Raw genomic sequence first — 57,671 nt, forward strand, 5'->3', positions numbered from 1 at the left:
GCGGTACCCGAACAGTGCGCGCCTGTCGGCCGCGCAGACCGGCGACGGCGCCTCGACGAACATCGTCGACCGGGGCGCTGCGACCGAACGCCCGGCGCTGCTCACCATCGTCACCACGGTCGGCGCCACGCCGACCTGTACCTACGCGATCGAGGGCAGCGCCGACGGGACGACGTGGTTCGCCGTCTCCTACGCCGAGACCGCCACGCCGGAGACTCCGGCCGTCGACACCTTCGACATCACCTCGGCGACCACCACCCGCATGATCCTGCGGGCCAACCAGCCATGGCGGTTTCTGCGGCTGACGTACTCGGCGAACACGAACGTCACGAACACCGCTGACGTGCACGTCTTCTGAGGAGGACACATATGGCCAAGGACGAGACCATGATCGCCGCGCTGCTGCGCGAGCGGGAGGGTTACAAGCGGCGCTCGCTGGACGACCGCGTGCGCCAGGTCGACGAGCAGCTGGAGCACTACGGCTATTCGGGCGCCCCGGACGAGAACGACGGACCGCAGGGCCGCACCGGGGAGACGAAGCGGACCGCCGATGCGGGCAAGCCTGCGGCGAAGAGGACCGCGGCCAAGAAGACGGCCGCGAGCAAGCCGTCCGACGAGCCCACGACCGAGCAGGCCGACCAGCCGCTGGCGGAGTGACCGCCCGTGGCCAACGAGTACGGCGACCTGGCTACCTTGCGGCGACGCGCGGGGCTGGCCGCCGACGACGAGAGTCAGGACGCCGACCTGACGTCCGCGCTGGGGGCCGCGTCCGGCTCGATCAATCTGACGTGCGGGCGGCGCTTCTGGCTGGACCCCGCTCCGGTCGCGCGCATCTACCGCGCGAGCGGGCGCGTGGTGTGCGAGCCGGACGGCGAGCTGCTGCTGGTCGACGACATCGGCGACGTGGACGATCTCGTCGTCGAGACCGGCCCCCTCGGAGGCCCGTGGACCGCGGTCACCGGCTACGAGACGAGCCCGGACAACGCGCTCGCCGACGGCAAGCCGATCACTGGCCTGCTCCTGCCGAACAGCACCTGGTCGCGCGGCAGCACCACGCGCGTGCGGGTGACCACTCGCTTCGGCTGGCCGGCTACCCCGCCCGATATCACCGAGGCCGCGTACATCCAGGCCACCCGCCTGTTCAAGCGGAAGAACTCCCCGGAGGGGATCCTCGGCTCGGCGGAGTGGGGTGTCGTCCGGCTGTCCCGCCGGGACCCCGATGTGTGGGCCCTGCTTGAGCCGTACGTCCTGCCAGGCTTCGGATAAGGGGACACCGTGCAGATCTCTGCGATCCGCGACGCCATCGCCGACGCCGCCCGCGCTGTGACCCTGCCCGCAGGAACCGGGAAGCTGACGTGCACCGGCTACGTACCGGACGCGGTCGCGGCCCCCTGCTTCTTCGTGGCTGAGGTCGAGGTCAACTACGACAAGGCCATGGGACGCAAGCTCGACGAGCTGCTGTTCACCTGCCGCGCGCTGATCGGCCGGGCGGACGACCGCACTTCCCAGCGCATCCTCGACGGCCTGCTGTCCGGCAGCGGCGGGGCCTCGCTGAAGCAGGCGATCGAGGTCGCGCGCGGGGCGCCCGGAGAGATGGCCCTGGGCGGGCTGGCTGACGACCTGCACCTGCAGCGCGTGCAGGGCTACCGCTGGTACGAGCACGAGGGCACCACCTATGTCGGCGCCGAACTGATCATCAAGGTCATCGGACCGGGAGACATCTGATGAGGATCCGCATCACCCAGCAGCAGCCCGCCGGCGCCATGCTCCACGGGGTGCCGTGGCCGGGCGAGGGCGAGGAGATCGACCTGCCCACCACCCAGGCCGCGCACCTGGTGGCGTCCGGCGTCGCCGAGGAAGTTACCGAGACGGAGCCGAAGCCGAAGCGGCGCGGCCGGTCGCGAGACGAGCAGGAGGGGTGACGTGCCGAAGACGATCCTCACCAGCGTCAGGTGCTTCGCGGTCGGCGTCGACCTGACGGGCAACACCAACAAGGTCGAACTCTCGGCGGAGGTCGAGTCGAAGGACTCCACGAACTACGCCTCGAACGGCTGGGGCGAGGTCATGGGCGGCCTGGCCTCGGCGGAGCTGTCGGCCGAAGGACAGTGGGAAGCAGGCGACCCGGCCAAGGTCGACGACGCGTCGTGGTCCCAGCTCGGCGGCATCGGCCCCTGGTCGGTCAGCGCGAACAACTCGGCAGCCGTCGGCGACCTCGCCTACCTGGTGAGCGCGCTGCGCTCCGACTACAAGCTGCTCGACGCGGTCGGCGAGGTCGCCCCGTGGACCGGCACCGCCAAGTCGGCGTGGCCGGTGGCGCGCGGGCAGTTCGCCCACCCGCCCGGCACCGCCCGCACCGCCACGGGTACGGGCACCGGCCTGGAGCTGGGCGCGGTCGCGGCCGGCAGGCGGCTGTACGCCACACTGCACGTGCTGTCCGTGGCGGGCACCACGCCGTCCATCACCGCCCGGGTGGAGTCCGACGACAACTCCGGGTTCTCGTCGGCCACCACGCGGCTGACGTTCGACGCGGCCACCGCCGTGGGCGGGCAGATCCTGCGCACCGACGGCACCGCCATCACCGACACCTGGTGGCGCATGGCCTGGACCATCTCCGGCACCACGCCGTCGTTCCTGTTCGCCGGCGCGCTCGGCATCCAGTAACCCCTGCTCAACCTCTGGCCCGTATGCGGGCCCTTCGTCATGCCCTGAAAGGAGGGCCCGCCGTGCCCAAGATGGTTCTGACAGCGGAGTACCTGTCCATCAACGCCAACGTCCTGAACGAGTACACCCGCAAGGCCGAACTCACGGTCGAGGTCGAGGAGAAGGACGTCACGAACTACGCCTCGCTCGGCTGGAAGGAAGTCCTCGGCGGCATCAAGTCGGCGGAGCTGGGGTGCGAGTTTCTGCAGGACTTCGCTGCCACCGAACTCGATTCGATCATGTGGCCGCTGCTGGGCACGGTCGTCCCGTTCGAAGTACGGGCAGACCAGGCCGCGGTCGGTACGTCCAACCCGAAGTACACCGGCAACATCCTGATCACCGGCTGGTCGCCGCTGACAGGGTCGGTCGGCGACGAGGCCACCGTCTCGCAGGGCTTCCCCACGAGCGGCGCCGTGACGAGGGCAACGTCCTGATGGCCGAGGGCCGCCGCGCATCGTCTGCCTCCCTCAACCTCCGGCTCACGCCGCAGAACCTGCGGAACATCTCCCGCGCTCTGCGCGCCGAGGAAGACGGGAAGGAGCTGCGCAAGGAGCTGACCCGCAACATGCGGGAGGCGCTGAAGCCGGGTGCCGTCCAGGCCAAGAGCAACATCATGTCGATGGCGTCCGCGACTCCTCACGGCGGCCCGGCGCTGAAGTCCTCGATCGCCCGGAAGATCCGGCCCGAGGTCCGCATCAGCGGCAAGTTCCCCGGCGCCAAGATCAAGGCGTTCAAGACGCCGAACATCCGCGGCTTCGCCAATGCCGCCAAGCGCACCAACCGCGCGAGCGGCTGGCGGCACCCGGTCTACGGCAACCGCGAGGTGTGGGCCCAGCAGACCGGCAAGGTCAAGTGGTTCGACCACGCCTTCGAGGGCCAGCGCAACACCTATGAGCACGCCGTGAAATCCGCGCTGGCGGACATGGTCAACCGGATCGCTTCGCGGTCCACCGGCACCTCCTGAAAGGCGGTCACCTTGAAGGTCACGTACACCCCCGAAGACGGCGAGCCGCAGGTCTTCGACTACAACCCGAACAAGCTGATGTCGGTCGAGCGCGAGGCGCTGGAGCGGGTCACCGGCAGGCCCTTCAGCGACTTCGCCATGGGTGTGTTGAAGGGCCATGGGCTGTGCCGTCGCGCGCTGCTGCACGTCCTGCTGAAGCGGCAGCACCCGACGCTTCGCCTCGACGACGTCGACTTCGCGTGGGACGAGCTGACGGTCGAGATGACCCAGGGCGAGCTCGACCTCGCGGTGGCCCGGCTCCGGGAGAAGGGCGGCGACGAGCAGATGATCGACGCCATGCTCAAGCAGCGAGAGACGGCGCCGGAGGACGAGGGAAAAGCCCGGCTGCCCTTCGCCGTCTGAGGAACCTCGGCCTCGCCGCCCACGTGCTGAGCATGACCCCCCGTGACTGGGACGCCTGCACGGTCGAGGAGGAGGACCACCTCTTGGCCTGGCTGGACGAGTACAGCGCGCAGATGGAGAAGAACGCCCGCAAGACCGGACGGTAGAGAGGGGGCTTGATGTCGGACACCAGTCTCGTCTTCGCCCTGTCCGCCCGGAACGATGTCGGCGAGGGCATGCGCGACGCGCGGGAGACCGTGCAGGACGAATCGGCGGCGATGGCTGCCGACGCCGGGGACGGCGGCGCTGCTGCGGGCGCCGGCTTCGGCGAGACGCTGAAGGCAGGGGTGGCCACCGCGATGGTGGCCGTGGGCGCCATCGTCGCGGCCGGGTTCGCCGAGGCGCTCGATCAGTCCCGTCTGTCCAGCAAGCTGGCCGCACAACTGGACCTGACGAAGGAGGAGTCGGCCCGCGTCGGCGGCGTGGCCGGCGACCTGTTCGCCGACGCCTACGGCGACAGCTTCGAGACGGTGAACACCGCGGTCGGCTCGGTGATGTCGTCGATCGAGGGCATGGCGAATGCCTCCGAGGGAGAGCTGAAGACGGCGACCGCCGAGGCCCTGAACTTCGCCGAGGCCTTCGACATCGACGTCACCCGCGCGGCGCAGAGCGCGGGCGTGGCGATTCAGGCAGGGCTGGCCGAGGATGCCACCGAAGCGTTCGACCTGATGACGGCCGCCGCGTCCAAGGTCCCCGCCCACCTGCGTGAGGGAGTCCTCGACGCTGCCGACGAGTACGGCCAGTTCTTCAAGACGCTCGGATTCAGCGGCGAGGAAGCGTTCGCGGTCCTCGTCGACGGGGCGAAGAAGGGCGAGTTCGGCATCGACAAAGCCGGTGACGCGATCAAGGAATTCACGATCCTGTCCACCGACATGTCGACCGCCAGCCAGGCCGCTTACGAGACGATCGGCCTGGACGCGGGCGAGATGGCCAACGCGATCCTCGCCGGCGGTGACTCCGCCAAGGAGGCCACCCAGAAGATCATCGACGGGCTGCTCGGCATCCCGGATCCGGCCGACCAGGCCAACACTGCGATCGCCCTGTTCGGCACGCCGCTGGAAGACCTCAACGTCAAAGACATCCCCGACTTCCTGGAGTCCCTCAAGGGCGCCTCTGGTTCGATGGACGACTTCGGCGGTGCGGCGAAGCGGGCGGGCGACACGCTGCGCGACAACGCCGGCACGAAGATCGAGGCGTTCAAGCGCGGCCTGCAGCAGGATCTCGTGGACTTCCTCGGCGGCACAGTGATCCCGGGCCTCATCAACTTCAGGGCCCGCTTCAAGGACGTGTTCGGCAGCATCTGGGAGGAGGCGGGCGCGGACGGCTCCGAGGGAGTCGACCGGATCGTCAACTTCTTCCAGACCCTAGGCCAGCGGATCGTTCAGAAGGTCATCGAGTTCGCGCCGAAGGCCGCCGACGCGCTGCTCGGATTCGGCCAGACCATGGCCGACTACGCCATGGCCAACCCCGAGAAGGTCTTCAAGATCGCCGTGATCGCGGGGGCGCTGACCCTGGCGCTCGTCGCGCTGCCCATGCTCGTCGCCGGAGCGATCGGCGCCACCGCATTCCTGATCATGGCCGGGTTCGTGTCGAAGCTCGTCACCGGCCTGGGCGAGAACATCCCCCAGTGGTGGGACAGTTTCACCAGCTGGATCAGCACCAAAGCAGGCGAAGCAGGCCAGACCTTCACCGTGCTCGGTGCCGCGATCGGCCTGTGGTTCTCAGGCCTGTGGAGCCGGTACGTGTCCGGTCCGGTCGGCCGCCAGTGGGACGCGTGGACCGGCAGCGTGCAGGCCCTGCCCGGCCGGGCGGTCACCGCCCTGTCCTCTCTCGGCACCAGGCTGGCGGGCGTGGCCAGCAGCGCGGGCCAGCGTTTCAAGGACGCGGCCGTGAACAAGGCCGTCAACTTCCTCGCCTGGATAGGCGGGCTCCCCGGCCGGACCGTCTCAGCCGTCGGCAACCTCGGCAGCCTGCTCTACGGCAAAGGCCGCGACGTGGTGACCGGGCTGTGGTCCGGCATCTCCTCGCTCGGCGGCTGGCTGTGGTCGCAGGTGCGGAACTTCGTCTCCTCCAACATCGTCGACGCCGCGTCCTCATTCCTGGACATCGGCTCGCCCTCAAAGCTGATGGCCGACGAGATCGGGCACTGGCTGCCGCCCGGTATCGCCGAGGGTGCCGAGGACAACCGCGGCGTCCTGGACGACACGATGCGCGGGCTCGTCGACCCCACCCTCGCCATGCCCGGGGCAGGGCGCTTCACCGGCGGGGCGCTGGGCGCGTCGTCCGCTACAGCCGCCGCACAGGTGACCGTGCGCGTCGTCATCGACGGCCCGCAGGCCATGACCCGACTGCTCCGCGAGATCGTCGCCGACGTCGGCGGCGGCAGCGTGCAGCGGGCGTTCGGTACCCCGTAAGGAGGCCCGCACCGTGGTGTTCCCGAGCACGCCCCTGATCGTCACCATCAGCCTGTTCCTGGGCGGCGCGTGGGTGGACATCACCGCCGACGTCCTCAACCGGGACAAGATCGCGGTCATCTGGGGGCGACAGGACTGGGCCTCGACCGCTGACCCGACCCGCTGCCCGCTCACCCTGAACAACGGCCACAGCGTCGCGAGCCCCGGCATCCTCGGCCGGTACTCGCGCCGCAACCCGCGCTCTGATCTGTTCGGGCTGCTGGGGCTGAGCACGCTGGTGGCCGTCGACCTCACCACCCCGGGCGGCACGGTCGTCGGCCGGTTCGAGGGCTACATCACCAGCTGGCCCACCCGCTGGGACGTCTCCGGCAACGACGTCTACACCACCGTCACGGCCTCCGGGATGCAGCGCCGTCTGATGCAGGGAACCAAAGCCCTCAAGGACGCGCTGCGCCGTCACGTCGGCACCGCCCTGCCCCTGCGGTACTGGCCGCTGACCGACGGCGAGCGGGCGATTGAGGGCTCCGAGGTCGCGGTCGGCGGCCAGCCCATCCGCGCCATCGGCACGGCCGGTTCCTTCTACCAGGGACAGCCCGACTGGGGGAAAGGGTCCCTCGCGCCGTGGCTGGACCCGACGGTGCAGCTGCCCGCCAGCACCGAGGGCACCCTCACCGTCAAGGTGCCGCCGATGACGCTGACGTCGTGGTCTGCCGACCACTACCGGGCCGGAGCCGGTGGCATCGACGACGACTTCGCCGTCTTCGACACCGGGCAGGGCACGGACGCCGATCCGATCCTGGCGTGGATCGTGGTCACCGACCGGGTCGCCAACAACGTCGAACTGCTGGTGCTGTCGGCGGGCGAGACCACGTCGTCCGTCTCCTCCCTCACGACCGTCGCCACCCCCGGCATCTACGACGACTCACTGCACATGATCCGGCTGACGACCACCGCAGACGGCGCCTCGACGGACTGGGAACTTTTCATCGACGGTGACTCCGTGGCCAGCGGCACGCACGCCGTACCGCACCGGCCCGTCAGCAGATTCCGCTACCGGTGGGGGGCGTTCGCCTCGATGGCCGAGCCCATGGCGCTGGGGCACATCACCTACTGGGGAGCCTCGCCCCCGTCCGCCGCCGACACGTGGCAGGCCGCGCAGGGCTACAACCGGGAGTTGGCCGGACGGCGGATCGAGCGGCTGTGCGCCGAGCAGGGCGTGCCGCTGCTGGTGAACGGCAACCTCGACCAGACCCCGCGCATGGGCCCGCAGAAGAGCGGGGCGTTCCTCGACCTGCTGCAGTCGGCGGCCGACGTCGACGGCGGCATCGTCTACGACTCGCGGGACACCGCCGGCCTGGCCTACCGGACCCAACGATCCAAGTACAACCAGGGGGTGTGAGATGGCGTTCAGCGTGTCCTCGGTCTGGACCGGCGCGACCACCGACACCAGCGCGGTCGTCAAGGCCCGGCTCACGGCGGCCACCGCGAGCACGCTCCTGGTCGCCGACAACGAGGCCATGACCGGGGCGGTGACGCTCGGCCCGGTCTCCCCCGGCGCCGACAACGTCATCGTGTGGACCGTCACCGGCCTCGACCCGGGCACCCCCTACTGGGTCGTCGTCGACGACGGCGCCCTCAACACGTCCTACAAGGCCACGTTCCGCACCCATGCCGCACCGGCCGGCGAACGGTTCAGCTACACCTTCGGCGCGGCCGGTGACGCGGGCCTGACCGGCGACGGCTACACGGGCGGTATCACCAACGCCGTCTCCAACAGCGCGGTCTTCGACACCATGCGCGCGCAGGCCGCGGCCGAGGAGTGGCTGTGGTTCAGCCATCTCGGCGACCTGCACTACAAGAACATCGCCACCAACGACGTCGCCGCGTACCGCCTGGCCTACTTCGACAACATGAACTACGGCCTGGTCGTGAACCCCGGGGCCCGGCAGTCGGAGTTCTTCCGCTCCCTCGCCAGCACCTACGTGTGGGACGACCACGATTTCGGCGCGAACAACTCCAACCGCACCAGCGCGTCCAACCCGGCAGCCAACCAGGTCTACCGCGAGTGGGTGCCGCACTACACGCTGCCGGGCGGGAGTACCGGGATCCACCAGAGCTGGCAGGTCGGCCGCGTCCTCTACATCGCCTCCGACGTGCGCTCGTTCCGCGACCCCAACACCGACCCGCAGACCCCCGCCAAGACGCTGCTGGGCTCGGCTCAGAAGGCGTGGATGGAAAGCCTGCTGTCCACTGCCCGGGACGATGGGGCGGAGGCCCTGGTGTGGCAGTCGCCGTCCCGCTGGGTGGGCACCGACGACACCTGGTCGGACTTCCTGCACGAGCGCCTTGAGATGGTGCAGATGTTCGGCGACACGGGCTGGCTGGACCGCATGGTCATGGTGACCGCCGACATGCACGCCCTGTCGATCTGCTCCGGCCCCCACAACCCCTACGGCCGGTTCCCCATGTTCATGTTCGCGGGCATGGACGCGGGCGCCTGGTCGACGTCGACCACCGACTACGACATCGGTTCCGTCTCCGGCCGCCAGCAGTACGGCACGATGCGCGTCCAGGACAGCGGCCACACCATCGCGCTGACCGGGACCGGCTACCGCGACGGCACCGAGATGATGCGGCACACCGCCTACGTCCAGGCCACCGGCCGGGTGTTCGCCCTGGATTATGCGGCTGGCCACGTCTCGGCCCCGTTCGAGCCGACCGACGACGACCAGAAGCTGCGCAACGAGATCACCGCCCGCAGGACGGACGGCGGCGAGTACACCTACAGCAAGCTGGAGGGCCCGCAGAACGTCAACGATCCGGCCTCGGACGTCGACGGTGTAGGCGTGTACGACGAGGGCATCGAGGTGAACGTCGCCACCGACGAGCAGCTGCCCGACCAGGCCTCGTGGCGCGTCTTCCTCTCCACCGTCGACGAGGACCGCTACCCCATGGTGCGTGTCGACCTCGCCGCGAACCCGGACTTGGCCGACGAGCTGACCGGCCTCAACCCGGGCGACCGGGTCACTATCGCCAACCCGCCCGACTGGCTGGCGCCGGGCCCGATCGAGCTGATCGTCGAGGGCGGCACCGAACCGATCGGCCACCCGAACGACTGGGACATGCAGCTCAACGCCTCGCCCGGCTCGCCGTGGATAGTGGCCTACGTCGTGGCGAGCGCGGCGGATGCGGGCACGAACATGCCCAACCGGTGCGACACCAGCAGTAGCTACCTGGTCAACGCCGTCGACGCCGACGACACTGCGTTCCTCGTCCACACCCCATCCGACGGGATCTTCGACCGCGCCCCGTGGATCATCTCCGCCGGCCTGGCCGACGCCCCCAACCTCAAGGCCACGCACTTCCCGTTCGACCTGAAGCTCGGCGGGGAAACCGTCCGCGCCACCGCCCTGGCCCCGTTCGCCTACGACAGCTTCACCCGCACTGTCGGCGCGGGATCCTGGGGCACATCCGACGGCGGGCAGGCGTGGACGCTCGTCGGCGGCACGACCTCGGAGCGCAGCGTGGACGGGACGCGGGGGCTGGTCTCCCTGCCGTCCACGCCAGCGACCATCCGCCTGCAGACCCTGCCCGACAGCATCGCCGACTGTGAGATCCGGGCCCGGTTGTCCGTCAGCGCTGTCGCCACCGGCGACAGCATCGTCCCCGGGGTGCTCATGCGGTACACGGGCGCCAGCGACTTCTACCGGGCCCGCATCCACTTCGGCCTCAGCGGCGTCCTGTCTGTGTCCGTCACCCGCGGCAGCACCCAGATCGGCAGCACGGTGACACTGCCCCATCCGTACACCGCGGGCGCGGAGTTCGAGATTCGGGTGCGCCTGGTCGGGCACCGGATCCTGGCGCGCGTGTGGCGCACCGGCACGGGCGAACCGCAGCAGTGGCACTGCGACCAGACAGTCACGAGCAGCCCGATCGACACGGGCCAGGTCGGATGCACCGCGTCCGCATTCTCCGGCAACACCAACGTCAGCCCCGTGTGCCGCTTCGACCAGTACGAGGTCATCACCCCGCAGCGGGCCACGGTCACCCGCGGCATCAACACCATCGAGAAGTCGCATGCGGCCGACGCCCCGATCTCGCTCGCCCAGCCCGCACCCGTCCCCCTGTAGGAGGCCCTGAGTGTCCATTCCCCAGTGGTTCGCGGGCCAGATCCTGATCGCGGACGACATGAACGCCCGGAACGAGCGGCTGGTCCAGCAGGAGAACGACCAGACCGTCACGTCCTCGACCACGGTCATCAACTCGGAGATCACGTTCACGCCGGAGCCGAACGCGACCTATCAGTACTGGCTGTGGTTGTCCTACTCGGCGACGATCAACTGCGGGTTCCGGTGGAGCTGGCTCGCCGCCGGCGCGACGTTCTGCTCGTTCACGCAGTCCATCTCCAGCCCCGGCGCGAGCGGCACCGCGAACACCCCGCAGTCCGTGAACTTCCGGCGCCCGGCGAACACCACCGGCCGTCTCGCCGGCGGCTCCGACGCCGCCTCACCGCCGACGAACTTCCATTCGGCCTACGACCAGGGGACGTTCGTCACCGACGGCACCATCAGCGCCATCACCGTGCAGTTCGCTCAGGCCGTCTCGCACGCCAACCAGACGATCCTGCGTGGCGGCAACAACACCCGCATGGTCTACCGCCGCATCGGCTGACCCCTGCCTGGAAGGACCACGCCCATGCCGCTGCCCGCGGGCGTCGAGACGGTGACCGTGTCGTCCGGCGAGCCCCTGACCCTGCCAAACGGCACCCCGATACAGGGCCGTCTCATCTTCACCAGCCCGAACCTGGTCACGATCGGCGAGGACGACCTGGTCCTCGGCGGCGACGCCGAGGCGACGCTGACCGACGGCGAGTTCAGCGTCGAGCTGGTCGCGACCGACGCGACCGGCATGAGCCCTTCGGGGTGGACGTACCAGGTACGGGCGCTACTCACGAACGCGCCCGGCTGGACCCGCTACCTGTCCCTGCCGAAGGCGACACCGGCCGTGGCCCTGGCTGACGTCCTCGTACCCGACCCGGTCGAGGGCGAGTTCACCACGCTGGCCGCACCGCGGGGAGGGGCCACCCTCGCCACGGACGGCGTCCCTGCGGCGTCGCTCGGCATCGACGGCGACTGGGCTCTCGACACTGGCACGCGCCGCCTGTACGGGCCCAAGGCGTCCGGGGCGTGGACGGTGTTCTCGGTGATCCCGGCGCCGACCGCGTCCGGGTGGACCCGCAACGGGTTCGCCGCCCTCGGCGGTACCGACCTGTATCTGACCCGGGAGTCGGATGGGTTCGGCGCCGGCTCGTCCTGGTTCGGGACGGCGCAGGCTACGGACGGCCTGGACGTCACCTTCGAGGTGGAGATGTCCGGCGGGACCGGCGCGGACGGTGTCTGCTTCGCACTCGCCGATCCAGCCACCGCGTCGTCGTTCGTCGGCGCGGGCGGTGGGGACCTCGGCCTCGTCGGCTGCACGTCCGTCGCCCTGGCCCTGGACACCGGAGCGGGTTCCCGGGCCCGCGTCGTGACGACCGACGCCGACAGCATGGACACCGTGGCCACCTACGGCGGAGCACTGACGCTGCGGCCGGCCCCGGTGGCGGTGCGGGTGCGGTACGCGGACGGCGCTCTGTCCGCGTGGGTTGATGGCGTGAACATCTTCGACGCGGTCGCGGTCGCCGCCCCGGTCAACGCGCGGGTCGGGTGGACCGGGGCGAACGGCGGACTCACCGACGACCACATCGTCCGCGACGCCCAGTTCGTCGCCCGCGGCGGCATCCAACTCTGAACACCCGTCCGGCACACTGCCCTGCGGCCGTCGGCCCGGGGCCTTTCTCATGTCTGGAGGCCCCATGGCCACACCACTGTCCGCGTCCAAGTTCCTCGCCGCCCTGAAGGCGGAGGGCGTGAAGGTCGTCGAGGTCGGCGACTGGGAGGACCACAACCGCAACCACATGGGCGCGTGGGGCCCGGTGAACGGGGTGATGGTCCACCACACCGTCACCAAGGGCACCGCCAACACGGTCGCCATCTGCCGCGCCGGCTACTCCGGGCTGCCCGGCCCGCTGTGCCACGGCGTTGTCGCCAAGAACGGCGTCATCCACCTCGTCGGCTACGGCCGCACCAACCACGCCGGCTCCGGTGACGACGATGTCCTCACTGCGGTCATCGGCGAGAAGACGCTGCCCGCGCCGAACGAGGCGAACACCGACGGCAACGCCCGCTTCTACGGCTTCGAGTGCGAGAACCTCGGCGACGGCAACGACCCGTGGCCCGCCGTCCAGGTCGAGGCCATGGTGCGCGCGGCTGCCGCGATCTGCCGGGCGCACGGCTGGGGCAAGGAAGGCGACACGTCCGTGATCGGCCACAAGGAGTGGCAGCCCGGCAAGGTAGACCCGCGCGGCCCCGGGGTGTCCATGCCCGACATCCGCAAGCGCGTCGCCGAGCGGCTGAAGCACCCCGCGTCGTGGTCGCCGGGCACCACCCCGCCGGCCCCGAAGCCGCCCACGACCGAGGAGCGGCTGACCGCTCTGGAGAAGCGCGTCACCGCGCTGGAAACGAAGTGAGGAACACCATGGCATCCCCCTCCGCCCCGATCGAGAAGAAGGTCAAGGTCGCGACCGCGCTCGCCTACCTGGTGGGCGTCGCCGGGCTCGCGATCGTTGGCGCCGTCACCGACGACCCGTCCCTCATCAGCTCCATGCCCGACGCGCTGGAGCCGTTCGTCCTCGCGATGCTGCCCGCGGCCGCCGCCGCGATCGGCGGGTGGGCCGCACCGCACACGCCGCGATCGGACGTCTGATGCTCGCCCCGGCCGCCCGGCAGGCCGCCCAGAGGCTGGGCCGCCGGGGCGCCATCCTCCTCAGCTACAGCGTCGTGTGGGGCCTGTACGGATACGCGCAGATCGCCTCACCAGCCCCCGAACAACGCGGCCTCGAACCGCTACTGGCCCTGATGCCGCTCGACGTGTGGGGCTCGCTGTGGATCGCCACCGGCATCGTCGCCGCCGTATCGGCGTGGCTCCCGCAGGGCTGGGACTGGCCAGGCTTCCCGGCCCTTCAGCTGATCGTGCTGCCATGGATCGGCAGCAACCTGGCCACCTGGATCTTGGGGGAGTTTCCTAGGGGGTGGATCGCCGCTCTCGTCTGGGGAGCCATCTGCGTGCCCGTCTGGGTGACGGCTGGCTGGCGTGAGGCCCCGCGCGTGAAGAGAGTGAGCAACGCATGACGGTGGAGATGTGGGTGCAGGGCGGGCTGACGGCCGTGACGGGGATCGGGGCTGCACTGGCCGGGCGGGCGGCTCGGCGTACACGCCGCCAGGAGCGGAGGGACGACTTCACCGCAGTCAAGGACGCGCTGAACGAGCGCATCGACGAGCTGAAGCAGACCCAGTCCCAGCAGCAGGAGCAGCTCACCGGGCAGGGGGCCGCGATCGCCTGGCTCGTGGGCGACCGCCGCAGCCTCGTCGGCTACATACGGAAGGCGGGGATGGAGCCCCCGGCTCCTCGGCCGATTCCGGTGAGGGCTCAGCCCTACCTCGACCACCTCGACGTGTAAGCCCGATGACTACGCCCCCTTCCGCCTTCGGGCGGGAGGGGGCGTTTCGTCATGTCCTCACCCGGTCGGAGGCTCGTCCACCACGAACGTCCCGAGCCCCACTTCGCCCCGCAGCCAGCCCTCCGCACGCAGGTGCGCGAGTGCCTTCTGGCTCGTCGACGAGGCCACGCCCAGCTTGGTCGCCAGCTCGAGCGTGGACGGCACCCGGGAGCCGGGCGGGTACTCGCCGCTGACGATGCGGTCGATGACGTACTGCGCCACCTGCCTCCAGACGGGCCGCGTCCGGTCAAGATCCTCACCCATGCGGCGAACGTAGGTTCCCGCACCATGCCGCGCGACCGCGCCATCCCTCGGCAAGTCGCGGTATGGCGCGGTAAGGTCACAGCATGTAGCACCCCCGCGCCGTGCGACCGGCCGGGGGCGTGGACGACTGGACTGGAGTCGACATGGCGAACAGTACGCGCCCGCCCACCCCCACCAACAGGCCCGCCGTGGGCTACTGCTCGTGGCACGAGGGCCACAGCCGCACCGCCCTTCTCGTACAGGTCACCCCGGACCAAGGGTCAGGCACCGGCACCCCCGACCTGTACGCGTGCGCCCCCTGCCGCAGCGCCTACGACCTCACCCCCGTAGGCCAGCAGTGAGCACCCGCACCCTGCCCACCCTCTGGCAGCTGACCCCCGGGCAGCGCGAAGCCACCCACTGCGTGTGGTGCGGCGCCCCGCTCGGCGAGAACGCGATTCGCGCGGGCCTGGCTGTCGGCTACTGGGGCGCCCACAACCGCAGCGTCGCCGTCTACCAGCACCCCACCAGCGAGCAAGGAGACCCGCAGTGCCCAAGCCCGGCATCATCCCCGCCCGCGACATCCCGCCCGGCCCTCGCGGACTCGGCGGCTACTGCTGGGTGAAGGACCCCCGCACAAAGCTCCACTGCTGCCAGCCGGTGGGCCACGAGGGTCAGGGTGTAGAGCATTTGCACCCGTACGTCACGCCGCCGGTCCGCTGGCGGTAGCTCCGTAGCTCCTCGGCGCTGCGCCGCACCTTCCGGCGCCGAGGCGGCCGTCCCCTGCCGACAGGGGCGGTCAGGGCCCGCCGTCCACGTCCCCCGTCGCGGCGGCGGGCCCATCCACCAGCAGATCGGCGAGCGGCACACCGAGAGCGCGGGCGATCTTCAGCAGCGTCGACAGCCGCACGTCCTCGCCGGCCTCGACCCGCTGGAGCGTGACTCGGTCGACTCGGGCCGCGAGGTAGAGCTTCTCCTGGGTGAGGTTCTGGTGGAGGCGCTCGGCACGCACGCGGTCACCGACGGCCCGGCGGTGGGCCGCGATCCAGGCGTCATCGTCGGGCAGCTCTTGCATCCGACACACAGTCGACCGAAGATCATCGAGAGTCAGCCGAAGATATTCCGCATCACTTGATCTTGAGTGGGCATCAGCCCCATCACGAACTCCCCTGAGGAAGTGACACCAGTCACCCCAGGGCGCCATGCCGCCGAAGGCGTTGGGGCCGCAAGGCCCCGGACAGGACGCTGGAGGCGGGCCGGGCGGTCACCCTCGCGGGTGGCCGCCCGTGCTCGTTGTCGCCAGGATTTCGGGCCAGCAGCGGGCCAGCAGGACGACACGAGACGGTACGAGAACGACCGAGCCCCCAGCTCTAAGTACCTCTGAGCTGGGGGCTCTTGCGTAGGCCCTGTGGGACTCGAACCCACAACCAATGGATTAAAAGTCCACTGCTCTGCCAATTGAGCTAAGGGCCCCGGCGATGTTGCCTCCCCGAGCATAGCCGGACGTGGCCGGGACTCCGATCGGGTATCGGTGACCCGGCCGCGTCGGCGAGCCGCAAAAAGGTCCGCCGTAGAACAGAACGGGCGGAAGATCGCCGGAAGTGGGGCGAGTTGGCTGGTCCCCGAACCCCGTGAAGCATGGTGCCCGAACCGCCTCCGGCACGGCGCCCGAACTCCCTCCGGCACGGCGCCCGAACTCCGTCCGGCATGGCGCCCGAGCCCTCGTCCGGCCCGGCACCCGAACCCCGTCCCCCGGAGGAACACCCGCCCCCGACCGACCGATCCGTTACGGCGCCCCCGCCCCCTTCCGCGCCGCCTCCCGGGCCACGCTGCGCTCGTGCTCGGGGTTGAGGAACCAGTGGCGGGCGGAAGCGACCCACCAGATCGCGGCGAAACCCAGCACCGCCAGCACGGCGACGGGCGCATAGTTGAAGTTCTCCCAGGTGACCGGAGCCAGCTGCGGGAGCATGAACAGGACGGTGATCACGAAGACCCAGATCACCGCGATGATGCCGATCGCCCGCGACCAGCGGCCCAGATGCCAGGGCCCCTTTTCGAACGCGTCGCCCTTGCGCAGCCGCAGCAGGGTCGGGATGACGTACGCGATGTAGAGGCCGATCACCGCGATCGAGGTGACGGCGGCATACGCCGTGACATTGATCAAGTACGGGAGCCCCAGTACCAGCGCGCCGCCCGCCGCCAGCCAGACCGCCGCCACGGGGGTGCGGGTACGCGGGCTGACCGTGTGCCAGACGTGCGAGAACGGGAGCGCGCCGTCGCGTGAGAAGGCGTAGATCATGCGGCTGTTGGCGGTGACGGAGGCCATCCCGCAGAAGAGCTGCGCGCCGATGATGACGAGGAGGAGCAGCTTGCCGCCGGTCGCGCCGAGCGCGTCGAGCAGGATCTGCGCGGGCGGCACCCCGGTGGCCGACTCGCGGGCACCGTCGTAGGACTGGATGGCGAAGGTGAAGCCGAGGAGGAGGACGAAGCCCGCCACCCAGGACGTCCAGATGGACTGGACGATGCCCTTGGGGCCGGCCGTCGACGCGTCGTGCGTCTCCTCGGTCATGTGGGCGGAGGCGTCGTACCCGGTGAAGGTGTACTGCGCCATCAGCAGGCCCAGCAGCACCACGTACAGCCCGCTGCCCCAGCCCGTGTTGTTGACGAACTCGGTGAACACGAACGACGCCGACTGATGGCTGTCGGGGACGATGGCGAGCGCGCCGACGATGACGACGACACCCACGACGTGCCACCACACGCTGATGCTGTTCAGCAGGCCGACGATGCGTACGCCGAAGGTGTTCAGGAGGCCGTGCAGCAGCAGGATCGCGGCGAAGAGAAGGATCGTCCGGCCCGGTGTCACCTCGAAGCCGAACTCGAGGTTCAGGTACGCCGCCAGGAAGGACGCCGCGCCGAAGTCGATGCCGGCGGTCACGGCGACCTGGCCGAGCACGTTGAACCAGCCCGTGAACCACGCCCAGGCGGCCGCGCTGCGCTCCGGTGCCAGTCGGTGGGCCCAGAAGTACAGCCCGGCGGAGGTCGGATAGGCCGAGCAGATCTCGGCCATGGCCAGGCCCACGAAGAGCGTCATCAGGCCGACCGCGACCCAGCCCCAGGTGATCACCGCGGGCCCGCCGGTGTTCATGCCGAAGAGGTAGAGGGTCATACAGCCGGAGAGGACCGAGATGATCGTGAAGGAGACCGCGTAGTTGGAGAACGCGGACATACGGCGGGCGAGGACCTGCGTGTAGCCCAGCTGGGCGAGGCGTTCCTCGTCGGACACCGAGACCGACACAGAGTCCGGAGCCGAAGCCCCGGCTGCCCCACGGGCTATGTCGTCATCTGTCATGCCCCCAGCAATTCCCTTCCCAGGGACGTGACATGCGCCACACCATGGCCGAAAACCGGCGGGAACCGGGGCGGGAACCGGGCAGAGCAAAGGCGGAACACAGCAGAGCCGGGCAGAGCAGGGCAGAGCCGGGCAGAACAAGCCCGAAGGGCCCGTACGACCGGAGTCGTACGGGCCCTTCGACAAATCAGCAGGCGTCAGCCGCCAGCCTCAACCGTCGGCCTCAACCGTCGGCTCAGCGATCGACGTCAGCCGTTGCGCTTCCAGCGCGGCTTCTCGTCACGACGGCCGAAGGAGGAGCCGGTGCCCGAGCCTGAGCCGGTGCCGGTGCCGGTTCCGGTGCCTCGGTGGTCGTCACGACGGCCGTACGGACGCTCGTGGCCGCCGGAGCGGAAGCCCGGACGGTCGCCGCCCTGCCGGTCACGGTTGACCGGACGGTCGCTGCCCCGGTGGCCGCCACGCTCGTCGCGACGCTCGAAGGTACGGCCACCACGGTCGGCGTCCCGACGGAAGCCACTGCCACCACGGTCGTCACGACGCTCGAAGGTACGCCCACCGCGCTCACCGTCACGACGCTCGAACCCGCCACGGTCGTTGTCCCGGCGGAAGCCGCTGCCGCCACGGTCGTCACGACGCTCGAAGGTACGGCCACCACGGTCGCCGTCCCGACGGTCGTCACGGCGGTCGTTGTCCCGGCGGAAGCCGCTGCCGCCACGGTCGTCACGACGCTCGAAGGTACGGCCACCACGGTCGTTGTCCCGACGGAAGCCACTGCCACCACGGTCGTCACGACGCTCGAACGAACGGCCACCGCGGTCGCCGTCCCGACGGTCGTCCCGACGGTCGAACCCACCGCGCTCACCGTCGCGGCGGTCGTCCCGGCGGAACCCACCACGGTCGCCACGGTCGTTGTCACGACGCTCGTAACCGCCGTTGCCCCGCTCGTCACGGCGCTGACGCGGCTGGTCGTTCGAGGGACGCTCGTACGTCGGCTGCTCGACGATCGCGGCCGTGGCCTCGACCGGCGCGCCGTCCGCCTCGACGGCGACGGTGGCGGTGGTCTCCGCGGCGGCGACGGCCGCCTCCGGGTCCTCGCCCCGCTCCCGCGCGGCACGCGCGGTCAGCCGGGTGGCCTCGTCGCGCAGCTCGGAGGCGCGGCGCGTGGCACGCTCCAGCTCCTTGCTGAGCTGGGCGACCTCGCGCTCGGCCTGCTGCGCCGCGTTGTCGACCGACTCGGCCTGGACCTCGGTCATCGACCGGGCGCCGGTGATCTCGGCGACCTCGGTGTCGAAGGCCGTACCGCCCTGGATGATGTGGCGCGAGGCGTCGACGCCCGCGTCCTCCATCAGGCGGAAGATCTGGCGGCGCTGGTGCGGGAGGGAGAGGGACACGACCGTGCCGCTGCGACCCGCGCGGGCCGTACGGCCGGAGCGGTGCAGGTAGTCCTTGTGGTCACCGGCCGGGTCCACGTTCAGGACCAGGTCGATGCCGTCGACGTGGATACCGCGGGCGGCCACGTCGGTCGCGACCAGCGCGTTGACGTAACCCTTCTTGAAGTCCTCCAGCACACGGGTACGCGCGCCCTGCGTCATGCCGCCGTGGAGCGCGTCGGCCTTCACACCGGAGTCGCAGAGCTGCTCGGCGATGCGGTCGGCGCCCAGCTGGGTGCGGACGAAGATGATCGTGCGGCCCTTGCGGGAGGCGATCGCGGCGGTGACCGGCGCCTTGTCCTTGGGCTTCACGATGAGGATGTGGTGCGACATGGTCGTGACGTTGCCCTGGGCGCTGTCGACCTCGTGCGTGACCGGGTTGCTCAGGTAGCGCTTGACCAGCGTGGAGATCTCGTTCTCCATCGTGGCCGAGAACAGCATGCGCTGGCCGCCGCCCGGGATCTGGTCGAGCAGCTCGGTGACCTCGGGCAGGAAGCCCAGGTCGGACATCTGGTCGGCCTCGTCGAGCACGGCGACCTGGACGTTCTCGAGGGAGCAGGCGCCACGGTTGATGAGGTCGCGCAGTCGGCCCGGGGTGGCGACGAGGACGTCGACGCCGCGCTCCAGGGCGTAGATCTGGTTGCTCATGGACGTACCGCCGCAGACGACCTTCATCTTCAGGCCGAGGACGTCGCCGTACGGCTGGAGGGCGTCCGCGACCTGCATCGCGAGCTCACGCGTCGGCGTGAGGATGATGCCGCGGGGCTTCTTCTTCTCCGTGTGGCTGCCGGACAGCTGCGTCAGCAGCGGCAGACCGAAGGAGAGGGTCTTGCCGGAGCCGGTGCGGCCACGGCCGAGGATGTCCTTGCCGGCCAGGGCGTCCGGGATGGTCGCGGCCTGGATCGGGAAGGGGGTGGTCACGCCGTTCTGCGCGAGCTTGCGCACAACGCCCTCGGGGAGGCCCAGGGTCGCGAAGGTGACCTCGGGCGCCGCCTCGACGGAGACGTTCTCGATGCTCTCGATGTTCTCGACGTCTTCGCCGTTCTCGGGCACGACGACGTGATCAGTACTGGAAATGGACATGCGTATGCGAAACCTTCCGGAGTCTCGTCGGCACGCGCCCGTCAACTCCGTGATTCGCACACGACCGCCTCTATGCGGTCCGCCACGGCAAGGGAGAGTACGCGCCACACGGCGCGCTCTGTGGTGGCGCCGGGCAATGGGATCAAACGATCTACCACCATACGCACCCACCACCCACCAAGGCAAACTGGGCGGATAACCGCAGGTCAGGCGCTGACACCTCGGGCGGCAGGTGAGCGCCGACGACGAACGGGTGCGGAATCCCCACGTCGAGCACGGGGCAACCGAACAGACACCCCCACCCGAACACGCCCCGAACGCACGCCCGACCCGGCCCCTCGACCCCCAACTCCCCAACTCCCCAACTCCCCAACTCCCCAACTCCCCAGGCTCTACACCGCATCCCCGGCCTGAGGCGCCGGCTCGCGCTCCACCAACTGCGCCCCCTGCTCATGCGCGGACGACGACGGCTCGGCCGAGGGCTCCGGCGCCGGCGACTCCACCGGCTTCGACGGCTCGGGCTGGGGCTCCGCCACCGTCGGCGGGGGAGTCGGCTCCGCCTTCGTCGGCTCGGGCTGCTCCGGCCGCCCCCCGTCCCCCTCGTCCTTGCCCCCCTTGGGCGGCGTCGCCTTCCCGGACGGTTCGGCGGCCCCGGAGGCCGACGGGGCGGCGGAGGCGGACCTGGACGCCGAGGGGTCGGGTGAGGCGGAGCCGCGCCGCTTCCCCTGCCCGGACTGGTACCCCGTACCGCCCCCGCCCGTCACCGCGGAGCCTCCGTCCGGCTTCTCACCGCCCCGCTGCCCCGCGGACGGCGACGGGCCGGGCTTCCGCCCCTCGTCCCCCACGCTCATACAGCCGGCGGCTGCCGCTACGGCCATGACCGTGGCGGCCAGACGGACGGATACGTTCAAGGCGCGCACGGCGGCCACCTCCGAGGGGGCAAAAAGGGGAGTCCCCCTGCCCAACTCCCGCCGCCCACAAGAAGACACGCGCCGCCCGACGCCCCTACGCGTGCCGCACTTCACAGCCCTCGGCCGGAGCAGCACCCCCGAAGCGGCGCGGGGAACCGCGCGAACGGCCCCGCACACCCGCGCGTACCCGACGCCCGTACCCACCCCTTCCGTACCGGAGGGGGCCCAGACCGCTCCGGGACAACTCCCGGACGTTCACCATCCGAGCGGCACCCGAGCGGCCCCGCCCGTACCCACCCCTTCCGTACCGGTGGGGGACCAGACCGCTCCGGGACAACTCCCGGACGTTCACCATCCGAGCGGCACCCGAGCCGCCCCGCCCGTCCGCCGTGCCCCCGTGGCGGACAGGCGGGGCCTTCGTGCCCCTCCGCTTACGCGCCCCGTCGTTGACAATGGCCCTGTGCTGGAGATGACGCGCGACGCGTTCGAAGAACTGGTGAGTGAGGCCCTGGACCAGATCCCGCCTGAGCTGACGCGGGTCATGGACAACGTGGCGGTGTTCGTGGAGGACGAACCGCCCGCCGACGACCCGGAGCTACTGGGCCTCTACGAGGGGACCCCCCTCACGGAGCGCGGGGAGTGGTACGCCGGAGTCCTGCCGGACCGCATCTCGATCTACATGGGCCCCACCCTGCGCTACTGCGAGACGCCGGAGGACGTGGTCCACGAGGTGGCCGTCACTGTCGTGCACGAGGTGGCGCACCACTTCGGCATCGAGGACGCACGGCTCCACGAACTGGGCTGGGGCTGACCTCCCGGCGTTCCCGACACGCGCCCACCTTGCCCCTGACCAGGGGTGATGAACACCCCTGGGATGATCCGGTCCGGCAGCCCCCCGTGCACCCCGATCCCCACGACCCGCGCGTACGAGAGATACGAGCGGCGCGAAGCCACACAGGACACGCAACAGCCCGGCACACCACGCACGACGACCGGCGCAGCACGCACAACCACCCGACTCCAGTCCCCCGCCCCCCAGGACCCTCACGACCTCCCGCCGCATATCCGCCCCCATCCATGGGCATACGGGACCAATGGCCAGCGTCCCCGCCGCCCCAGCCACCGCCGCCGACACCCCGCGCACGACCCTGCGCCGCATCCTCCGGGCCATGCCGCGGGCCCCCCGCGCCCTGGCCCGGCACTATCGCTCGCGCCGCGCGCACCCGACCTTCGAGCTGGTCCACCACCCCCACCCCTGGGCGCGCGCGCTCGGCCTGGTCTCGGTCGTCCTGCTCGGCGCCTGGCTGGGCCTGCTGATCGTGGGGAACGTACGCACGCCCGTCGGCCCCATGAACACGACGATGACCCTGCGCCCGTCCCTCACCGGCGGCACGAAGATCAACGTCTCTCCGCTGGGCGCCCTGGAGCTGCAGAGCCACAACGCCCCCGTACGCCTGGACGTGAACGTCGACCAGCTCGACCCGGAGCGTGCCCAGGCCCTGGTCGACCACCCCGAGCGGATCTCCGGGCTGCAGGAGGAGATCGCCTCCGACGTGCAGCACGGCACCATCGACCTGGCCGTACGGTCCGGCGTCGCCGTCGTCGTCGGGGCCACCACGCTCGGCCTCGCCGTGTACCGCCGCCCCCGCCGCGCCCTGGCCGCCGGCGGCCTCGCCTTCGTGCTCCTGGCCGGCGCCGGCGGGACGGCCGCCGCGACCTGGAACCCGAACTCCGTCCTGGAGCCGAAGTTCTCGGGTCTGCTCTCCTCCGCACCCTCGATCGTCGGCAACGCGCGCAGCATCGTCACCGAGTTCGACGTCTACCAGCAGGAGTTGGCCCGCCTGGTGACGAACGTGACCAAGCTGTACGACGTCACGTCCACACTCCCCGCGTACCAGCCGGACCCGACCACCATCCGTGTCCTGCACGTCTCGGACATCCATCTGAACCCCGCGAGCTGGAAGATCATCGCCTCGCTGGTGGAGCAGTACGAGATCAATGTCATCGTCGACTCCGGCGACACCATGGACCACGGCTCCGCCGCCGAGAACGGCTTCCTCGACCCGATCGCCGACCTCGGGGCCCCGTACGTCTGGGTGCGCGGCAACCACGACTCGCGCACGACACAGCGCTATCTGGAGGGCATCGACAACGCGCACGTCCTCGACGAGGGGAGGGCGGTGACCGTGGGTGGGCTGCGCTTCGCGGGGATGGGGGACCCGCAGTTCACCCCGGACCGCTCGACCGGCAAGTCGGGTCTGCCCTCGGAGGAGGTGGCGGGGCGGCGGCTGGCGGACGCCCTGCGCGCCCAGAAGGCGGCGGGCACCCCCGTGGACATCGCGATCGCCCACAACCCGGACGCCGCCCGGGAGACGGACGGCGACGTCCCGCTCGTCCTCGCCGGGCATCTGCACCACCCGGAGATGGAGGTCCTCGACGAGGGCACCCGCCTGCGCATCGAGGGCTCGACCGGCGGCAGCGGTCTGCGCGCCGTGGAGGGCAAGCACCCCGACCCGATCGAGGCCTCGGTCCTGTACCTCGACCGCGACACCCGCCGCCTCCAGGCCTGGGACGAGATCAAGCTCGGCGGCCTGGGTCTGACGACGGCCGAGGTCAGCCGCCATCTGCCGAAGGAGAACCAGCCGGGTGCCCGACCGGGGGACGAGCAGTCCCCGGCGCCTTCCGGAAGGACGTCGACCAGCGAGTCCCCCAGCGGCCCGTAAACCGTTTTGGCGATACCTCCTGCCATCCCATATGCTTCAACACGTCCCCGACGCGCTGAGAAGCGCGCAGGCGGGCCGATAGCCCTCATCGTCTAGCGGCCTAGGACGCCGCCCTTTCAAGGCGGTAGCACGGGTTCGAATCCCGTTGGGGGCACGCAACACCCTGTGCGAGACTAGTCCCGCACAAGCTTGGTCCTGTGGAGCAGTTTGGAGTGCTCGCCACCCTGTCAAGGTGGAGGCCGCGGGTTCAAATCCCGTCAGGACCGCTGGTGTTCCACGCGAGCACCGTGGCTGGGTAGCTCAGTTGGTACGAGCGATCGCCTGAAAAGCGATAGGTCGCCGGTTCGATCCCGGCCCCAGCCACATCGAACGAAAACCCCCTCCGGACGACCGGAGGGGGTTTTCGTCGCTCATGGAAACCTGAGGGGGGTTCTTGAGAGGCATCACCAGGGGGCTTGTGACGGCCGGCGCCGTCCTGTTCTCCCTGCTCGCGATACCCGGCACGGCACACGCCGACGCTCCGGTCGTCAAGGAGGCGGGCAGCTCCGGCGACTGGGCAGCCATCGACGTACGTCTCAACCACGGCAGCGCGATCGGCGAGGACGTCACGGAGATCACCGCGACGCTCCGCCCCGTCGGCAGCGCCGAGTCGGACGCCCCCGTGGCCACGGTCACCGATTTCAAGCAGTCCTACTGGGTGAGCAGTTGGGAGGGCGTGTGGTCCTCGCCCCCCGTCCACCTGGACACCCTGGGCGACTACACGATCGACGTCGAGGCCACCACGAGCGCGGGCGAGACCACGGTCCGGAAGAACGCCGGCACACTGCGGTACCGCAAGCAGCCGGTCCTCCAGGACTTCGCCGTCACCCCCACCGCGCCGACCATCGACGACAGGACGGTCACGGTCAGCGGTGACCTGGTCGTGCGCGATCCGAGCACCCGCGCGACCGAGCCCCTGCCGGGCGAGTCCGTGGACCTCAGGATCGGCCGGCGGATCGAGACGACCGCCACCACGGACGAGAAGGGCCACTTCTCCGTCTCCCGCGAGCTGGCGGAGGGCGGCTGGGCCTGGGCCACGTACCAGGGTGACCTGGGCTACGCCGACACCTCCTGGGTCGACATCGCACCCAAGGCGGCACCGACCCGCCTCGTCCTCGACAAGGCGAGCTTCCACCCCACGGCGGGCGACAGGATCACGGTCTCCGGCACGCTCGAGTACCAGAGCGGCTCGGAGTGGAAGCCCCTGTCCGGCATCCCGCTGGAGATGGACCACAAGAACAGCAGCACCGCCGACCCGATCGAGGCGACCACGGACGCCGAAGGCCGCTTCGGCTTCGTGGCGAGCCCGTACCAGAAGACCGTGTACGAGGTGGCCTTCTCGCCGTACCCGTACAACGCCTGGATCCAACGCACCGCGACCGCCGACGTCTCGGTCGCGGTCACCGCGACGACGAAGTTCCGGGAGTTCACGGCCTCGCTGGACGAGTACGCCGAGCTCAGCCTCTCCGGCACGCTCGGGATCACCGGGGACGACCACAGCGAGCGGGTGAGCGTCGCCGTCCAGTACTCGCCCGACGGCAGGACCGGTTGGACCACCGAGAAGACCGTGAAGACCGGCTTCGACGAGCAGTTCCACGTCAAGGTGCCGGGCCACACGGACGGCTACTGGCGGCTGAAGTACGCAGGTTCCACGACGTACGACGTCAAGGGCACCATCAGCGGCTCGTCGCGCGAGAACCGGGTCCTCACCCGGATCAAGGACGCGAACGCCTCGCCCGAGCCGGTCCGCAAGGGCCGCACGGTCACCGTCAAGGGCGTGCTCCAGGAGCGCAAGGCCGACGCGTCCACGTGGAAGGCGTACGGCTCCGAGAAGGTCCAGATCCTCTTCCGGCCCAAGGGCAAGAAGACCTGGTACCTGATGACGACCGTCACCTCGAAGTCGAACGGTTCCTTCAGCAAGGGATTCACGGCCCGGCAGGACGGCACCTGGGTGCCCGTCTTCGCGAAGCCCGACAGCAAGCACTTCGTCGGCAGCGGCAAAGAGGACTACGTCGACGTGCGGTAACGCGCATCACAGGCATCGGGCGAGGGGCGGACGCAAAAGCGTTCGCCCCTCGTTTCGTCGAGGTGAGATCCTGGGTCCCGTATGTCTACGCCACCTGCCCCCGCCTTCGGCGCCCTCGCCCCCCGCCTGGCCGAGCTGTCCCTGCGCGACGCGCACCGGCTCGGACGCAGGCTCGAAGGCGCGCGCAAGATCCGTAAGCCCGAGGCCCGGGCCGCCGTCCTCGCCGAGATCGAGGCGGAGGTCGCCAAGGGCGAGTCCCGCATGGCCGAGCGCGCCGCGCGCGTACCGGCCGTCTCGTACCCCGAGCAGCTGCCCGTCAGCCAGCGGAAGGACGACATCGCGGCCGCCATCCGCGATCACCAGGTCGTCATCGTCGCGGGTGAGACCGGGTCCGGGAAGACGACCCAGATCCCCAAGATCTGTATCGAGCTGGGGCGCGGCGTCCGCGGCATGATCGGGCATACGCAGCCCCGTCGTATCGCCGCCCGTACGGTCGCCGAGCGCGTGGCGGAGGAGCTGCGGACCCCTCTCGGTGAGGCCGTGGGCTGGAAGGTCCGCTTCACCGACCAGGTGAACCCGGACGCGACCTTCGTCAAGCTGATGACGGACGGCATCCTGCTCGCCGAGATCCAGACGGACGGCGAGCTGCGCGCCTACGACACGATCATCATCGACGAGGCCCACGAGCGGTCCCTCAACATCGACTTCCTGCTGGGCTACCTGGCCCAGCTGCTGCCCAGACGCCCCGACCTCAAGGTCGTCATCACCTCCGCGACCATCGACCCCGAGCGCTTCTCCCGGCACTTCGGCGACGCCCCGATCGTCGAGGTCAGCGGCCGTACGTACCCGGTGGAGGTGCGCTATCGCCCCCTCCTTGAGGAGGAGGGCGACGACGCCGACCGCGACCAGATCACCGCGATCTGCGACGCGGTCGAGGAGCTTCAGGGGGAGGGCAAGGGCGACATCCTCGTCTTCCTCTCCGGGGAGCGGGAGATCCGCGACACCGCCGACGCGCTGATCAAGAAGCAGTACCGCTTCACGGAGGTACTGCCCCTGTACGCCCGGCTCTCGCACGCCGAGCAGCACCGGGTCTTCCAGCCGCACACGGGCCGCAGGATCGTTCTGGCCACGAACGTCGCCGAGACCTCCCTCACGGTCCCCGGCATCAAGTACGTCATCGACCCGGGCTTCGCCCGCATCAGCCGCTACAGCCACCGCACCAAGGTCCAGCGGCTCCCGATCGAGGCGATCTCCCAGGCCAGCGCCAACCAGCGCAAGGGCCGCTGCGGCCGTACGTCCGACGGCGTCTGCATCCGCCTCTACTCCGAGGACGACTTCGAGGCGCGCCCCGAGTTCACGGACGCCGAGATCCTCCGTACGAACCTCGCCTCCGTCATCCTCCAGATGACCGCGGCCGGCCTCGGTGACATCGAGAAGTTCCCCTTCATCGACCCGCCGGACCACCGCAACATCCGCGACGGCGTCCAGCTCCTCCAGGAGCTCGGCGCGCTCGACCCGGCGCAGAAGGACCTGCGCAAGCGACTGACCCCGATGGGCCGCAAGCTCTCCCAGCTGCCCGTCGACCCGCGGCTGGCCCGCATGGTCGTCGAGGCCGACAAGAACGGCTGTGCCCGCGAGGTCATGGTGATCGCCGCCGCGCTCTCCATCCAGGACCCGCGCGAGCGCCCCGCCGACAAGCAGGCCCAGGCGGACCAGCAGCACGCCCGCTTCAAGGACGAGACGAGCGACTTCCTCGCCTACCTCAACCTGTGGCGGTACGTCCGCGAGCAGCAGAAGGAACGCGGCTCGTCGTCCTTCCGCCGGATGTGCAAGCAGGAGTACCTGAACTTCCTGCGGATCCGCGAATGGCAGGACATCTACAGCCAGCTGCGCACGGTCGCCAAGCAGATGGACATCCATCCGAGCGAGGACGACGCACCCGAGCAGCACATCCATCTCTCCCTCCTCGCCGGCCTGCTCTCCCACATCGGCATGAAGGACGTGAAGGACGCCGGAGGGGAGACCGGGAGAAGCACGGGGAAGAACGAGTACCTGGGCGCCCGGAACGCCAAGTTCGCGATCTTCCCGGGCTCGGCCCTCTTCAAGAAGCCCCCGCGCTTCGTGATGTCGGCGGAACTGGTGGAGACGAGCCGCCTCTGGGCGCGCGTCAACGCGAGGATCGAGCCGGAGTGGGTCGAACCGCTCGCCGAGCACCTCCTCAAGCGGACGTACAGCGAGCCGCACTGGGAGAAGGACCAGGCGGCCGTGATGGCGTACGAGAAGGTCACGCTGTACGGCGTACCGATCGTCGCCCAGCGGAAGATCAACTACGGCCGGATCGACGCGGAGGCCAGCCGCGAGCTGTTCATCCGCAACGCGCTCGTCGAGGGCGACTGGCGGACGCACCACAAGTTCTTCGCCGACAACCGCAGGCTCCTCAGCGAGGTCGAGGAGCTGGAGCACCGGGCCCGACGCCGGGACATCGTGGTCGACGACGACACCCTCTTCGACTTCTACGACCAGCGGGTCCCCGAACATGTCGTCTCCGGCGCCCACTTCGACTCCTGGTGGAAGCACAAGCGCCATGAGCAGCCCGACTACCTGGACTTCGAGCGGGAGATGCTCATCCGGGAGTCGGCGGAGGCGGTCACGAAGGCCGACTACCCGGACTCCTGGCGCCAGGGGCAGCTCAAGTTCCGTGTCACGTACCAGTTCGAGCCGGGCACCGACGCGGACGGCGTGACGGTCCACGTCCCCCTCCATGTCCTCAACCAGGTCACGGACGAGGGCTTCGACTGGCAGATCCCGGGTCTGCGGGAGGAGGTCGTGACGGAGCTGATCCGTTCCCTCCCGAAGCCGATCCGCAGGAACTACGTGCCGGCGCCGAACTTCGCGCAGCGCTTCCTGGACCGGGCGGTCCCCCTGCAGGAGCCGCTGCCGGTGACGATGGCCCGCGAGCTGAAGCGCATGGTGGGCGTGCCGGTGACGCCCGAGGACTTCGACTGGTCCCGGGTCCCCGACCACCTGAAGATCACCTTCCGGATCGTCGACGAACGGCGCCGGAACCTCGCCGAGGACAAGAACCTGGAGGCGCTGCGGCTGCGGCTGAAGCCGAAGGCGCGCCAGGCCCTCTCCCAGGCTGCCGCGGCCACCGCCGAGCGCGAGGGCGGCGAGTCCCTGGAGCGCAAGGGCCTCACGGACTGGACGATCGGCTCGCTCACCCGCGTCTTCGAGACCCGCCGGGCCGGGCAGCCGGTGAAGGCGTATCCGGCACTCGTCGACGACGCGGCCGACGGACCGACGGCGAACACCGTCTCCGTACGCCTCTTCGACACCGAGGCCGAGCAGACCGAGGCGATGTGGAAGGGCACCCGCAGGCTCATCCTCCGCAACATCCCGGTCAACCCCGCGAAGTTCGCTTCCGAAAAGCTGACGAACGCGCAGAAGCTGGCGCTGTCCGCGAATCCGCACGGTTCGATCCAGGCGCTGTTCGACGACTGCGCGATGGCGGCGGCCGACCGGCTGATCGCCGAATTCGGCGGACCGGCGTGGGACGAGTCGTCGTACCGCAAGCTGTACGACAAGGTGCGCGCCGAGATCGTCGACACGACGGTCCGTACGGTCGGCCAGGTGCAGCAGGTGCTGGCCGCCTGGCAGGCCTGTGAGCGCCGCCTGAAGTCCACCCGCAGCCCGGCCCTCCTCGCCAACCTCGCCGACGTACGGGGGCAGCTGGACGCCCTCGTGAAGCCCGGGTTCGTCACGGAGGCGGGGCTGCGCCGGCTGCCGGACCTGATGCGCTATCTGGTGGCGGCCGACCGGCGGCTGCAGCAGATGCCGACCGGCGTCCAGCGGGACACGGCCCGCATGGAGAAGGTCCACGAGATGCGTGACGAGTACGCCTGGCTGCTGGAACAGCTGCCCCGGGGCCGGCCCGTCCCCTCGTCCGTCCTGGAGATCCGCTGGATGATCGAGGAACTGCGTGTCAGCTACTTCGCGCACGCCCTCGGTACGGCCTACCCCGTCTCCGACAAGCGGATCGTGAAGGCGATCGACGCCGCCGTTCCGTAACGGGCCGCTCACTCCGGGTGAGTTCGACCGTGGGGTCCCGCTCCTGTACAGTCTCTTCTCGCAGGCCAGCGCGGCAACAAGGCGCGGACTGCGAAACCTGGTCCTGTGGAGCAGTTTGGAGTGCTCGCCACCCTGTCAAGGTGGAGGCCGCGGGTTCAAATCCCGTCAGGACCGCACGATTGCAAGAGGCCCGCATCCGGTGAGGATGCGGGCCTCTTGTCGTGTGCGGCGGCTCTTCTCGCCCCCGCCACCCTCACCCATCCCGCCCCGGGGCTGCCGCCCCTTCGACCCCACCTACACCCAAGAGCTCGGGGATTGGGGCTGTTGGGCGCACGGGGCGGGTGTGGCTGGTCGCGTAGCCCCCCGCACCCCTGAGGGGCTGCCTGCGGCGGCCCCATCCGCGCGGTGAGGGTTGACGGCGTCACATTCCGCCGGTACCTCAGATTCAGGGCCCAGAGACCCCGGAGGTGGCGTATGGCGGCGTCCGCTCGGCACGAGACCCGCGCATTGCTCCGTGCTCACCTGTCGGCCGCCTCCTCGTACCGCCACCTCACCCGCCACTGCCCGATCTGCCACCGCCTGCTGCGGCTGGCGACGGAGCACGGGGCGGGCGGCGAGGAGGGCGCGGAGGGGAACGCGGAGGAGGAGACGCCCTCCAAGGCGTGAGACGCGTCCCGCAGGGAACACACTCGGCTAGGGCTCGCCCCGCTCAACTCCTGGCCTCAGTACCGCAGATGGTGCAGGGGCGACAAGGATCCCGACATGTGACGGGTGTCACGGTATGAGTTTCCGGAACGCCGTCTCTTACAGGCCTCATACAACTGGTCAATTTAATATGTGCAATTGCACCACCCCCTGAGGCCCTGCACAGGAGATCCGACAGCCCTCCCCAGAGTCCGACAAGCCCGCGCACAACCCTTCGCATCCGGACCCGAACCCCCGGTCCAGGGCACAAAAAAAGATCGCGCTGGACCCGGCGGAGTCCAGCGCGATCTACGACGCACCCTTGTTGCTTGCCTGACGATGCCCAGGGGGCCTGGGGCCTCCCGGAAAGTTCTGTGTGGCTCGGGCGTGGGATCTGTTGGGGCAGAACCCGCGTCGTTCGGAGCTGCTTGAGCGGTGTTTCCAGGCTCCCGGCCGATTGGGGGACCAGCCGAAATGCCCTGTCAAACGAGGGTTCAGGCCTCGCTGCGCTGCTGCGGAATGCCCGCGAGCAGTGCGCGGACCTCAGCCTCGCGGTAACGGCGGTGTCCGCCGAGCGTACGGATGGACGTGAGCTTGCCGGCCTTCGCCCACCGCGTGACCGTCTTGGGGTCGACACGGAACATGGTGGCGACCTCAGCCGGGGTCAGCAGCGGCTCGGCATCAGGGGTGCGAGCGGTCATGAGCGGCCTCCTCGGGAGAACCGAACCTTCTCGGTTCTTTCCTCTAAATTCTGCACCTTGACCCGCGTTGCCCGAAATGGCGGACGCGAGTCGAGTCGGTTATAGGACGAACGGCTTGTCCTCGGCACTACAACTACACCATCCGTCCAGCCACGTCGGCCAAACCGATGGAATTGCCCTCCCAGGTGTTCATCAGCGACGGATGCCGATGGACCATGCCATAGCGGACAGTCACGCCGCTGTGACGATCAGTCACAGCGGCGTGCAGGAGTCACGGGACCCCCCATTAGCGTGCAATGCTGAGATTCCACCCATACGTGGGCAGAAGGAGCCTCCCCCGGGCTCCTTGTCCTATTTTGACACGAGGAGGTGCGTAAGAGGCAAGGCCCGCGTAAGTGCAATCCGTCACGCTTGGCGGCTTCTTGACGCAAAAGCCCGGATCGGGACCTACGTCCCCCCACCGACGCCCCGCATGAAACTGCGTTGCGTCAAGCTTGGGTCAAGGGTGGACAGTTCACCATGGTTCGGCCTTCATGGAAAGCCTTTTCCCACTGGCCCCACAAGTCACAAGTACGGCCGAGAGGTTGAGTCGGTTCAACCGGTTCGGCCCGGTTCAGTTCGCCGAGCGCCGGTCCCGCACCGCCCGCCAGCGCTCGACCAGCCGCCCGTACGCCTCCCCGGCGGCGAGACCGTCCCCGTCGCGGAGTGCCTCGATGCCCTCGGCGGCGTCGGCGGCGGAGTGGTCGCCGTCCAGCTCGGCGGCGGGCAGGACGTGCACGAGGCCGCCGTAGTCCAGCTCGACGAGCGAGCGCGGGTGGAACTCCTCCAGCCAGCGGCCCACGTCGATCAGGCCGTCGATGAGCGGCCCCTCGTCGATGGTGTCGCGCAGGGTCCGCAGCCCGCGCGCCACGCGCCGCCGGGCCTGCACCATGGGAGTGCGATAGCGAAGCACCGGCGAGCTCTCGCCCGAACCCTTCTCGTAGGTGCGCTCGTCGTCCGAGACGAGGACGAACCAGTTCAGCGGCACCTGCCAGGTCGCCGTACGGATCCACGGGCGGGCGTCGGGGTTGCCGGCCATCCACCGCTCGTAGTCCTGGCTCGCCTGGTGCCGCACCAGGGGCGGCAGCACCGCGTCCAGGACCGGGACCGGCAGTTCCTCGGCCAGGTCGCCGAGCGCCTGCCAGCCGCGCAGCCGGGTCCGCCAGGGGCAGACGCAGACCACCCCGTCGACGTCCAGCACGAAGGCGTCGCCGCTCTCGTGCACCGGCACCGGGACGGGCGGGGTCGGCAGCAGGTCGGCCAGCGAGCGACGCAGCTCGTCCTGGTACGAGGGGCGGTCGGTGCGCCTGGCGTAGCGGGTCCAGTGGCCGCGCTCCGGCTCGGCGAAGGCCGCCAACGGCTCATACACGCGGAGGTAGGACGCGTACGGGACGATCACCGAGGACACCTTGGGCACGCCTGCTCCCTCCCCCGGCTGCCACCGGGGAAACCTGCCGAACCCGCACACGGGCGGGCCGGAAAACTGTGCGGATCGCACCACGTCCGTACTCCGGGAGTGGGGTGATCCTGAGGCTGCGCCGCTGTACGGCGGACGCAGGCTCTAATCTCATGCTCACAGTCCCCGCCACCCATACGGGGACCTGTCAGCAACCGCCGCTTCTTACCCAGGAGTCACCACCGTGACCGATGTATCTGACGGCGTCCTGCACACCCTGTTCCAGTCGGACCAGGGCGGTCACGAGCAAGTCGTGCTCTGCCAGGACCGGGCCAGCGGCCTCAAGGCCGTCATCGCCATCCATTCCACCGCGCTGGGCCCCGCTCTCGGCGGCACGCGCTTCTACCCGTACGCGACCGAGGCGGAGGCCGTCTCCGACGCGCTGAACCTCGCGCGCGGGATGTCGTACAAGAACGCCATGGCCGGTCTCGACCACGGCGGCGGCAAGGCCGTGATCATCGGCGACCCCGACCGGATCAAGAGCGAGGAGCTGCTGCTCGCCTACGGACGGTTCGTGGCCTCGCTGGGCGGCCGGTACGTCACCGCGTGCGACGTCGGCACCTACGTCGCCGACATGGACGTCGTGGCACGCGAGTGCCGCTGGACGACGGGCCGCTCCCCCGAGAACGGCGGCGCGGGCGACTCGTCCGTCCTGACCGCCTTCGGCGTCTACCAGGGCATGCGGGCCTCCGCCCAGCACGTGTGGGGCGATCCGTCGCTGCGGGGCCGCAGAGTCGGCATCGCGGGCGTCGGCAAGGTCGGCCACCACCTCGTGACGCATCTGCTCACGGAGGGCGCCGAGATCGTGATCACGGACGTGCGCGAGGACGCCGTACGGCGGATCCTCGACCGGCATCCGGAGGGGGTCACCGCGGTCCCGCACACGGACGCGCTCATCCGGACCGAGGGGCTCGACGTCTACGCGCCCTGCGCGCTCGGCGGGGCTCTCGACGACCGCTCCGTGCCCGTGCTCACCGCCAAGGTGGTGTGCGGCGCGGCCAACAACCAGCTCGCGCACCCCGGTGTCGAGAAGGACCTCGCCGACCGCGGGATCCTCTACGCACCGGACTACGTGGTGAACGCCGGCGGGGTCGTCCAGGTCGCCGACGAGCTCCACGGGTTCGACTTCGAGCGGTGCAGGGCGAAGGCCGCGAAGATCTTCGACACCACGCTGGCAATCTTCGCACGTGCGAAGACGGATGGCATTCCGCCGGCTGCCGCGGCCGACCGGATCGCCGAGCAGCGGATGCACGAGGCGGTCGCGGCACGCGGTCGCTGAGTCTCGGCGGACGCGCCGTACGACCCTCATGCGGTGTTCGTACGGCGTCGGCCGGTACCCGTCGGCGGCTTTAGAGAGAACTCTCACTTCCGTCGGCGGGTCGCTCGCCCAGAAACGGTTAAAATCACCGTTGACCAGCGGGGAAAGGGCTCCTCGCAGGTTCTGGGCACGGGCACGTCCTGCGGGCGACGTACCGTATGGGCGTGGGCTCAGGTACCGTGGAAGCCCTACGGACCGGTCTCTCCACGGAGAGTCCGTTCTAGATCATGAACGCGTGTCAAGACTCTGGGGCCACCGAGCCCCGTATCCGAGGGGGTCGAGCCATGGGGCGCGGCCGGGCAAAGGCCAAGCAGACGAAGGTCGCCCGCCAGCTGAAGTACAGCAGCGGCGGTACTGATCTTTCGCGTCTGGCCAATGAGCTGGGCGCTTCGACTTCGAGCCAGCCGCCGAATGGCGAGCCGTTCGAAGATGACGAAGACGACGACGACCCGTACTCCCAGTACGCGGATCTCTACAACGACGACGATGAGGACGAGGACGAGGAGTCCGGTCCTGCGTCGCATCGTCGCGGGGCTTGACTCCGTACCGCTGCGCTTGCCCGGTCCTGGTGGGTTTCCACCGCCGGACCGGGCTTCGTGCTGCCTCGCTCCGATTACCGGCACCCAGTGGGCAGAGGCCCTCTGTGTGGGGGTGCGTGCGGATGCGTTGTGGCTGGTCGCGCGGTTCCCCGTGCCCCTTGGGCGGCCATGCCGTCCAAGGGGCGTTTCGGTGTTCTAGTCGCGCGCGTAGTCGCCCACCAGTTCCGCGCCTGTCGTGTGGTCGGCACGATCCGTGATCTCTCCCGCCACCCAGGCATCGACGCCGCGGTCGGCCAGGGTCGTCAGGGCGACGTCCGCGGACTCCTGGGGGACGATGGCGATCATGCCCACGCCCATGTTCAGGGTCTTCTCCAGCTCCAGACGCTCGACCTGGCCCGTTCTGCCGACCAGGTCGAAGATCGGGGCCGGGGTCCAGGTGGAGCGGTCCACCGTGGCGTGGAGGGTGTCGGGGATCACACGGGCCAGGTTGGCCGCGAGACCGCCGCCGGTGACATGGCTGAAGGCGTGGACCTCGGTGGTGCGGGTGAGGGCCAGACAGTCCAGCGAGTAGATCTTGGTGGGCTCCAGGAGCTCCGCGCCGAGGGTGCGGCCGAGTTCGGCGATCTCGGCGTCCAGGGAGAGACCGGCCTGGTTCAGGAGGACGTGGCGGACCAGCGAGTACCCGTTCGAGTGAAGGCCGGAGGCCGCCATGGCGATCACCGCGTCACCCGTACGGATACGATCCGGGCCGAGCAGGTGCTCCGCCTCGACGACGCCCGTGCCGGCGCCGGCGACGTCGAAGTCGTCCGGGCCGAGGAGGCCGGGGTGCTCGGCGGTCTCGCCGCCGACGAGGGCGCAGCCGGCCAGGACACAGCCCTCGGCGATGCCCTTGACGATGGCGGCGACCCGCTCGGGGTGGACCTTGCCGACGCAGATGTAGTCGGTCATGAACAGCGGTTCGGCGCCGCAGACCACGATGTCGTCCATCACCATCGCGACCAGGTCGTGGCCGATGGTGTCGTAAACGCCGAGCTGCCGGGCGATGTCGACCTTCGTGCCGACGCCGTCCGTGGCGGAGGCGAGCAGCGGGCGCTCGAAGCGCTTGAGGGCGGAGGCGTCGAAGAGGCCGGCGAAGCCGCCGAGGCCGCCGAGGACCTCGGGGCGCTGCGTCTTCTTCACCCACTCCTTCATCAGCTCTACGGCGCGGTCGCCCGCCTCGATGTCGACGCCCGCGGCTGCGTAGCTGGCACCAGTTGTCTCAGACATGACGGTGAGAACTTTCGTGTCGTACTGCGGCAGGTAAGCAGGTGTTACCGGCTGTCTACGGGCAGTCTTACGGGCGACGGATCGCGTCGGCCGCGGCCGTGGCGGCGGGGCCCGCCGCCAGCTCGGTCTCCAGGAGCCGCTTGCCGAGCAGCTCGGGGTCCGGCAGGTCCATCGGGTACTCACCGTCGAAGCAGGCACGGCAGAGGTTCGGCTTGGCGATGGTGGTCGCCTCGATCATGCCTTCGAGGGAGATGTACGAGAGTGAGTCGGCGCCCAGCGAGGTGCCGATCTCGTCGATGGTCATGCCGTTGGCGATGAGCTCGGCGCGGGTGGCGAAGTCGATGCCGAAGAAGCAGGGCCACTTCACGGGCGGCGAGGAGATCCGGATGTGGACCTCCGCCGCGCCCGCCTCGCGGAGCATCCGGACCAGGGCGCGCTGGGTGTTGCCGCGGACGATCGAGTCGTCGACGACCACCAGGCGCTTGCCCTTGATGACTTCCTTCAGCGGATTCAGCTTCAGACGGATGCCGAGCTGGCGGATCGTCTGGGAGGGCTGGATGAACGTACGTCCGACGTACGCGTTCTTCACCAGACCCGCACCGAACGGGATGCCCGAGGCCTCGGCGTAGCCGATGGCGGCCGGGGTGCCGGACTCCGGGGTCGCTATGACCAGATCGGCCTCGACGGGGGCTTCCTTGGCGAGCTTGCGGCCCATCTCCACGCGGGAGAGGTACACGTTCCGGCCGGCGATGTCGGTGTCCGGGCGGGCCAGATAGACGTACTCGAAGACGCAGCCCTTGGGCTTCGCTTCCGCGAAGCGGGAGCTGCGCAGACCGTTCTCGTCGATGGCGATGAACTCGCCCGGCTCGATCTCGCGGACATAGGCGGCGCCGCAGATGTCGAGGGCGGCGGACTCGGAGGCGACAACCCAGCCGCGCTCCAGGCGGCCGAGGACCAGCGGGCGGATGCCCTGCGGGTCACGCGCCGCATAGAGGGTGTGCTCGTTCATGAAGACGAGGGAGAAGGCGCCGAGCACCTGCGGGAGGACCGTGTGGGCGGCCTCCTCGATGGTCAGCGGCTTGCCGTCCTCGTCGACCTGGGCCGCCAGGAGCGCGGTGAGCAGGTCGGTGTCGTTGGTGGCCGCCACACGCGGCGTACGGCCCTCCTGCTTGGGCAGGTCGGCGACCATCTCGGCGAGCTGGGCGGTATTGACCAGGTTGCCGTTGTGGCCGAGCGCGATGGAGCCGTGCGCGGTGGCACGGAAGGTGGGCTGGGCGTTCTCCCACACGGAGGCACCGGTGGTCGAGTAGCGGGCGTGACCGACCGCGATGTGACCCTGGAGCGAACCGAGCGAGGTCTCGTCGAAGACCTGGGAAACGAGGCCCATGTCCTTGAAGACGAGGATCTGGGAGCCGTTGCTGACCGCGATACCCGCGGATTCCTGGCCCCGATGCTGGAGGGCGTAGAGCCCGAAGTAAGTGAGCTTCGCGACCTCTTCGCCCGGGGCCCAGACACCGAAGACGCCACACGCGTCCTGGGGGCCTTTCTCACCGGGGAGAAGGTCGTGGTTGAGTCGTCCGTCACCACGTGGCACGCCACCGAGTGTAGGCGAGATCGCGCACCGGTCCGAATCCGCTGATCTCGCCCGCCCCGGTTCCCGACTGCGGCCCCTCACCCGTCACTTGTCGGCGACGGCACCGATACCCTCGTCGTTTTCGCTGGTCAGCGTGATACTGCGGTGATCGATCCGATACTCCACCGTGCCCTTGAAAAGGTCCAGGAGGCTCCGCTCGGCGGCCATGAGTGAGTCGGAGCACATCTTGCGGGTCGTCCGCGGATTGCCGAGAGTGATCCGGTCCTCGCTCACCGTCGCCTTCGCGGAGATGTCGTTGCAGCCGACGCTCCCGCTGAGCGTCCCGGCCTTCTTGTCGAGGGTGAACCAGGCCTTGCCCTGCGCGGCCTCGGGGAGCGAGGTGGCGACGTCGTGGTCCATGAGGGAATCGATTCGCCACTTGGTGCCGTACAGCTCGGCGGACTTCTCCTCCGTCAGCTTGACGGAGTCCCCGTCACCCGTGGTGAGGGTGAGCCCGCCGTCGGCGGTCTCGGCCGTGAACCTCCCGGTGTCGAGCGTGCGGGCGAAGCTCTCCTCGAATTTCATCGGGGCGTCGCCGCAGGCCATCTCGGTGGACCGGCCCGCCTCGAAGTCGATGCCGTCGTCGTCGAAGGCGGCGGTCGAGCCGAAGGTGTTGCAGCCGTAGTTGCCGTTGACCTCGCCGTCGTCGGCGATCTTCAGATAGGCGCTGTCGGGGGCCTGTTCGGTCTTCCCGCCCACGGTGAGGCTGTCGACCTTCCAGCGGACCCCGGTGACCGAGGCCTTCGTCGTGTTCGAGCCGACGTTGCCGCTGCCGGAGTCGCCGGCCGACTCGGAACCACAGGCCGCGAGCAGCGGAAGCGGAAGCACGGCCAGGGCGGTGAGGGTCAGTCGCAGTCGCTTGTCCATGGCGGTGGGACGGGTGAGGTGAGTGGGCGGTTCCACCGGGATTTCCGGGTCCGGATCAGCTCATCAGGGGCAGCAGGGCGCTCAGGTCGGCCCGCTCCCCGCTCGCGCCGACCTTCGCCTCGTCCAGGGCGGCGGCCCACTCCAGGCGGCCGGTGGCGAGACGGATCCAGGTCAGCGGGTCGGTCTCGACGACGTTCGGCGGGGTGCCCCGGGTGTGCCTGGGCCCCTCCACGCACTGCACGACGGCGTACGGCGGGATCCGCACCTCCGTCGAACCGCCGGGCGCCCGCGCAGCGAGGGTGTCGGCGAGCAGCCGGACGCAGGTGGCCAGGGCGTGCCGGTCGTACAGGATGTCGAGACCGGGGACGGCGTCGTTCAGGTCGTCGGTGTGGACGACGAGCTCGATGGTGCGGGTGAGGAGGTAGTCGTCGAGCGCCATGCCGCCGGCGCGGGTGTCGACGACCCGGTCGCGCGGAGCGGCCGCGAGCCCCTCGGTGATCCGCTGCTCCACCCCCGCGTAGAGGGCGACGACGTCGGGGTGGGCCTCGGCCAGGTCGTGGCTGCCCTCGGCGATGGCACCGGCGTACGCAGCGGTGGCGGAGGCGTAGTCCAGGGGGTTCAGCTCGGCCTTCGGGGGCTCGGGCAGGTCCAGGGCCCGGTTGACGCTCTCCACAGCCATGGTGAGGTGTGCGGCCAGGTCCCGTACGGTCCACTCCCCGAGCCGGGTCGGCAGCGCGAGCTGTTCCTGGGTGAGGACGCCCATCGCCTCCCGTACGTGCCCGAACTGGGCCAGGACGGCCTTGCGGGTCTTGGCGGGGTCGTAGGCGCGGGGGCGTTTCCTGGCGGGCGGCATGGGCTGAGCGTATGCGGCCGCGCCTGCGTGGACTCCCGGTCACTCGAAAGTGTGGTCGACGGCGAAGTGCGCCCCGCCCCGACGCCCGCTGGCGACACTGGCCTTCGCCCGGAAAGGGGGGCAACATGACGGTTATGGCCGAGCGCACGTCTCAGATGTCGGTGGAGGAGTTCGAAACGATCGCTTCCGCCGCTCCCGAGACCGTCACGTTGGAGTTCATCAACGGACGGATCGGAGTCAAAGCGGTGGCGGACGGAGACCACGACACGATCGTGACGTGGCTTGCACGGCGCTGTATGCAGTCCAGGCCCGACCTGGATCTGTATCAGGGCCGAGGGCTCAGGGTGGAGTCCTATCGAGGGGGCAGGGCGAAACCGGATGCCGTGGTCACTCCCGAGGCCCACTTCGCGGGGCACGGCGAGTGGGCCGACCCCGAGGGTGCCCTCATGGTCGTCGAGGTCACCTCGTACGACTCCGACACCGACCGGCGGGACCGCCACGAGAAGCCTGCGGCGTACGGGCAGTCCGGGATCCCTCTGTATTTGCTGATCGACCGGGACTCGTGCACCGTCACCGTGCACAGCGGCCCTGACCGGCACGTCGGCGGTTACCGCGACGTACACACCGCGAAGTTCGGCGAGAAGGTCCGCATCCCCGGCCCGATGAACATCGAACTGGACACGGAGATCCTCAAGACGTACGTCCGCTGACCCGAGACCGAGAAGCCCCGCCCGGACATGTCGATCCGGGCGGGGCTTCGTCGTGTACGGGGGACTACGCCAGCAGCGCCGGGATCGTGGCCTCGTGGGCCGTGCGCAGCTCCTCCAGGGGGAGGGTGAACTCGCCCTGGATCTCCACCGAGTCGCCGTCGACGACACCGATGCGCGTGGCCGGCAGGCCCCGCGCGCCGCACATGTCGTTGAAGCGGAGTTCCTCGGAGCGGGGGACGGCCACGACGGCGCGGCCGGCCGACTCCGAGAGGAGGAAGGTGAACGCGTCCAGGCCGTCCGGGACGATCAGGCGCGCGCCCTTGCCGCCGAGCAGGGCCGACTCCACGACCGCCTGGATCAGGCCGCCGTCGGAGAGGTCGTGCGCGGAGTCGATCATGCCGTCGCGGGACGCGGAGATCAGGATCTCGGCCAGCAGGCGCTCGCGCTCCAGGTCGACCTGCGGGGGCAGACCGCCGAGGTGGTCGTGGACGACCTGGGACCAGGCCGAGCCGCCGAACTCCTCACGGGTGTCGCCGAGCAGGTAGAGCAGCTGGCCCTCCTCCTGGAAGGCGACCGGCGTGCGGCGGGCGACGTCGTCGATCACGCCGAGGACAGCGACCACCGGGGTGGGGTGGATGGCCACCTCGCCCGTCTGGTTGTAGAGGGAGACGTTGCCGCCGGTCACCGGGGTGCCCAGCTGCAGGCAGCCGTCCGCGAGACCGCGCACGGCCTCCGCGAACTGCCACATGACCGCCGGGTCCTCGGGCGAGCCGAAGTTCAGGCAGTCGGAGACGGCGAGAGGCTTGGCACCGGTGGTGGCGACGTTGCGGTACGCCTCCGCCAGGGCCAGCTGGGCGCCGTGGTACGGGTCCAGCTTCGCGTAGCGGCCGTTGCCGTCCGTGGCGATGGCGACGCCCAGGCCGGTCGACTCGTCGACGCGGATCATGCCCGAGTCCTCGGGCTGGGCGAGGACCGTGTTGCCCTGCACGAAGTGGTCGTACTGGGAGGTGATCCAGGACTTGGAGGCCTGGTTCGGGGACGCCACCAGCGCCAGGACCTGCTGCTTCAGTTCTTCCGAAGTCGCGGGCCTGGGCAGCTTGTTCGCGTCGTCCGCCTGGAGGGCGTCCTGCCAGTCGGGGCGGGCGTACGGGCGCTCGTAGACCGGGCCGTCGTGCGCGACCGTGCGCGGGTCGACGTCGACGATCTTGCCGCCGTGCCAGAAGATCTCCAGGCGGTCGCCGTCGGTGACCTCGCCGATGACCGTGGCGATGACGTCCCACTTGTCGCAGATCGCGAGGAAGCGGTCGACCTTCTCCGGCTCGACGACCGCGCACATGCGTTCCTGCGACTCGCTCATGAGGATTTCCTCGGGAGAGAGCGTCGAGTCGCGGAGCGGGACGTCGTCCAGGGTCACGCGCATGCCGCCGGAGCCGTTCGACGCCAGCTCGGACGTGGCGCAGGACAGGCCTGCCGCGCCGAGGTCCTGGATGCCGACGACCAGCTTCTCCTTGAACGCCTCCAGGGTGCACTCGATGAGGAGCTTCTCCTGGAAGGGGTCGCCGACCTGGACGGCGGGACGCTTGGAGGGCTTGGCGTCGTCGAAGGTCTCGGAGGCGAGGATGGAGGCGCCGCCGATGCCGTCACCGCCGGTACGGGCCCCGTAGAGGATGACCTTGTTGCCGGCGCCGGAAGCCTTCGCGAGGTGGATGTCCTCGTGCCGCATGACACCGATGGCACCGGCGTTGACCAGCGGGTTGCCCTGGTAGCAGGCGTCGAAGACGACCTCGCCGCCGATGTTCGGAAGGCCCAGGCAGTTGCCGTAGCCGCCGATGCCCGCGACGACGCCCGGGAGGACGCGCTTGGTGTCGGGGTGGTCGGCCGCGCCGAAGCGGAGCGGGTCGACGACGGCGACCGGGCGGGCGCCCATGGCGATGATGTCGCGGACGATGCCGCCGACACCCGTGGCCGCGCCCTGGTAGGGCTCGACGTACGACGGGTGGTTGTGCGACTCGACCTTGAAGGTGACCGCGTAGCCCTGGCCGACGTCGACGACGCCGGCGTTCTCGCCGATGCCGACGAGCAGTGCGTCGGACTGCGGGGCCTTCTCGCCGAACTGGCGGAGGTGGACCTTGGAGGACTTGTACGAGCAGTGCTCGGACCACATGACGGAGTACATGGCGAGCTCGGCACCGGTGGGCCGACGGCCGAGGATCTCGACGACCCGCTCGTACTCGTCCTTCTTCAGGCCCAGTTCGGCCCAGGGCAGCTCGACGTCGGGGGTCTCGGCCGCGTGCTCGACCGTGTCCAGAGGCGTCCGGCTCATGCGTTGACCAGCTTCTTGAGGATCGAGGTGAAGAAGGGGAGGCCGTCGGTGCGGCCGGTGCCGATCAGCGGCTCCACGGCGTGCTCCGGGTGGGGCATGAGGCCCACGACGTTCCCGGCCTCGTTCGAGATGCCGGCGATGTCGCGGAGGGAGCCGTTCGGGTTGAAGTCGACGTAGCGGAAGACGACCCGGCCCTCCGCCTCCAGCATGTCGAGCGTGTGCTCGTCGGCGACGTACCGGCCGTCCATGTTCTTCAGCGGGATGTGGATCTCCTGGCCGGCCGTGTAGTCGGTCGTCCAGGCGGTCTCCGCGTTCTCCACCCGCAGCTTCTGGTCGCGGCAGATGAAGTGGCGGTGGTCGTTGCCGAGCATCGCGCCGGGGAGCAGATGGGCCTCGGTGAGGATCTGGAAGCCGTTGCAGATGCCGAGGACCGGCAGTCCGGCCTTCGCCTGCTCGATGACCGTCTCCATCACCGGCGAGAAACGCGCGATGGCCCCGGCCCGCAGATAGTCACCGTAGGAAAAACCGCCGCACAGCACCACGGCGTCGACCTGGTGGAGGTCCTTGTCCTTGTGCCAGAGAGCGACCGGTTCGGCACCGGCGAGCCTGATCGCACGCTGCGTGTCCCGGTCGTCGAGGCTGCCGGGAAAGGTGACGACGCCAATACGAGCGGTCACTTTCCCGCCTCCGCGACTTCCTCGACCTTGACGGTGAAGTCCTCGATCACGGTGTTGGCGAGGAACGATTCCGCCAGTTCATGGATGCGGGCGAGCGCGGCGTCGTCCACCGGTCCGTCAACTTCCAGTTCGAATCGCTTTCCCTGACGTACGTCGGAGACGCCCTCGAAACCGAGGCGCGGCAGCGCGCGCTGCACCGCCTGGCCCTGGGGGTCGAGGATCTCCGGCTTGAGCATGACGTCGACTACGACGCGTGCCACTGGCACTCCCGGTGTGTGGTGCTGAGCAGGTTCCTTCAGACTACCCGTACAAAATTTCTACGCGGGTAGATTCGTAGGAAACTACAGGGATTCCAGGTGACGGCGGTCACGATCCGGTATCGAGTGATCACCCTCGCGAAAACTTCCGGGAAAGATCCCGGATCCCTATTGCGCGAGGGACACGCGGGCGGATTAAGTCTGTCTTCACAATGTAATGTCGGGCACTGTACAAATGAATTGGCAATAGCCGATACTTTGCCCAAATAACAGCCGGACAGCCGACATCTTCCCGACGTCAGGGCACGTCGACGGAGAGATGTCGCACGAAGGGACCGATATTCGTGGCGCAGCGTGTCGTGGTCACTCTCTCCGACGACATCGACGGCTCGGAAGCGGCGGAGACGATCGCCTTCGGACTCGACGGCAAGTCGTACGAGATCGACCTGAACGAAGCCAATGCCAAGAAACTGCGTAAGGCGCTCGCGCCCTACGTCGACGCCGGCCGCAAGCGGTCGAGGTCGGGCCAGACGTACAAGCAGACCCAGGTCGCCCCGGACCCGGCGGCCGTCCGCGCCTGGGCCCAGGCCAACAAGCTGGACGTCCCCGCACGCGGCCGGATCCCCAAGAGGGTCTACGAGGCGTTCGCCGAGGCCCAGTAGGCGCGCTTCCGTCGGCCGGTCCTCAGGGTTCGTCAGCGGGCTTCCGGGGTGGCCGACTTGGACCCGATCTGGACCCCGGGGACAACCGACTTGCGTTGCCCCCGGGCGGATCGGCTAGAGTCTGGAGCACGCCGAGGGGCAAGGCCGAAAGGCCCGGCTCACCGGAGTCACGCGGGTGTAGTTCAGTAGTAGAACATCCCCCTTCCAGGGGGAAGGCGCAGTGTGCAATTCCTGTCACCCGCTCTGGATCACTTACCGACCACGGTTGTGGATCAGGTAAAGTAGTCCTCGCGCCGATCGGTGGGAGCCGGTCGGAGGCAATGCGGACGTAGCTCAGTTGGTAGAGCGCAACCTTGCCAAGGTTGAGGTCGCCAGTTCGAACCTGGTCGTCCGCTCGGGAAAGAAGACCCCGGTCCTATGGACCGGGGTCTTCTTCGTGTTCCGACTCCCGTGTTCCGACTCCCGTGTTCCGACGCCTGTGTTCACGACTCCCGGGTTCAAGGCCCCCGCGTCTGACATTTGTCATGCCGAGTGATGACACCGCGCACTGCTCTCCGGTCCCTGCCGCCGGGACGCTGAAGACATGAAAACGAGCGGGCACGACGGCGTGAGCACTCACGATCACGAGAACGTGATCGAGGTCACCGACCTGCGGCGCGTGTACGGGGGCGGTTTCGAGGCCGTGCGGGGGATCACCTTCTCCGTCGGCCGGGGGGAACTCTTCGCGCTCCTCGGCACCAACGGCGCGGGCAAGACATCGACGGTCGAACTGCTGGAGGGACTCGCGCCGCCGTCCGGCGGCCGGGTGCGGGTCCTCGGTCACGACCCCCACGGGGAGCGCGCGGCCGTACGCCCCCGCATCGGCGTGATGCTGCAGGAAGGCGGCTTCCCCTCCGAGCTGACCGTCGCGGAGACGGTACGGATGTGGGCCGGCTGCACCAGCGGGGCGCGGCCCGTCGGGGAGGCACTGGAGATCGTCGGCCTCGGACGGCGGGCCGACGTACGGGTCAAACAGTTGTCCGGGGGCGAGAAGCGGCGCCTCGACCTGGCGCTCGCGCTCCTCGGGCGGCCCGAGGTCCTCTTCCTGGACGAGCCGACGACCGGCCTCGACGCGGAGGGCCGCCAGGACACGTGGGAGTTGGTCCGAGAGTTGCGCGACGGGGGTACGACCGTGCTGCTCACCACGCACTACCTGGAGGAGGCGGAGGACCTGGCCGACCGGCTGGCCATCCTCCACGAGGGCACCGTCGCCGCGACCGGCACCCCGGCCGAGGTGACCGCCTCCCAGCCGTCCCGCATCTCCTTCGAACTGCCCGCCGGGTACTTCCTGGGCGACCTGCCGCCGCTGGGCGAACTGGGCGTCACCGGGCACGAGGAGCACGACCGCGTGGTGGTGCTGCGCACGAACGAACTCCAGCGGGCGGCCACCGGACTGCTGCTGTGGGCCGAGCGGGCGCGGGTCGAGCTCCGACGCCTGGAGGTGCGGTCGGCCTCGCTGGAGGAGGCGTTCCTGCGGATCGCCCGGGAGTCGGCGGAGGCAACGCGTGCCGGTACGGAATCACGTACGGACACGGGCTCACGTACGGGCAAGGAGTCACGTCGTACGGGCAAGGGATCGCGTACGGGCAAGGGATCGCGCAAGGACGGGGTGGCGGCATGAGCACGACCACGGGTACGGGTACGGGTACGGGTACGGGTGCCTCGACGGGCGCCGGGGCGGCGCCCGTCGTCACGGCCGGGACGACCCGCAGGAGTCGGATGACCGCGCTCGCCCGCGCCGAGCTGACGCTGCTGGGGCGCAGCCGGGCCACGCTGTTCACGGCGCTGTTCGTGCCGCTGCTGCTGCCGCTCAGTGTGCGGTCGGCGACGGGGGAGATGGACCTCGACGAGGCGGGACTGGACGTCGGGACGGTCATGCTCTGCGCCGCCGTCGGCTTCTCGCTGCTCTTCGCGGTCTACACCGCCCTGACCAACATCTTCGTCGTACGCCGCGAGGAACTCGTCCTGAAGCGGCTGCGGACCGGTGAACTGCGCGACCCGGAGATCCTGGTGGGGGCCGCGCTGCCCGCCGCCGGCATCGCGCTGGCGCAGTGCGTGCTCGTCGCGATCGGGTGCACGGTCCTGCTGGACATGAAGGCGCCGTCCGCGCCGCACCTGGCCGTCCTGGGGCTGCTGCTGGGTGTCGTGCTGTGCGTGGCGCTGGCGGCGGTCACCGCGAGCTTCAGCCGGACCGCCGAGAGCGCGCAGGTCACCAGCCTGCCGCTGATGTTCGTGTCGCTGCTCGGGTCCGGCATCACCGTGCCGCTCGAAGTGCTGCCGGACCGCCTGGCCTCCTTCCTCGAACTGCTGCCGCTCACCCCGGTCATCACCCTGGTGCGCGGCGGCTGGACCGGCGACCTGTCCGCGTACGACGCCCTGGGCGCCGTCGCCACCGCGCTGGCCTGGACCGTGATCGCGGTGTTTGCTGTACGGCGGTGGTTCCGCTGGGAACCGCGCCGATGAGGGGAGTTGAGCCATGCGGGGGCCGGGGACCTGGTGGCGGGTGAAGAGCACACCGGCGAAGGTGGAGACGTACACGCGGTGGTCGTTCCACATGTTCGCGGTGATCGAGCTCCTCGCGGCCGGACTGCCCGCCTTCGCCGAGGTGGGGCCGGGGCGGCCGGCCGGCTGGCTGCTGCTGCTCCTGGTGAGCGCGCACGCCGCGACCTGTGTGGTGACCGCGTCCCGGGCGCTCGACTGGACACGCGGCCGACGGGCCCAGCCCGTACGGCTGCTGTGGGTCCTCACCGGCGTGACCGCGGTGATCGCCGTCCTCACCTTCGTGATCGCCGACCACGGCGTGACGGGGGACGTCGCCGACAACGCCGGCATCTTCGGCATCGTGGTGGTCTTCGGCGTCGGTAACGTGACGCTCGGCATCCGCGGCCGGAAGCGGGTCCTGGGAATCGTCGGCGGCTTCACGGCGAGCTCCGCGCTGCTGATGCTCCTGCTGGGCGCCCCGGTGGCCGACGCGCTGATCACGTCGATGATCGTGGTGATCAGCGGCGGGGCCATGGCCTTCACGGCCGTCTTCTCCGTCTGGCTCCTCGACGCCGTCTACGAGCTCGCCGACGCCCGCGAGACCCGCGCCCGGCTCGCCGTCGCCGAGGAGCGCCTCCGCTTCGGGCGTGACCTGCACGACGTGATCGGCCGCAACCTCGCGGTCATCGCCCTCAAGAGCGAGCTGGCCGTCCAGCTGGCCCGCCGGGAACGGCCCGAGGCCGTCGAGCAGATGATCGAGGTCCAGCGGATCGCGCACGACTCGCAGCGCGAGGTGCGGGAGGTCGTACGGGGGTACCGGGAGGCCGACCTCGGGGTCGAACTGGCCGGTGCACAGGGCGTGTTGGCGGCAGCCGGCATCGACTGCTCGGTCGACGGCGCCGAGGCCGCCGGGCTGCCCGGGGAGGTGCAGTCCGCGCTCGCCTGGGTGGTGCGGGAAGGGACGACGAACGTGCTCCGGCACGGGAACGCCGTGCGGTGCACGGTGATGCTGAAGGTGACCGAGGGGCAGGTGGTACTGACCGTGGAGAACGACGGGATGCGGACGGCGGGTGCGCAGGAGGACTCCGGCCGTTCCGTCGGCGCCGGGTCCGGGCTCGCCGGGCTGCGGGAACGGCTGGCGGTCGTGGACGGGACGTTGGAGGCGGGGCCGGTGGGCGGGGAGGCGTTCCGGGTGGTGGCGCGGGTGCCGCTGGGCCCGGCCGGTCCGGGGGCCGCCTCGGACCCGGGGGCGGAGTCGGTCCCGGTGTCCGGCACGGTCGCACGGGGCTCGGCCGCCGCGGCCGTTCCCGGGGGCACGTCATGACCGGCGCAGCCGGCACACCGGCGAGGGCGGGGCGGCCCGTGCGGCTGCTGCTGGCCGACGACGAGCATCTGATCCGGGGGGCGCTGGCCGCGTTGCTGGCGTTGGAGGACGACCTGGTGGTGGTCGCGCAGGCGGCGAGCGGTCCGGAGGCGCTGGCGATGGCGATGGCGCACAAGCCGGATGTGGCCGTGCTGGACCTGCAGATGCCGGGGGCGGACGGTGTGAGGGTCGCCACATCGCTGCGGACCGAACTGCCGGACTGCCGCGTACTGATCGTGACCGGTCACGGCCGGCCGGGGCATCTCAAGCGGGCACTGGCGGCAGGTGTGCGCGGGTTCGTCCCCAAGACCGTCAGCGCACAACGGCTCGCGGAGATCATCCGGGCCGTCCACGCGGGGAACCGTTATGTGGATCCGGAGTTGGCGGCCGATGCGATCTCCTCCGGCGACTCCCCGCTCACCGCGCGGGAGGCCGAGGTGCTGGAGCTCGCCGCCGACGGGGCACCCGTCACGGAGATCGCCGAGCGGGCCTCGCTGTCCCAGGGGACTGTCCGGAACTATCTGTCGTCGGCCGTGTCCAAGCTCGGGGTGGAGAACCGGCACGCGGCGGTGCGTCTCGCACGGGAGCGAGGTTGGGTATAGTAGGCCTCGCGCCACGGCGCAGCGCGGACGTAGCTCAGTTGGTAGAGCGCAACCTTGCCAAGGTTGAGGTCGCCAGTTCGAACCTGGTCGTCCGCTCGGGAAAGAAGGCCCCGGTCCACTGGACCGGGGCCTTCTTCGTCTTCCCCAGTGCTGCGGCAGGCAGCGTTCGCCCGTGAAGGGGCGGCGTCCGGTGCGTGCTCTCGGCGTGCCGCCCGAAGGCCCTCGTACTGGGATGTACTCGGGTCTTCGGCCGGTGCGGCGAGAGGGCGTGCCGGGCGTCGCGACGGGGCGAACGTTGCCTGCCGCGGCACTAACGCCAGCTCGTGCCCGTCAGACGCTCGTACGCCTCCACGTACTTGGCGCGGGTCGCGGCGACGATCTCCTCGGGCAGCGGCGGCGGGGGCTGCTCGCTCGCGCGGTCCCAGCCGGAGGCGTCCGAGGTCAGCCAGTCGCGGACGAACTGCTTGTCGAAGGACTGCTGGGCACGGCCCGGCTCCCACAGGTCGGCCGGCCAGAAGCGGGACGAGTCCGGGGTGAGGACCTCGTCGGCGAGGACCAGGGTGTCGTCCTCGAAGCCGAACTCGAACTTGGTGTCGGCCAGGATGATGCCCCGGTCACGGGCGATGTCCCGGGCGCGGCCGTACACGGCGAGAGTCGTCTGCCGAAGCTGGGCGGCGGTCTCCGCGCCGACCTGGCGGGCGACCTCCTCGTACGACACGTTCTCGTCGTGCTCGCCGACGGCGGCCTTGGTGGCCGGGGTGAAGATCGGCGCGGGCAGCTCCGAGCCGTCGACCAAACCCTCCGGGAGGGCGAGGCCGCAGACCGTGCGGGTCTCCCGGTACTCGGCGAGGCCTGAGCCGGTGAGGTAGCCGCGGGCCACGGCCTCCACCGGGACCATCTTGAGCGACTTGCAGATCAGGGTGCGGCCCGCCCAGTCGGCGGGGGCACCCGGCGGGAGTTCGGTGCTCAGGACGTGGTTCGGGACCAGGTCGGCGAGCTGGTCGAACCACCAGAGGGACAGCTGCGTGAGGACGCGCCCCTTGTCGGGGATCTCCGTCGGCAGCACCCAGTCGAACGCGGACGTTCGGTCGCTGGCGACCATCACGAGGTCGCCCGCCTCGTTCTGGTACAGCTCGCGCACCTTGCCGGTGTGCAGATGCACCAGGCCCGGAACCTGGATCGGCTCGGGCTTTTCTACGAATCCGGACACGGTTCCTCCCCGTGGTGATGTCCAAGTGGCTCGATTCTCCCGTACCCGGGCAACCGATCTTGGCCAGGGGTTGTGCTCACTGGGCTCAGTCGCGTTTGCAGATGCGGTCCAGGAGGTTTGCGGTGGCCCGCTGGACCCGGGTGTCGACGTGGCCAGGCCGGTCCAGGGCCGGGGACCAGGCGAACGTTCCGGATGCGAAGACCCAGGCACCGGAGGGGGCCCGGTACAAGGACGTCTCCTGATGGCGGACGGCGTCGCCGCTGTCCCGGTACGGGGAGTGGGAGAGGAGGATGCGGCCCTGGTGCTCGGGGAGCGGGGTGCGCGGGAAGTAACGGTCGGCCTCACCGGCGACCATGCCTGCCAGCTCGTCGTTCTCGTGGGCGCCGGTCGCGTCCCAGAGCCAGTGGTCGGCGTTACGCACGACCAGGGGGTGCGGTTCGGGGACCCGGCCCTCGTACTGGATGCCCATCAACTGCTGCTCGGGGCGGTCGATCTCGCGCCACAGTGCGGGTTTGCCGGGGCCCCGGCGTTTTCGGCAGGTGAGGAGGCGGTCGGGGACACCGGACGGGGACGGGCCCAGCTCCACCTGCCAGTACATGGTGTTGGAGGAGAGGAAGACCAGCGAGGTGCCGGTGTCGCGGGCGAGTTCGGTGGTACGGCGCATCTGCGGCGACCAGTACTCGTCGTGGCCCGGGAAGACCAGCCCCCGGTAGCGGCTGGGGTCGACGCGGCCGGAGTGCAGGTCGCGGGCGTCGGCGTAGGCGAGGTCGTAGCCGTAGCGCTCGGCCCAGCGGATGAAGTCGTAGGCGTGACCGACGTGGAGAGGGAGGCCGGCGCCGGCGTACGGACGGTCGAAGGAGACGGTCGTCGCGGCGTCGGACTCGCCGAGCAGCCGGCCGTCCTCGTCCCAGGCGTGGTAGAGGCTGGCGCCGGTGCGGCCGTCCTCCGGATACAGGTTGTACGCCTGCCAGGTGATGTCCGGGAGCAGGAGCAGCAGGTCGGCCGGGCGGTCGTCGCGGATGGTGAACGGCACGTGGGAGCGGTATCCGTCGGCGGTGGTCAGGACCGCCACGTACGCGCCGACGTTCCAGTAGCTCGGGATCTGCAGCCGCCAGGAGAGCCACCAGTGGTGACAGGAGACCGTGCGGTCGGCCGTGAGGGGCGGGGGCTGGACGATGCCGGACAGGCGGGGGCTGGTGGTGATCTTCGCCGCGCCGTCGCCGCTGTAGTGGCCGATGCGGTAGATGTCGACGCCGAATTCCTGGGGCGGGTCCACGGTGATGTGGAAGTCGATGGACTGGCCGGGGGCGGCCGCTCCGGTCGCCGTGAAGCCCTTGATCTGGCGGTGCACGTCGTCGGCGGAGCGAGGGCCCGGCGGGGTGCGGGGGGCGGGGACGCGGGCGCCTTTGGCCGGTGCGCGGGGCTCGGGCGGGCCCGGCTCCACGTACCAGGGGACCACCTGGCCGGTGTCGTCGAAGTACGTCACATTGCCCCGTAGCCAGGGGACCGGGCCCTGGCCGAAAGGGTCCGTCACGGCGTGGGCGAGGGCGCCCGATTCCCAACGGCGGATCTGGTGGTGCTCCGAGCCCATGAGTTCTCCCCTCCCTCGTCCCCCGCGAGCTGTCGCAAGCCCTTGCTATGTACGCGATCGGTCCCAGCACATCACATTACGCACGCGCTCCGTCACCGTTCGTCGCGAATCGGCAAGAGTGGAACGGTGAGATCCGGATGGGGAGTTGGGAGAGCCGGGGCAAGCCGGGGGGCCGGGTGTGGGTGATCGGCGGTGGTCGTGGTGTGTTGTGGCTGGTCGGGACGGCACTGGAGGGCACTGGACTGGACGGGACACGGACGGTCGGGGCGGGGGGTGGTCGGGCCGGCCGGGCTGGTGGTCGGGCCGGCCGGGCTGGTGGTCGGGCCGGCCGGGCTGGTGGTCGGGCCGACCGGGCTGGTGGTCGGTCGCGGTCAGACCAGGCGGACCGGTTTCTCCGAGCGGACCCCGAGGCGGCTGAGCCAGTCGCGCAGGGGGGCGGGGTCGCCGTCCTCCACGAGGGTCAGGACGCGGGGGGCGAGGTCGGCCGCCCGTACACCGTCGACGAGGAGGGAGGGGCCGTCCAGCCAGTCCAGGCCCGGGGTCGCGCCCGCGGTGTCCATCGCCGCGCAGCAGACCATCGCGGCGACGTGCTCCGTCAGCAGCTCGCGGCCCGTACGGGGCGGCTGCATGGGGAACAGCGGCAGCAGCCCGTCGTCCCACAGCGCCCGGTCCGGCCCCTGCGCCTCGGCTCCACCGGCCGCGGTGGTCACGGCGGCCGGGGCCGCCTCCTCCTCCCGCGCCAGCTCGGCGGTCAGCGCGGCGGCGAGAGCGGCGGACCGGGCGTTGGCGAGCCCGGGTTCGTCGCCGTCGTCGCCGTCGTCATCGTCGCCGGCACCCTCGTCACGGCCGTCGCCGTCGCCGTCGCCGTCGCCGTCGTCACGAAGGGATATGTGGTGCCCGTCCGGCCTGGCCGGGTTGTGCTCGTGTTCCGGCTCCCGGCCTTGCGGGGCTTCGCGGAGCGGCTCGGGAGTGGCGGGGGCTTCGGGGAGCGGCTGGTCGGCGGCGGCTTCGCGGAGCGGCTCGTGCTCTTCGGCGGTCAGCAGGCGCGGCTCGCGATCGGCGGGGGCGCCCGGGGCCGGGGGCGGGGTGGTCAGGTGGTTCAGTACGCGGGAGAGGGTGGGGCCGCCGAGGGCCGGGCCGGTCGGGTCGGTGGTGGGGTCGCTCGTGGTGTGGCGGACGCCCAGGGTGTCGAGGACGCGGTGGAGGCGGGCCGCGTCGGTGCGCCATTTGCGGTCGACGACCTCGTCCGGGTACTCGTGCCAGTCGACCGGGGACCAGTCGGGGCCGGACTCGGCGGGGCCGCCGTGGAAGAGGCGGGCGGCGAGGAGGGACGTGGCCTCGTCGACCGTGCCGGGCTCTTCGAGGAGGTCGCAGGCGGGGCGCTCGCCCAGCCGGGAGGCGAAGCCCTCGGCGAGGCGGTCGCGGCGGGACAGTTCCGTGAGCGCGGCGACGACACCCGCGTCCAGGCGGGACGGCCAGCGGCCCATCCGCCACGCGGGCAGCGCGACCCGGGTGAGGAGACGGTCCCAGCCCGCGTAGGCCAGGCCGACCTGTTCCTGCGCGACGATCCGCAGCCCGTAGTCCACAGCCTGTGCACGCTCGGCCGCCGCCGCGGCGACCCCGCGCTCCATCTCGGCCGCGTGACCCCGGCAGCCGCGCAGGAGCAGCCGGGTGACCCAGCCGACACCGGCCAGCACCGTACGGACGACCGGGCCGCGCGTCGGGGCCGAGGTGACGGCCACGGCGGCGTCCAGCCCGCGCACGAAGCGGCGGGCGGCGGCTATGTCCGGGTGCGCCGAGGGTCCCGTACCCGCTACTACCGGTGCCAGCACCGCTCGTAGCTCACCGACCCGCATCCACCACAGGAAGGGCGAGCCGATGACGAGCACGGGGGCGACGGGCGCACGGTGGCGCCGGTGGGAGGAGAGTCCTGGCTCCGGACCGGACTGCAGACGGGACTGCGGTCCGGACAACGATCCGCGGGCACCCGCCATCTCGTCGGCCCGCTCGCCACCGGGGCCGCCCACCGCGTCGGCCCCGTCGGTCGAGGAGTGGGTGGGTCGGGGCGTGGCGGGCGGGTTGTGCGAGCGATGGGTGCGGTCCTCCAGCCAGCTGTCGCAGTCCGGAGTGAGCGCTATCGCGGAGGGGGGCGGGACGTCGAGGCGGTCTGCCAGGTCGCGGACCAGGCGGTAGAGATCGGGCGCGGACGCCTCGGTGACCGGCACCGTGGGGCTCACGGCGGGCCGGGAGCGGGCGACGACGAGCGCGATGCCCGCGGCGGCGAGCAGCACGACGACGGCGAGGCCGGACACGACCCGGCTCGCCAGGGACCAGCCCGGGCCGGTCAGACGGCCGGTCGACCCGCCGGCCAACAGGACGACGGCGACCGCCGCGGGCAGCACTGCCACGGCCAGCGCCCTGCTGCGGACACGCAGCACGGCGAGAGCCCGGGCGCGCGCGGCCTGCGCGCCCGCCTCCTCACCACCTGCCATACCGGTCACGGCCCGACGTCACCCCCTGCTGTCCCGTGCGGCGCACACCGCGACGCCTGCGACGACTGCTCGTCACAGTGGCCACCGCCGAATGCCCTGACGTTGCTCACTCCCCCACTGTGGCACCGACCACCGACATCGCAATGCCGGTGGGCCAAGTGCCGGAACACTTGCGCCGCACCCTAGTTGGGGCCCCGGCCGCCGTCAGCCGGATAGGCCATCGCTCACTCGATGGAATGGCTTTGGGGAGAGGTGAATGACGCTGGGCAAGGATCGGGCCCCGGATTCCGGCGGATTTTCCAGGGGTTCCTGGGGGTCTCCGTGGGATTCCGGGGCCTGGGGTTCGTACCCGTTGCTGGTGCTTCGCATGCGGATGTCGCGAAGGGGGCGGATGCGTATGGATGCGTGGAGATGCGTGCGGAAGGACGCGAGGGGCGTGGAAAGCCGGCCGTCAGTCGGTCACGCCTCGGCCGCCGCCTTCGCCGCGATGTCCGCACGGTGCTGGGAGCCGTCGAGACCGATGCGGGCGACGGCGGTGTAGGCGCGGTCACGGGCCTCGGTGAGGTCCTTGCCGGTCGCCGTGACGGAGAGGACGCGGCCGCCGGCGCTGACGACGACGTCACCGGCGCGCTTGGTGCCGGCGTGCAGGACGTACGCGTGCGGGGCGTCCACGGCGGCGACCTCGTCGAGGCCCGTGATGGGGTCACCGGTGCGCGGCGTGCCCGGGTAGTTGTGCGAGGCCACGACCACGGTGACGGCCGCGTCGCCGCTCCAGCGGAGGGGTTCGAGGTCGCCGAGCGTGCCGTTGGCGGCGGCGAGCAGGACACCGGCCAGCGGGGTCTTGAGGCGGGCGAGGACGACCTGGGTCTCCGGGTCACCGAACCGCGCGTTGAACTCGATCACCCGTACGCCTCGGCCGGTGATCGCCAGGCCCGCGTAGAGCAGGCCGGAGAACGGGGTGCCGCGGCGCCGCATCTCGTCGACCGTCGGCTGCAGCACGGTCTGCAGCACCTCGTCGACCAGCTTCGGGTCGGCCCACGGGAGCGGCGAGTACGCGCCCATGCCGCCGGTGTTGGGACCTTCGTCGCCGTCGAGCGCGCGCTTGAAGTCCTGCGCGGGCTGGAGCGGGAGGACGGTCACGCCGTCGGTGATGGCGAAGAGGGAGACCTCGGGGCCATCGAGGAACTCCTCGATGACGACCCGGCCGCAGGCGAGCGCGTGATCGCGGGCCTGGGCGAGGTCCGCCGTCACGACGACACCCTTGCCGGCCGCGAGCCCGTCGTCCTTCACGACGTACGGCGCGCCGAAGGCGTCCAGCGCCTCGTCGATCTCCTCGGCGGTGGTGCAGACGTACGACCGCGCGGTGGGCACGCCGGCCCCGGCCATGACCTCCTTGGCGAAGGCCTTGGAGCCCTCCAGTTGCGCGGCCTCACCGGACGGACCGAACACCGGGATGCCCGCCGCGCGCACGGCGTCGGCGACACCCGCGACCAGCGGGGCCTCCGGCCCCACGATCACCAGGTCGGCCTCCAGCCGCGTGGCCAGCGCGGTCACGGCGGCGCCGTCGAGCGCGTCGACCGGGTGCGACTCGGCCACCTCCGCGGTGCCCGCGTTGCCGGGCGCGCAGTGGAGTGCGGTGACATCGGAGTCGAGGGACAGCGAACGGCACAGCGCGTGCTCACGAGCACCGGTACCAATGACGAGGACCTTCACGGTGCCAGCCTAGCCGCAGGGGGCGGGTGGCTTTGTGGGGGCTTCCGAAGAGTGGGACGGCAGGGGTTTGTCGGATCGCACGAAGGTGACGCGGAGTACGGGGTGGGGGGTGCGGTGGGGAGGGGTGCAGGGAGGGGCGCGGGGGCGCTGGGGCTGGTGCGGGGTGGCGAACCGGACGTCGGCGCAGCGGTGGTCAACCCTCGGCTGTGCTCCCGCGGGTGGCGGAGCGGGCCGAGCCGGGGCGGAGTCAGCCGGGCCGGCCCGGCGCTCGACGGCGTGCCCGCCTACCGCACCGCGGCGTCAGCCGGGGCTCTGCCCCGTGCCCTCACGGTTGGCCGTCCGCGCTCGCGGTCCGCTCGCCCGCTACTCGTTCGCGATCTCCTCCACCACCGTCGCCCCCAGTTCTCGCACGATCAGGTCGTGGCCGGAGAGGGCCGATTCGTCGAGGTCGGGATCGTCGTCCTCGGGGGTGTCGTCCTCAGGGGAAACCGGCGGGGGTTCGGGGGCCGGGGGTGGCCCGGCGGCGACGGGCGGGGCGCTCGGGGTCGACTGGTGGGGCGCGGCCGGACGGGGGCCCGCCGAGGCCTGGGGCGCGGCGGGACGTGACGCCGGAGCCGGGGAGCCTCCGTAGCCACCGCCGGCGCCGCCACCTCCGTAGCCACCGCCCGTGCCGCCACCGTAGCCACCCGCGGCCGGTGCGGGAGAGCCGTAGCCGCCGGGGGCGCCCGGCGGGGTCCCGCCGCCCGAGGTGTCGATGACCGCCTCGATCTTCCAGTGGACGTTGAACTGCTCGGCCAGCGCGGCCCGCAGTACGTCCTCGCTGCCGCTGGTCGCGAAGTTGTCCCGGGCTCCCGCGTTGACGAAGCCGATCTGGAGGGTCGTGCCGTCGAACCCGGCCACATGCGCGTTCTGGCTGAGCAGGATCCAGGTGAAACGGCGGCGGTTCTTCACCGTCTCCAGGATGTTCGGCCAGAGCGTGCGGGGGTCGGGGCCGCCGGCAGCCGGGTTGTAGGCGGCGGGGGCCTGGGCCGCGGCCGGGGGGCCGGGCTGGGCGTACGCGGCGGGCGGGCCCGATGCGGGAGGCGTGGTCGGGCCGGGCGGGGCCGGGGTCCCGGGGGCAGGGCCACCACCACCGGCGGGCGCGGCCGTCGGCCAACCGCCGGGCCGGCGCCCACCGCCCGCGGTGGCCGGGGTGGGCCAGGAGCCGGGGGCGGAGCCGCCAGGGGCGGCCGGCGCGGAGGCGGGCGCGTCGGGGTGGGCAGGGCTCGCGCCGGGGCTGGCGTGCGCGGGGTCGGTGGGCGGCGCGGCCGGAGCAGCGGTCACGGCGGCCGGGGCGATCGGCGCGGCCTGGGGCGGGGCAGCCGGAGCCGCTCCACCCGGGGCCGGCTGTCCGCCGACGGTGCCCCCGGCACCGTACGCATCCGGACCCGGGCCGGGGCCCGGCGCACCTGTTCCTCCGCCCCCGGCGCCCCGGACGGCGGCCCGAGCGGCCGCGGGCCCGCCACCGGGCGGGACCTGGGCGGCTTGCGGAACTTGCGGGGCGTGTGGGGCCTGTGGGGCCTGTGGGGCCTGTGGGGCCATGCTCATGGGCGGGGCGGTCGCTCCCCCATGTGCTTCGGGGCCGGGCACGTATCCCATGGCGGGCCCGGCGCCGCCGCCCGAGAAGTTCACCCCGCGCTCCAGGCGGTCCAGGCGGGCCATGACGGACCGTTCGTCGCCGTAGGTGGCGGGGAGGAGCACGCGGGCACAGATCAGTTCGAGCTGGAGACGGGGCGAGTTGGCGCCGCGCATCTCGGTGAGGCCTTCGTTGACCAGGTCGGCGGCGCGGCTGAGCTCGGCGGCGCCGAAGACGCCGGCCTGGGCCTGCATGCGCTCCAGGACCTCGACGGGGGCGTCGATGAGGCCCTTCTCGATGGCGTCCGGCACGGCGGCCAGGATCACCAGGTCCCGCAGCCGCTCCAGCAGGTCGGCGACGAACCGCCGCGGGTCGTTGCCGGCCTCCATGACGTGGTCGACGACCTCGAAGGCCGCGGCCCCGTCCCCCGCGGCGAAGGCCTCGACGACCGAGTCGAGCAGCGACCCGTCCGTATAGCCGAGCAGCGACGTCGCCATGGCGTACGTCACACCCGCGTCCGTCGCACCCGCCAGCAGTTGGTCCATGACGGACATCGAGTCACGCACGGAGCCGGCCCCGGCGCGCACGA

At 70.6% G+C, this 57,671-nt stretch carries 52 protein-coding genes and 8 tRNA genes (2 of these 60 only partly in view); 40 read left to right on the plus strand and 20 right to left on the minus strand.

The genetic code is table 11. The features are described 5' to 3' along the window. The 18 genes from OG858_RS21825 to OG858_RS21910 all read left to right on the plus strand — a co-directional run. Nucleotides 1–358: the 3' portion of a hypothetical protein gene (locus OG858_RS21825; RefSeq protein WP_328544582.1), read on the plus strand. The gene continues 29 nt to the left of window position 1, outside the view; only the last 358 of its 387 coding nucleotides appear in the window; its start codon lies beyond the left edge, outside the window; the stop codon is at nt 356–358. An 11-nt stretch (nt 359–369) separates the two neighbouring features. Next, nucleotides 370–657: a hypothetical protein gene (locus OG858_RS21830; RefSeq protein WP_328544581.1), complete on the plus strand. Its 288-nt coding sequence runs from the start codon at nt 370–372 to the stop codon at nt 655–657. Between the two features lie 6 nt (nt 658–663). Next, nucleotides 664–1,266: a phage gp6-like head-tail connector protein gene (locus OG858_RS21835; protein ID WP_328544580.1), complete on the plus strand. Its 603-nt coding sequence runs from the start codon at nt 664–666 to the stop codon at nt 1,264–1,266. Nucleotides 1,267–1,275: 9 nt separating this feature from the next. After that, the gene (locus tag OG858_RS21840; RefSeq protein ID WP_328544579.1) at nt 1,276–1,725 is read left to right on the plus strand and encodes a hypothetical protein; all 450 of its coding nucleotides are present in this window, start codon (nt 1,276–1,278) and stop codon (nt 1,723–1,725) included. After that, complete coding sequence (locus OG858_RS21845) at nt 1,725–1,922, plus strand: hypothetical protein (protein ID WP_328544578.1); 198 nt, start codon at nt 1,725–1,727, stop codon at nt 1,920–1,922. The genes OG858_RS21840 and OG858_RS21845 overlap by 1 nt, the downstream gene beginning before the upstream one ends. 1 nt (nt 1,923) lies before the next feature. Then, nucleotides 1,924–2,661: a hypothetical protein gene (locus OG858_RS21850; protein WP_328544577.1), complete on the plus strand. Its 738-nt coding sequence runs from the start codon at nt 1,924–1,926 to the stop codon at nt 2,659–2,661. A gap of 71 nt (nt 2,662–2,732) precedes the next feature. Further along, on the plus strand, nt 2,733–3,134 hold the full coding sequence (locus tag OG858_RS21855) for a phage tail tube protein (protein ID WP_319070454.1): 402 nt from the start codon (nt 2,733–2,735) through the stop codon (nt 3,132–3,134). Further along, on the plus strand, nt 3,134–3,664 hold the full coding sequence (locus OG858_RS21860; RefSeq protein ID WP_319262720.1) for a hypothetical protein: 531 nt from the start codon (nt 3,134–3,136) through the stop codon (nt 3,662–3,664). The genes OG858_RS21855 and OG858_RS21860 overlap by 1 nt, the downstream gene beginning before the upstream one ends. A gap of 12 nt (nt 3,665–3,676) precedes the next feature. Further along, nucleotides 3,677–4,066 (plus strand): type 2 periplasmic-binding domain-containing protein, encoded by a 390-nt coding sequence (locus OG858_RS21865; protein ID WP_328544576.1) that lies wholly within the window; start codon nt 3,677–3,679, stop codon nt 4,064–4,066. A 158-nt stretch (nt 4,067–4,224) separates the two neighbouring features. Beyond that, complete coding sequence (locus tag OG858_RS21870; protein ID WP_328544575.1) at nt 4,225–6,519, plus strand: phage tail tape measure protein; 2,295 nt, start codon at nt 4,225–4,227, stop codon at nt 6,517–6,519. A 13-nt stretch (nt 6,520–6,532) separates the two neighbouring features. Continuing rightward, entirely contained in the window at nt 6,533–7,918 is a 1,386-nt protein-coding gene (locus OG858_RS21875) for a hypothetical protein (protein ID WP_328544574.1), read from the plus strand. A 1-nt stretch (nt 7,919) separates the two neighbouring features. Further along, complete coding sequence (locus tag OG858_RS21880; protein ID WP_328544573.1) at nt 7,920–10,649, plus strand: alkaline phosphatase D family protein; 2,730 nt, start codon at nt 7,920–7,922, stop codon at nt 10,647–10,649. Between the two features lie 10 nt (nt 10,650–10,659). Next, entirely contained in the window at nt 10,660–11,190 is a 531-nt protein-coding gene (locus tag OG858_RS21885) for a hypothetical protein (RefSeq protein ID WP_328544572.1), read from the plus strand. A 24-nt stretch (nt 11,191–11,214) separates the two neighbouring features. After that, complete coding sequence (locus tag OG858_RS21890) at nt 11,215–12,309, plus strand: L-type lectin family protein (protein WP_328544571.1); 1,095 nt, start codon at nt 11,215–11,217, stop codon at nt 12,307–12,309. A 64-nt stretch (nt 12,310–12,373) separates the two neighbouring features. Further along, complete coding sequence (locus tag OG858_RS21895) at nt 12,374–13,087, plus strand: peptidoglycan recognition protein family protein (RefSeq protein ID WP_328544570.1); 714 nt, start codon at nt 12,374–12,376, stop codon at nt 13,085–13,087. Between the two features lie 8 nt (nt 13,088–13,095). Further along, nucleotides 13,096–13,323: a holin gene (locus OG858_RS21900; RefSeq protein ID WP_328544569.1), complete on the plus strand. Its 228-nt coding sequence runs from the start codon at nt 13,096–13,098 to the stop codon at nt 13,321–13,323. Then, nucleotides 13,287–13,748 (plus strand): hypothetical protein, encoded by a 462-nt coding sequence (locus OG858_RS21905; protein ID WP_328544568.1) that lies wholly within the window; start codon nt 13,287–13,289, stop codon nt 13,746–13,748. The genes OG858_RS21900 and OG858_RS21905 overlap by 37 nt, the downstream gene beginning before the upstream one ends. Then, on the plus strand, nt 13,745–14,077 hold the full coding sequence (locus OG858_RS21910) for a hypothetical protein (protein WP_328544567.1): 333 nt from the start codon (nt 13,745–13,747) through the stop codon (nt 14,075–14,077). The genes OG858_RS21905 and OG858_RS21910 overlap by 4 nt, the downstream gene beginning before the upstream one ends. A 57-nt stretch (nt 14,078–14,134) precedes the next feature. Here the strand turns inward: OG858_RS21910 and OG858_RS21915 are convergent, their stop codons facing one another. Then, a complete protein-coding gene (locus OG858_RS21915) occupies nt 14,135–14,380 on the minus strand; it encodes a GntR family transcriptional regulator (RefSeq protein WP_328544566.1) in 246 nt (81 codons plus the stop codon). A gap of 143 nt (nt 14,381–14,523) precedes the next feature. Between OG858_RS21915 and OG858_RS21920 the strand changes: the two genes are divergently transcribed. Both OG858_RS21920 and OG858_RS21925 read left to right on the plus strand, forming a co-directional pair. Next, entirely contained in the window at nt 14,524–14,721 is a 198-nt protein-coding gene (locus tag OG858_RS21920) for a hypothetical protein (RefSeq protein WP_328544565.1), read from the plus strand. Continuing rightward, nucleotides 14,718–14,984 (plus strand): hypothetical protein, encoded by a 267-nt coding sequence (locus OG858_RS21925; RefSeq protein WP_328544564.1) that lies wholly within the window; start codon nt 14,718–14,720, stop codon nt 14,982–14,984. Before OG858_RS21920 ends, OG858_RS21925 begins: the two co-directional genes overlap by 4 nt. 174 nt (nt 14,985–15,158) lie before the next feature. On the opposite strand, the gene OG858_RS21930 is transcribed toward OG858_RS21925, so the two are convergent. The 5 genes from OG858_RS21930 to OG858_RS21950 all read right to left on the minus strand — a co-directional run bounded on the left by OG858_RS21930 (nt 15,159) and on the right by OG858_RS21950 (nt 21,153). After that, nucleotides 15,159–15,434, minus strand: a complete 276-nt coding sequence (locus OG858_RS21930) for a helix-turn-helix domain-containing protein (protein ID WP_328544563.1) — start codon at nt 15,432–15,434, stop codon at nt 15,159–15,161. Between the two features lie 325 nt (nt 15,435–15,759). Beyond that, nucleotides 15,760–15,832 (minus strand) — tRNA-Lys (locus tag OG858_RS21935). 313 nt (nt 15,833–16,145) lie between these two features. Further along, the gene (locus OG858_RS21940; protein ID WP_256961149.1) at nt 16,146–17,711 is read right to left on the minus strand and encodes an amino acid permease; all 1,566 of its coding nucleotides are present in this window, start codon (nt 17,709–17,711) and stop codon (nt 16,146–16,148) included. Between the two features lie 248 nt (nt 17,712–17,959). Next, nucleotides 17,960–20,224: a DEAD/DEAH box helicase gene (locus OG858_RS21945; protein ID WP_328544562.1), complete on the minus strand. Its 2,265-nt coding sequence runs from the start codon at nt 20,222–20,224 to the stop codon at nt 17,960–17,962. A gap of 392 nt (nt 20,225–20,616) precedes the next feature. Beyond that, entirely contained in the window at nt 20,617–21,153 is a 537-nt protein-coding gene (locus tag OG858_RS21950) for a hypothetical protein (RefSeq protein WP_406197412.1), read from the minus strand. Nucleotides 21,154–21,595: 442 nt separating this feature from the next. Here OG858_RS21950 and OG858_RS21955 point away from each other — a divergent pair, with 442 nt between their 5' ends. From OG858_RS21955 to OG858_RS21995, 9 genes are all read left to right on the plus strand, one after another. After that, nucleotides 21,596–21,946 (plus strand): metallopeptidase family protein, encoded by a 351-nt coding sequence (locus OG858_RS21955; protein ID WP_319069439.1) that lies wholly within the window; start codon nt 21,596–21,598, stop codon nt 21,944–21,946. 283 nt (nt 21,947–22,229) lie between these two features. Further along, complete coding sequence (locus tag OG858_RS21960) at nt 22,230–23,858, plus strand: metallophosphoesterase family protein (protein WP_327744296.1); 1,629 nt, start codon at nt 22,230–22,232, stop codon at nt 23,856–23,858. 81 nt (nt 23,859–23,939) lie between these two features. After that, nucleotides 23,940–24,012: transfer RNA gene (locus OG858_RS21965), tRNA-Glu, on the plus strand. Between the two features lie 37 nt (nt 24,013–24,049). Then, nucleotides 24,050–24,124 (plus strand) — tRNA-Asp (locus tag OG858_RS21970). A 23-nt stretch (nt 24,125–24,147) separates the two neighbouring features. Further along, a tRNA-Phe gene (locus tag OG858_RS21975) sits at nt 24,148–24,221 on the plus strand. Nucleotides 24,222–24,291: 70 nt separating this feature from the next. Further along, nucleotides 24,292–25,923 (plus strand): hypothetical protein, encoded by a 1,632-nt coding sequence (locus tag OG858_RS21980; protein WP_328544561.1) that lies wholly within the window; start codon nt 24,292–24,294, stop codon nt 25,921–25,923. A gap of 81 nt (nt 25,924–26,004) precedes the next feature. Then, entirely contained in the window at nt 26,005–29,991 is a 3,987-nt protein-coding gene (gene hrpA / locus OG858_RS21985; RefSeq protein ID WP_328544560.1) for an ATP-dependent RNA helicase HrpA, read from the plus strand. A gap of 99 nt (nt 29,992–30,090) precedes the next feature. Beyond that, a tRNA-Asp gene (locus tag OG858_RS21990) sits at nt 30,091–30,165 on the plus strand. A 300-nt stretch (nt 30,166–30,465) separates the two neighbouring features. After that, nucleotides 30,466–30,657: a DUF6274 family protein gene (locus OG858_RS21995; RefSeq protein WP_086747741.1), complete on the plus strand. Its 192-nt coding sequence runs from the start codon at nt 30,466–30,468 to the stop codon at nt 30,655–30,657. Nucleotides 30,658–31,169: 512 nt separating this feature from the next. Here the strand turns inward: OG858_RS21995 and bldC are convergent. Further along, complete coding sequence (gene bldC, locus OG858_RS22000; protein WP_003949541.1) at nt 31,170–31,376, minus strand: developmental transcriptional regulator BldC; 207 nt, start codon at nt 31,374–31,376, stop codon at nt 31,170–31,172. A gap of 613 nt (nt 31,377–31,989) precedes the next feature. Further along, nucleotides 31,990–32,832 (minus strand): hypothetical protein, encoded by an 843-nt coding sequence (locus tag OG858_RS22005; RefSeq protein WP_086747742.1) that lies wholly within the window; start codon nt 32,830–32,832, stop codon nt 31,990–31,992. A gap of 223 nt (nt 32,833–33,055) precedes the next feature. On the opposite strand from OG858_RS22005, the gene OG858_RS22010 reads away from it, so the two are divergent. Both OG858_RS22010 and OG858_RS22015 read left to right on the plus strand, forming a co-directional pair. Further along, the gene (locus OG858_RS22010) at nt 33,056–34,150 is read left to right on the plus strand and encodes a Leu/Phe/Val dehydrogenase (RefSeq protein WP_328544559.1); all 1,095 of its coding nucleotides are present in this window, start codon (nt 33,056–33,058) and stop codon (nt 34,148–34,150) included. Nucleotides 34,151–34,473: 323 nt separating this feature from the next. Next, on the plus strand, nt 34,474–34,728 hold the full coding sequence (locus tag OG858_RS22015; RefSeq protein WP_037689336.1) for a DUF3073 domain-containing protein: 255 nt from the start codon (nt 34,474–34,476) through the stop codon (nt 34,726–34,728). Nucleotides 34,729–34,923: 195 nt separating this feature from the next. Here OG858_RS22015 and purM read toward each other — a convergent pair whose 3' ends face one another. The 4 genes from purM to OG858_RS22035 all read right to left on the minus strand — a co-directional run bounded on the left by purM (nt 34,924) and on the right by OG858_RS22035 (nt 39,347). After that, on the minus strand, nt 34,924–35,994 hold the full coding sequence (gene purM, locus OG858_RS22020; protein WP_086747744.1) for a phosphoribosylformylglycinamidine cyclo-ligase: 1,071 nt from the start codon (nt 35,992–35,994) through the stop codon (nt 34,924–34,926). Nucleotides 35,995–36,061: 67 nt separating this feature from the next. Beyond that, on the minus strand, nt 36,062–37,588 hold the full coding sequence (gene purF / locus OG858_RS22025) for an amidophosphoribosyltransferase (RefSeq protein WP_086747745.1): 1,527 nt from the start codon (nt 37,586–37,588) through the stop codon (nt 36,062–36,064). 84 nt (nt 37,589–37,672) lie between these two features. Further along, complete coding sequence (locus OG858_RS22030; protein WP_086747750.1) at nt 37,673–38,494, minus strand: META domain-containing protein; 822 nt, start codon at nt 38,492–38,494, stop codon at nt 37,673–37,675. 55 nt (nt 38,495–38,549) lie between these two features. Beyond that, nucleotides 38,550–39,347 carry a maleylpyruvate isomerase family mycothiol-dependent enzyme gene (locus tag OG858_RS22035; RefSeq protein WP_086747746.1) on the minus strand — a complete coding sequence of 266 codons (798 nt, stop codon included), beginning with the start codon at nt 39,345–39,347 and terminating at the stop codon, nt 38,550–38,552. A gap of 125 nt (nt 39,348–39,472) precedes the next feature. Between OG858_RS22035 and OG858_RS22040 the strand changes: the two genes are divergently transcribed. After that, the gene (locus tag OG858_RS22040; RefSeq protein WP_086747747.1) at nt 39,473–40,057 is read left to right on the plus strand and encodes a Uma2 family endonuclease; all 585 of its coding nucleotides are present in this window, start codon (nt 39,473–39,475) and stop codon (nt 40,055–40,057) included. Nucleotides 40,058–40,121: 64 nt separating this feature from the next. On the opposite strand, the gene purL is transcribed toward OG858_RS22040, so the two are convergent. From purL to purS, 3 genes are read right to left on the minus strand one after another with little or no spacing between them, the layout of a single operon-like run. Beyond that, a complete protein-coding gene (gene purL / locus OG858_RS22045) occupies nt 40,122–42,380 on the minus strand; it encodes a phosphoribosylformylglycinamidine synthase subunit PurL (RefSeq protein ID WP_319069431.1) in 2,259 nt (752 codons plus the stop codon). After that, the gene (purQ, locus tag OG858_RS22050; protein WP_086747749.1) at nt 42,377–43,057 is read right to left on the minus strand and encodes a phosphoribosylformylglycinamidine synthase subunit PurQ; all 681 of its coding nucleotides are present in this window, start codon (nt 43,055–43,057) and stop codon (nt 42,377–42,379) included. Before purQ ends, purL begins: the two co-directional genes overlap by 4 nt. Further along, nucleotides 43,054–43,317 (minus strand): phosphoribosylformylglycinamidine synthase subunit PurS, encoded by a 264-nt coding sequence (purS, locus tag OG858_RS22055; protein ID WP_005482678.1) that lies wholly within the window; start codon nt 43,315–43,317, stop codon nt 43,054–43,056. Before purS ends, purQ begins: the two co-directional genes overlap by 4 nt. Nucleotides 43,318–43,658: 341 nt before the next feature. Here purS and OG858_RS22060 point away from each other — a divergent pair, with 341 nt between their 5' ends. From OG858_RS22060 to OG858_RS22095, 8 genes are all read left to right on the plus strand, one after another. Further along, nucleotides 43,659–43,976: a histone-like nucleoid-structuring protein Lsr2 gene (locus OG858_RS22060; protein ID WP_037689353.1), complete on the plus strand. Its 318-nt coding sequence runs from the start codon at nt 43,659–43,661 to the stop codon at nt 43,974–43,976. 171 nt (nt 43,977–44,147) lie between these two features. Next, nucleotides 44,148–44,219 (plus strand) — tRNA-Gly (locus OG858_RS22065). 79 nt (nt 44,220–44,298) lie between these two features. Continuing rightward, nucleotides 44,299–44,371: transfer RNA gene (locus OG858_RS22070), tRNA-Gly, on the plus strand. A 188-nt stretch (nt 44,372–44,559) separates the two neighbouring features. Beyond that, nucleotides 44,560–45,636, plus strand: coding sequence for an ABC transporter ATP-binding protein (locus tag OG858_RS22075; RefSeq protein WP_086748928.1), 1,077 nt, complete (start codon nt 44,560–44,562; stop codon nt 45,634–45,636). After that, complete coding sequence (locus OG858_RS22080; RefSeq protein WP_408059420.1) at nt 45,633–46,478, plus strand: ABC transporter permease; 846 nt, start codon at nt 45,633–45,635, stop codon at nt 46,476–46,478. Before OG858_RS22075 ends, OG858_RS22080 begins: the two co-directional genes overlap by 4 nt. A gap of 13 nt (nt 46,479–46,491) precedes the next feature. Then, nucleotides 46,492–47,820, plus strand: coding sequence for a sensor histidine kinase (locus OG858_RS22085; RefSeq protein ID WP_319069429.1), 1,329 nt, complete (start codon nt 46,492–46,494; stop codon nt 47,818–47,820). Beyond that, nucleotides 47,817–48,461, plus strand: coding sequence for a response regulator transcription factor (locus OG858_RS22090; RefSeq protein WP_086752190.1), 645 nt, complete (start codon nt 47,817–47,819; stop codon nt 48,459–48,461). Before OG858_RS22085 ends, OG858_RS22090 begins: the two co-directional genes overlap by 4 nt. 23 nt (nt 48,462–48,484) lie before the next feature. Beyond that, a tRNA-Gly gene (locus tag OG858_RS22095) sits at nt 48,485–48,557 on the plus strand. A 214-nt stretch (nt 48,558–48,771) separates the two neighbouring features. Here the strand turns inward: OG858_RS22095 and OG858_RS22100 are convergent. From OG858_RS22100 to OG858_RS22120, 5 genes are all read right to left on the minus strand, one after another. Then, a complete protein-coding gene (locus OG858_RS22100; protein ID WP_086752192.1) occupies nt 48,772–49,671 on the minus strand; it encodes a phosphoribosylaminoimidazolesuccinocarboxamide synthase in 900 nt (299 codons plus the stop codon). Between the two features lie 85 nt (nt 49,672–49,756). Then, entirely contained in the window at nt 49,757–51,262 is a 1,506-nt protein-coding gene (locus OG858_RS22105; protein ID WP_319069427.1) for a N,N-dimethylformamidase beta subunit family domain-containing protein, read from the minus strand. A 371-nt stretch (nt 51,263–51,633) separates the two neighbouring features. Next, complete coding sequence (locus tag OG858_RS22110) at nt 51,634–53,754, minus strand: M48 family metalloprotease (RefSeq protein ID WP_328545313.1); 2,121 nt, start codon at nt 53,752–53,754, stop codon at nt 51,634–51,636. Between the two features lie 459 nt (nt 53,755–54,213). Next, a complete protein-coding gene (gene purD, locus OG858_RS22115) occupies nt 54,214–55,467 on the minus strand; it encodes a phosphoribosylamine--glycine ligase (RefSeq protein ID WP_319069426.1) in 1,254 nt (417 codons plus the stop codon). 363 nt (nt 55,468–55,830) lie between these two features. Next, on the minus strand, nt 55,831–57,671 hold the 3' portion of the coding sequence (locus tag OG858_RS22120; protein WP_328544558.1) for a DNA polymerase III subunit gamma and tau. The gene runs 622 nt beyond the window's last position; only the last 1,841 of its 2,463 coding nucleotides appear in the window; the start codon falls outside the window, past its right edge; the stop codon is at nt 55,831–55,833.

This window comes from Streptomyces europaeiscabiei, assembly GCF_036346855.1.
In the GTDB taxonomy this organism is placed as follows: Bacteria; Actinomycetota; Actinomycetes; order Streptomycetales; family Streptomycetaceae; genus Streptomyces; species Streptomyces europaeiscabiei.

Coding starts and splice junctions, on each gene's coding strand:
- OG858_RS21960 (WP_327744296.1), top strand. CDS start 22,230: ATGGCCAGCGTCCCCGCCGCCCCAGCCACCGCCGCCGACACCCCGCGC.
- OG858_RS21855 (WP_319070454.1), top strand. CDS start 2,733: ATGGTTCTGACAGCGGAGTACCTGTCCATCAACGCCAACGTCCTGAAC.
- OG858_RS21880 (WP_328544573.1), top strand. CDS start 7,920: ATGGCGTTCAGCGTGTCCTCGGTCTGGACCGGCGCGACCACCGACACC.
- purM (WP_086747744.1), bottom strand. CDS start 35,994: ATGTCTGAGACAACTGGTGCCAGCTACGCAGCCGCGGGCGTCGACATC.
- OG858_RS21930 (WP_328544563.1), bottom strand. CDS start 15,434: ATGCAAGAGCTGCCCGACGATGACGCCTGGATCGCGGCCCACCGCCGG.
- OG858_RS22105 (WP_319069427.1), bottom strand. CDS start 51,262: ATGGGCTCGGAGCACCACCAGATCCGCCGTTGGGAATCGGGCGCCCTC.
- bldC (WP_003949541.1), bottom strand. CDS start 31,376: ATGACCGCTCGCACCCCTGATGCCGAGCCGCTGCTGACCCCGGCTGAG.
- OG858_RS22015 (WP_037689336.1), top strand. CDS start 34,474: ATGGGGCGCGGCCGGGCAAAGGCCAAGCAGACGAAGGTCGCCCGCCAG.
- OG858_RS21830 (WP_328544581.1), top strand. CDS start 370: ATGGCCAAGGACGAGACCATGATCGCCGCGCTGCTGCGCGAGCGGGAG.
- OG858_RS21870 (WP_328544575.1), top strand. CDS start 4,225: ATGTCGGACACCAGTCTCGTCTTCGCCCTGTCCGCCCGGAACGATGTC.
- OG858_RS21915 (WP_328544566.1), bottom strand. CDS start 14,380: ATGGGTGAGGATCTTGACCGGACGCGGCCCGTCTGGAGGCAGGTGGCG.
- OG858_RS21890 (WP_328544571.1), top strand. CDS start 11,215: ATGCCGCTGCCCGCGGGCGTCGAGACGGTGACCGTGTCGTCCGGCGAG.
- OG858_RS21860 (WP_319262720.1), top strand. CDS start 3,134: ATGGCCGAGGGCCGCCGCGCATCGTCTGCCTCCCTCAACCTCCGGCTC.
- OG858_RS22035 (WP_086747746.1), bottom strand. CDS start 39,347: ATGCCGCCCGCCAGGAAACGCCCCCGCGCCTACGACCCCGCCAAGACC.
- OG858_RS21940 (WP_256961149.1), bottom strand. CDS start 17,711: ATGACAGATGACGACATAGCCCGTGGGGCAGCCGGGGCTTCGGCTCCG.
- OG858_RS21920 (WP_328544565.1), top strand. CDS start 14,524: ATGGCGAACAGTACGCGCCCGCCCACCCCCACCAACAGGCCCGCCGTG.
- OG858_RS21995 (WP_086747741.1), top strand. CDS start 30,466: ATGGCGGCGTCCGCTCGGCACGAGACCCGCGCATTGCTCCGTGCTCAC.
- OG858_RS21895 (WP_328544570.1), top strand. CDS start 12,374: ATGGCCACACCACTGTCCGCGTCCAAGTTCCTCGCCGCCCTGAAGGCG.
- OG858_RS22090 (WP_086752190.1), top strand. CDS start 47,817: ATGACCGGCGCAGCCGGCACACCGGCGAGGGCGGGGCGGCCCGTGCGG.
- OG858_RS22085 (WP_319069429.1), top strand. CDS start 46,492: ATGCGGGGGCCGGGGACCTGGTGGCGGGTGAAGAGCACACCGGCGAAG.
- OG858_RS21910 (WP_328544567.1), top strand. CDS start 13,745: ATGACGGTGGAGATGTGGGTGCAGGGCGGGCTGACGGCCGTGACGGGG.
- OG858_RS21945 (WP_328544562.1), bottom strand. CDS start 20,224: ATGTCCATTTCCAGTACTGATCACGTCGTCGTGCCCGAGAACGGCGAA.
- hrpA (WP_328544560.1), top strand. CDS start 26,005: ATGTCTACGCCACCTGCCCCCGCCTTCGGCGCCCTCGCCCCCCGCCTG.
- OG858_RS22080 (WP_408059420.1), top strand. CDS start 45,633: ATGAGCACGACCACGGGTACGGGTACGGGTACGGGTACGGGTGCCTCG.
- purL (WP_319069431.1), bottom strand. CDS start 42,380: ATGAGCCGGACGCCTCTGGACACGGTCGAGCACGCGGCCGAGACCCCC.
- OG858_RS22075 (WP_086748928.1), top strand. CDS start 44,560: ATGAAAACGAGCGGGCACGACGGCGTGAGCACTCACGATCACGAGAAC.
- OG858_RS22030 (WP_086747750.1), bottom strand. CDS start 38,494: ATGGACAAGCGACTGCGACTGACCCTCACCGCCCTGGCCGTGCTTCCG.
- OG858_RS22040 (WP_086747747.1), top strand. CDS start 39,473: ATGACGGTTATGGCCGAGCGCACGTCTCAGATGTCGGTGGAGGAGTTC.
- OG858_RS21900 (WP_328544569.1), top strand. CDS start 13,096: ATGGCATCCCCCTCCGCCCCGATCGAGAAGAAGGTCAAGGTCGCGACC.
- OG858_RS21845 (WP_328544578.1), top strand. CDS start 1,725: ATGAGGATCCGCATCACCCAGCAGCAGCCCGCCGGCGCCATGCTCCAC.
- OG858_RS22110 (WP_328545313.1), bottom strand. CDS start 53,754: ATGGCAGGTGGTGAGGAGGCGGGCGCGCAGGCCGCGCGCGCCCGGGCT.